Annotated in this window: 58 protein-coding genes and 1 pseudogene (1 of these 59 only partly in view); 28 read left to right on the top strand and 31 right to left on the bottom strand. The window is 40.4% G+C overall.

Going from position 1 to position 57300, the window contains the following annotated elements:
* Positions 1–579, top strand: partial view of a PAS domain-containing protein gene (locus TOL9009_RS0120090; RefSeq protein WP_029634366.1) — the 3' portion only. It extends 102 nt beyond the left edge of the window; only the last 579 of its 681 coding nucleotides appear in the window; its start codon lies beyond the left edge, outside the window; its stop codon occupies positions 577–579.
* Between the two features lie 184 nt (positions 580–763).
* On the opposite strand, the pseudogene TOL9009_RS39835 reads toward TOL9009_RS0120090, so the two are convergent.
* A pseudogene (locus TOL9009_RS39835) lies at positions 764–1066 on the bottom strand (DUF6745 domain-containing protein); the annotation flags it as partial.
* Positions 1067–1462: 396 nt separating this feature from the next.
* Complete coding sequence (locus TOL9009_RS0120080) at positions 1463–2410, bottom strand: NAD-dependent epimerase/dehydratase family protein (RefSeq protein WP_029634365.1); 948 nt, start codon at positions 2408–2410, stop codon at positions 1463–1465.
* 562 nt (positions 2411–2972) lie between these two features.
* Here TOL9009_RS0120080 and TOL9009_RS42245 point away from each other — a divergent pair.
* Positions 2973–4094, top strand: a complete 1122-nt coding sequence (locus tag TOL9009_RS42245; RefSeq protein ID WP_051502962.1) for a glycoside hydrolase family 18 protein — start codon at positions 2973–2975, stop codon at positions 4092–4094.
* Positions 4095–4172: 78 nt separating this feature from the next.
* Here TOL9009_RS42245 and TOL9009_RS0120070 read toward each other — a convergent pair whose 3' ends face one another.
* Entirely contained in the window at positions 4173–4883 is a 711-nt protein-coding gene (locus tag TOL9009_RS0120070; RefSeq protein WP_029634364.1) for a zinc ribbon domain-containing protein, read from the bottom strand.
* 33 nt (positions 4884–4916) lie between these two features.
* Entirely contained in the window at positions 4917–6035 is a 1119-nt protein-coding gene (locus TOL9009_RS0120065; protein ID WP_038296466.1) for a CHAT domain-containing protein, read from the bottom strand.
* A gap of 459 nt (positions 6036–6494) precedes the next feature.
* On the opposite strand from TOL9009_RS0120065, the gene purD reads away from it, so the two are divergent.
* Positions 6495–7778, top strand: a complete 1284-nt coding sequence (purD, locus tag TOL9009_RS0120055) for a phosphoribosylamine--glycine ligase (protein ID WP_029634362.1) — start codon at positions 6495–6497, stop codon at positions 7776–7778.
* A 195-nt stretch (positions 7779–7973) separates the two neighbouring features.
* The gene (gene nblS / locus TOL9009_RS0120050; protein WP_029634361.1) at positions 7974–9878 is read left to right on the top strand and encodes a two-component system sensor histidine kinase NblS; all 1905 of its coding nucleotides are present in this window, start codon (positions 7974–7976) and stop codon (positions 9876–9878) included.
* Between the two features lie 97 nt (positions 9879–9975).
* Here nblS and TOL9009_RS0120045 read toward each other — a convergent pair whose 3' ends face one another.
* Positions 9976–10344: a zinc ribbon domain-containing protein gene (locus TOL9009_RS0120045; RefSeq protein ID WP_029634360.1), complete on the bottom strand. Its 369-nt coding sequence runs from the start codon at positions 10342–10344 to the stop codon at positions 9976–9978.
* Positions 10345–10586: 242 nt separating this feature from the next.
* Between TOL9009_RS0120045 and TOL9009_RS39825 the strand changes: the two genes are divergently transcribed.
* Complete coding sequence (locus tag TOL9009_RS39825; RefSeq protein ID WP_038296465.1) at positions 10587–11018, top strand: aspartyl protease family protein; 432 nt, start codon at positions 10587–10589, stop codon at positions 11016–11018.
* A 731-nt stretch (positions 11019–11749) separates the two neighbouring features.
* The gene (locus TOL9009_RS0120035; protein ID WP_313770067.1) at positions 11750–12448 is read left to right on the top strand and encodes a hypothetical protein; all 699 of its coding nucleotides are present in this window, start codon (positions 11750–11752) and stop codon (positions 12446–12448) included.
* Between the two features lie 47 nt (positions 12449–12495).
* On the opposite strand, the gene TOL9009_RS0120030 is transcribed toward TOL9009_RS0120035, so the two are convergent.
* Positions 12496–13431 (bottom strand): alpha/beta fold hydrolase, encoded by a 936-nt coding sequence (locus tag TOL9009_RS0120030; RefSeq protein ID WP_029634358.1) that lies wholly within the window; start codon positions 13429–13431, stop codon positions 12496–12498.
* Positions 13432–13717: 286 nt separating this feature from the next.
* On the opposite strand from TOL9009_RS0120030, the gene TOL9009_RS39820 reads away from it, so the two are divergent.
* Entirely contained in the window at positions 13718–15523 is a 1806-nt protein-coding gene (locus TOL9009_RS39820) for a diguanylate cyclase (protein WP_084763263.1), read from the top strand.
* Positions 15524–15894: 371 nt separating this feature from the next.
* Entirely contained in the window at positions 15895–16764 is an 870-nt protein-coding gene (locus TOL9009_RS0120020; protein ID WP_029634357.1) for a shikimate dehydrogenase, read from the top strand.
* Positions 16765–17098: 334 nt separating this feature from the next.
* Here the strand turns inward: TOL9009_RS0120020 and TOL9009_RS0120015 are convergent, their stop codons facing one another.
* Together TOL9009_RS0120015 and upp are read right to left on the bottom strand one after the other, a co-directional pair.
* Positions 17099–17503 carry a DUF2294 domain-containing protein gene (locus TOL9009_RS0120015; RefSeq protein ID WP_029634356.1) on the bottom strand — a complete coding sequence of 135 codons (405 nt, stop codon included), beginning with the start codon at positions 17501–17503 and terminating at the stop codon, positions 17099–17101.
* A gap of 204 nt (positions 17504–17707) precedes the next feature.
* The gene (upp, locus tag TOL9009_RS0120010; RefSeq protein WP_029634355.1) at positions 17708–18340 is read right to left on the bottom strand and encodes a uracil phosphoribosyltransferase; all 633 of its coding nucleotides are present in this window, start codon (positions 18338–18340) and stop codon (positions 17708–17710) included.
* Positions 18341–18367: 27 nt separating this feature from the next.
* On the opposite strand from upp, the gene TOL9009_RS47510 reads away from it, so the two are divergent.
* Entirely contained in the window at positions 18368–18574 is a 207-nt protein-coding gene (locus TOL9009_RS47510) for a hypothetical protein (RefSeq protein WP_186227609.1), read from the top strand.
* 45 nt (positions 18575–18619) lie between these two features.
* Here the strand turns inward: TOL9009_RS47510 and TOL9009_RS0120005 are convergent, their stop codons facing one another.
* Positions 18620–19855 (bottom strand): URC4/urg3 family protein, encoded by a 1236-nt coding sequence (locus tag TOL9009_RS0120005; protein ID WP_029634354.1) that lies wholly within the window; start codon positions 19853–19855, stop codon positions 18620–18622.
* Positions 19856–20018: 163 nt separating this feature from the next.
* Complete coding sequence (locus TOL9009_RS0120000) at positions 20019–21275, bottom strand: GTP cyclohydrolase II (protein ID WP_029634353.1); 1257 nt, start codon at positions 21273–21275, stop codon at positions 20019–20021.
* 263 nt (positions 21276–21538) lie between these two features.
* Here TOL9009_RS0120000 and TOL9009_RS0119995 point away from each other — a divergent pair, with 263 nt between their 5' ends.
* The 4 genes from TOL9009_RS0119995 (at position 21539) to rtcA (ending at position 24986) form a co-directional block, all read left to right on the top strand.
* On the top strand, positions 21539–22009 hold the full coding sequence (locus TOL9009_RS0119995) for a tetratricopeptide repeat protein (RefSeq protein WP_029634352.1): 471 nt from the start codon (positions 21539–21541) through the stop codon (positions 22007–22009).
* Between the two features lie 385 nt (positions 22010–22394).
* Positions 22395–22979 carry a Uma2 family endonuclease gene (locus TOL9009_RS0119985; RefSeq protein ID WP_029634350.1) on the top strand — a complete coding sequence of 195 codons (585 nt, stop codon included), beginning with the start codon at positions 22395–22397 and terminating at the stop codon, positions 22977–22979.
* Positions 22980–23036: 57 nt separating this feature from the next.
* Positions 23037–23624: a Uma2 family endonuclease gene (locus tag TOL9009_RS0119980; protein WP_029634349.1), complete on the top strand. Its 588-nt coding sequence runs from the start codon at positions 23037–23039 to the stop codon at positions 23622–23624.
* A gap of 315 nt (positions 23625–23939) precedes the next feature.
* On the top strand, positions 23940–24986 hold the full coding sequence (gene rtcA / locus TOL9009_RS0119975) for an RNA 3'-terminal phosphate cyclase (protein WP_029634348.1): 1047 nt from the start codon (positions 23940–23942) through the stop codon (positions 24984–24986).
* 9 nt (positions 24987–24995) lie between these two features.
* Here rtcA and TOL9009_RS0119970 read toward each other — a convergent pair whose 3' ends face one another.
* The 4 genes from TOL9009_RS0119970 to TOL9009_RS0119955 all read right to left on the bottom strand — a co-directional run bounded on the left by TOL9009_RS0119970 (position 24996) and on the right by TOL9009_RS0119955 (position 29256).
* Positions 24996–25790: a ParB N-terminal domain-containing protein gene (locus tag TOL9009_RS0119970; RefSeq protein WP_029634347.1), complete on the bottom strand. Its 795-nt coding sequence runs from the start codon at positions 25788–25790 to the stop codon at positions 24996–24998.
* Complete coding sequence (locus TOL9009_RS0119965) at positions 25783–27150, bottom strand: AAA family ATPase (RefSeq protein ID WP_029634346.1); 1368 nt, start codon at positions 27148–27150, stop codon at positions 25783–25785. Before TOL9009_RS0119965 ends, TOL9009_RS0119970 begins: the two co-directional genes overlap by 8 nt.
* 229 nt (positions 27151–27379) lie before the next feature.
* Positions 27380–28396: an SDR family oxidoreductase gene (locus TOL9009_RS0119960; protein WP_029634345.1), complete on the bottom strand. Its 1017-nt coding sequence runs from the start codon at positions 28394–28396 to the stop codon at positions 27380–27382.
* A gap of 155 nt (positions 28397–28551) precedes the next feature.
* Positions 28552–29256, bottom strand: a complete 705-nt coding sequence (locus TOL9009_RS0119955) for an ROK family protein (RefSeq protein ID WP_029634344.1) — start codon at positions 29254–29256, stop codon at positions 28552–28554.
* 477 nt (positions 29257–29733) lie between these two features.
* Here TOL9009_RS0119955 and TOL9009_RS0119950 point away from each other — a divergent pair, with 477 nt between their 5' ends.
* From TOL9009_RS0119950 to TOL9009_RS0119940, 3 genes are all read left to right on the top strand, one after another.
* Positions 29734–29922 carry a hypothetical protein gene (locus tag TOL9009_RS0119950; RefSeq protein ID WP_029634343.1) on the top strand — a complete coding sequence of 63 codons (189 nt, stop codon included), beginning with the start codon at positions 29734–29736 and terminating at the stop codon, positions 29920–29922.
* Positions 29923–30098: 176 nt separating this feature from the next.
* Positions 30099–30593 carry a hypothetical protein gene (locus TOL9009_RS0119945; RefSeq protein WP_029634342.1) on the top strand — a complete coding sequence of 165 codons (495 nt, stop codon included), beginning with the start codon at positions 30099–30101 and terminating at the stop codon, positions 30591–30593.
* A 182-nt stretch (positions 30594–30775) separates the two neighbouring features.
* Positions 30776–31273, top strand: a complete 498-nt coding sequence (locus TOL9009_RS0119940) for a 2TM domain-containing protein (RefSeq protein WP_029634341.1) — start codon at positions 30776–30778, stop codon at positions 31271–31273.
* Between the two features lie 90 nt (positions 31274–31363).
* On the opposite strand, the gene TOL9009_RS0119935 is transcribed toward TOL9009_RS0119940, so the two are convergent.
* Together TOL9009_RS0119935 and TOL9009_RS0119930 are read right to left on the bottom strand one after the other, a co-directional pair.
* Positions 31364–31987, bottom strand: a complete 624-nt coding sequence (locus TOL9009_RS0119935; RefSeq protein WP_029634340.1) for an FMN-dependent NADH-azoreductase — start codon at positions 31985–31987, stop codon at positions 31364–31366.
* Positions 31988–32210: 223 nt separating this feature from the next.
* Positions 32211–32708 carry a GNAT family N-acetyltransferase gene (locus tag TOL9009_RS0119930; protein ID WP_029634339.1) on the bottom strand — a complete coding sequence of 166 codons (498 nt, stop codon included), beginning with the start codon at positions 32706–32708 and terminating at the stop codon, positions 32211–32213.
* Positions 32709–32967: 259 nt separating this feature from the next.
* On the opposite strand from TOL9009_RS0119930, the gene TOL9009_RS0119925 reads away from it, so the two are divergent.
* Positions 32968–33333, top strand: coding sequence for a winged helix-turn-helix transcriptional regulator (locus tag TOL9009_RS0119925; protein ID WP_029634338.1), 366 nt, complete (start codon positions 32968–32970; stop codon positions 33331–33333).
* A 66-nt stretch (positions 33334–33399) separates the two neighbouring features.
* On the opposite strand, the gene TOL9009_RS0119920 is transcribed toward TOL9009_RS0119925, so the two are convergent.
* From TOL9009_RS0119920 to TOL9009_RS0119880, 8 genes are all read right to left on the bottom strand, one after another.
* Positions 33400–33789, bottom strand: a complete 390-nt coding sequence (locus tag TOL9009_RS0119920) for a salt stress protein, Slr1339 family (protein ID WP_029634337.1) — start codon at positions 33787–33789, stop codon at positions 33400–33402.
* Between the two features lie 25 nt (positions 33790–33814).
* Positions 33815–34420 (bottom strand): vWA domain-containing protein, encoded by a 606-nt coding sequence (locus TOL9009_RS0119915; protein WP_029634336.1) that lies wholly within the window; start codon positions 34418–34420, stop codon positions 33815–33817.
* A 184-nt stretch (positions 34421–34604) separates the two neighbouring features.
* Entirely contained in the window at positions 34605–35210 is a 606-nt protein-coding gene (locus TOL9009_RS0119905) for a vWA domain-containing protein (protein WP_029634335.1), read from the bottom strand.
* Between the two features lie 237 nt (positions 35211–35447).
* Positions 35448–35741 (bottom strand): type II toxin-antitoxin system TacA family antitoxin, encoded by a 294-nt coding sequence (locus tag TOL9009_RS0119900; protein ID WP_029634334.1) that lies wholly within the window; start codon positions 35739–35741, stop codon positions 35448–35450.
* A 152-nt stretch (positions 35742–35893) separates the two neighbouring features.
* Positions 35894–36496, bottom strand: a complete 603-nt coding sequence (locus tag TOL9009_RS0119895; protein ID WP_029634333.1) for a hypothetical protein — start codon at positions 36494–36496, stop codon at positions 35894–35896.
* A gap of 267 nt (positions 36497–36763) precedes the next feature.
* Entirely contained in the window at positions 36764–37783 is a 1020-nt protein-coding gene (gene hpnH / locus TOL9009_RS0119890) for an adenosyl-hopene transferase HpnH (RefSeq protein ID WP_029634332.1), read from the bottom strand.
* 180 nt (positions 37784–37963) lie between these two features.
* Positions 37964–38965, bottom strand: a complete 1002-nt coding sequence (gene hpnA, locus TOL9009_RS0119885) for a hopanoid-associated sugar epimerase (RefSeq protein ID WP_029634331.1) — start codon at positions 38963–38965, stop codon at positions 37964–37966.
* A 64-nt stretch (positions 38966–39029) separates the two neighbouring features.
* Positions 39030–41696, bottom strand: coding sequence for an efflux RND transporter permease subunit (locus TOL9009_RS0119880; protein ID WP_029634330.1), 2667 nt, complete (start codon positions 41694–41696; stop codon positions 39030–39032).
* A 218-nt stretch (positions 41697–41914) separates the two neighbouring features.
* Between TOL9009_RS0119880 and TOL9009_RS42615 the strand changes: the two genes are divergently transcribed.
* The 5 genes from TOL9009_RS42615 (at position 41915) to TOL9009_RS0119855 (ending at position 44556) form a co-directional block, all read left to right on the top strand.
* Positions 41915–42790 (top strand): serine/threonine-protein kinase, encoded by an 876-nt coding sequence (locus tag TOL9009_RS42615; protein WP_038296462.1) that lies wholly within the window; start codon positions 41915–41917, stop codon positions 42788–42790.
* Positions 42791–42833: 43 nt separating this feature from the next.
* Complete coding sequence (locus TOL9009_RS0119870) at positions 42834–43055, top strand: hypothetical protein (RefSeq protein ID WP_029634329.1); 222 nt, start codon at positions 42834–42836, stop codon at positions 43053–43055.
* 3 nt (positions 43056–43058) lie between these two features.
* Complete coding sequence (locus TOL9009_RS0119865) at positions 43059–43391, top strand: type II toxin-antitoxin system PemK/MazF family toxin (protein ID WP_029634328.1); 333 nt, start codon at positions 43059–43061, stop codon at positions 43389–43391.
* A gap of 51 nt (positions 43392–43442) precedes the next feature.
* On the top strand, positions 43443–43796 hold the full coding sequence (locus TOL9009_RS0119860; RefSeq protein ID WP_029634327.1) for a hypothetical protein: 354 nt from the start codon (positions 43443–43445) through the stop codon (positions 43794–43796).
* Between the two features lie 85 nt (positions 43797–43881).
* Positions 43882–44556 (top strand): 5'-methylthioadenosine/S-adenosylhomocysteine nucleosidase family protein, encoded by a 675-nt coding sequence (locus TOL9009_RS0119855; RefSeq protein WP_038297362.1) that lies wholly within the window; start codon positions 43882–43884, stop codon positions 44554–44556.
* Positions 44557–44694: 138 nt separating this feature from the next.
* On the opposite strand, the gene TOL9009_RS45885 is transcribed toward TOL9009_RS0119855, so the two are convergent.
* From TOL9009_RS45885 to TOL9009_RS0119840, 4 genes are all read right to left on the bottom strand, one after another.
* On the bottom strand, positions 44695–45096 hold the full coding sequence (locus TOL9009_RS45885) for a hypothetical protein (protein ID WP_144238282.1): 402 nt from the start codon (positions 45094–45096) through the stop codon (positions 44695–44697).
* Complete coding sequence (gene hpnI / locus TOL9009_RS0119850; protein ID WP_051502961.1) at positions 45093–46286, bottom strand: bacteriohopanetetrol glucosamine biosynthesis glycosyltransferase HpnI; 1194 nt, start codon at positions 46284–46286, stop codon at positions 45093–45095. Before hpnI ends, TOL9009_RS45885 begins: the two co-directional genes overlap by 4 nt.
* 346 nt (positions 46287–46632) lie before the next feature.
* The gene (gene hpnJ / locus TOL9009_RS0119845) at positions 46633–48102 is read right to left on the bottom strand and encodes a hopanoid biosynthesis associated radical SAM protein HpnJ (protein WP_029634324.1); all 1470 of its coding nucleotides are present in this window, start codon (positions 48100–48102) and stop codon (positions 46633–46635) included.
* Positions 48103–48201: 99 nt separating this feature from the next.
* On the bottom strand, positions 48202–49860 hold the full coding sequence (locus TOL9009_RS0119840; RefSeq protein ID WP_029634323.1) for a B12-binding domain-containing radical SAM protein: 1659 nt from the start codon (positions 49858–49860) through the stop codon (positions 48202–48204).
* A 374-nt stretch (positions 49861–50234) separates the two neighbouring features.
* Between TOL9009_RS0119840 and TOL9009_RS0119835 the strand changes: the two genes are divergently transcribed.
* The gene (locus TOL9009_RS0119835; RefSeq protein ID WP_029634322.1) at positions 50235–51863 is read left to right on the top strand and encodes a cyclic peptide export ABC transporter; all 1629 of its coding nucleotides are present in this window, start codon (positions 50235–50237) and stop codon (positions 51861–51863) included.
* 300 nt (positions 51864–52163) lie between these two features.
* Here the strand turns inward: TOL9009_RS0119835 and TOL9009_RS0119830 are convergent, their stop codons facing one another.
* On the bottom strand, positions 52164–52838 hold the full coding sequence (locus tag TOL9009_RS0119830) for a LuxR C-terminal-related transcriptional regulator (RefSeq protein ID WP_029634321.1): 675 nt from the start codon (positions 52836–52838) through the stop codon (positions 52164–52166).
* Positions 52839–52938: 100 nt separating this feature from the next.
* Between TOL9009_RS0119830 and TOL9009_RS0119825 the strand changes: the two genes are divergently transcribed.
* The 5 genes from TOL9009_RS0119825 to TOL9009_RS0119805 all read left to right on the top strand — a co-directional run bounded on the left by TOL9009_RS0119825 (position 52939) and on the right by TOL9009_RS0119805 (position 55150).
* Positions 52939–53595 carry a DUF3386 domain-containing protein gene (locus TOL9009_RS0119825; protein ID WP_029634320.1) on the top strand — a complete coding sequence of 219 codons (657 nt, stop codon included), beginning with the start codon at positions 52939–52941 and terminating at the stop codon, positions 53593–53595.
* 123 nt (positions 53596–53718) lie between these two features.
* A complete protein-coding gene (locus tag TOL9009_RS0119820; RefSeq protein WP_029634319.1) occupies positions 53719–54033 on the top strand; it encodes a hypothetical protein in 315 nt (104 codons plus the stop codon).
* Positions 54030–54395, top strand: a complete 366-nt coding sequence (locus tag TOL9009_RS0119815) for an aspartyl protease (protein WP_029634318.1) — start codon at positions 54030–54032, stop codon at positions 54393–54395. Before TOL9009_RS0119820 ends, TOL9009_RS0119815 begins: the two co-directional genes overlap by 4 nt.
* Positions 54396–54470: 75 nt before the next feature.
* Positions 54471–54785 (top strand): hypothetical protein, encoded by a 315-nt coding sequence (locus tag TOL9009_RS0119810; RefSeq protein ID WP_029634317.1) that lies wholly within the window; start codon positions 54471–54473, stop codon positions 54783–54785.
* Entirely contained in the window at positions 54782–55150 is a 369-nt protein-coding gene (locus tag TOL9009_RS0119805; protein ID WP_029634316.1) for an aspartyl protease, read from the top strand. Before TOL9009_RS0119810 ends, TOL9009_RS0119805 begins: the two co-directional genes overlap by 4 nt.
* Positions 55151–55244: 94 nt before the next feature.
* On the opposite strand, the gene TOL9009_RS0119800 is transcribed toward TOL9009_RS0119805, so the two are convergent.
* Positions 55245–55619, bottom strand: coding sequence for a GFA family protein (locus TOL9009_RS0119800; protein WP_029634315.1), 375 nt, complete (start codon positions 55617–55619; stop codon positions 55245–55247).
* Positions 55620–55760: 141 nt separating this feature from the next.
* The coding region (locus TOL9009_RS39810; protein ID WP_186227608.1) for a UPF0182 family protein at positions 55761–57300 on the bottom strand (1540 nt) is incomplete at its 5' end.

Below are 57300 nucleotides of genomic sequence, written 5' to 3'. Positions count from 1 at the left end.
GACCTCGCCCAAAGCTACGGAGATGCTCTCAGTGAAACTGCGGCAAAACTCAACGGTAAAGTGCGAATTAAATGGAGGGGCTGTAAAAATCCAATCGAATTTTTCGGGTGGATGTCTTCCTCTGGTGCCCCCACACCCTCAGAAACTGCTGAACGGATTTTGCATTCTGGGGGTGCAGTCTTTTGCAGCCAAGTGCATATCCCAAAAGGGTTATTGTACCGAATGGTTGCAGCCGCTGAAAATGAGCGTCCAATTAGCATTGTCAGACAAGACAATCGCAAGCAAATCATAGTCAACCAACCAATGGCTGACATGTTAGATACTCCCCCGGAGGTTGCTACCCAAAGAGTAATGACTCAATTTTGGCTTCCTGAAGATTTGGCAGAGCTAGAACAAAGACTAAATAACAATAGTGAGTTTACATGGACTTACTCTGCTGGACTCAACGAGCAAGCTTGGGCAATTTTAACAACCCACTTTGAGGCATTTGAGGTTGAGGGCATTTGGTACAGACAGGGAACCTGCTTATCAACTCCTCAGCTTGTGCCAATTCCACCAGGGGCTTTTGCTCCGGTTTAAGTAGGTGGACAATTTAAACCGAAGAATTACGGGTGTGCATAAATTCTTACTTTCAGGGTGCATTTCTTACTTAAAAGTGGATTAATATCGAGTCCGATTTATGAATAAAAATTACCGCACAAAGCACTCTGGCTGTGGTAAATATTAACTTTGGTTAAAAAATATATTACTCATAATATGATAATTAGGTTTGTACGCTAAATTCTTCTGGGTCTATATCCCAATTCACCCAGCGAATTGCTTCTCGCGCTGTTTGCAAATTCGGCGGTACGCGCAAAGTGTGAATACTTCCCGTACTGGGGCAAGTCATTTTTAAAATATGAATTGGCTCAACATCAACCTTGGCTTCAATTTTTAACAGCGTGTATTCTTGCCAAGAATCTAATTCCACAGCTTGCAATTGGTTAGCGATGCGTGTGTAACCAATTCTTTGAATTAGCGATCGCCGTATTTCAGAGTTTGGTTCTGATAATAACCATTGCGGTTGCAACTTATGAAAAGGGATTTTCTCAATTAAGATTTGTCTTAGTCGTAAATCTATGGTTTGTGGATACCATTCAGGTGGCAACTTGTCAATGGGTGTTGTCTTAATCAAGATTTCCTTGAGTTGAAAATCTTTTGTTTCTATATAGATTTGGATTGCACCCTCACCCAATACGGTTCGGATAAAATTTTTTGATGAAAATTATACATCGCAAAGACGCGATGAATCGCCGTCTTTACAATAATAAGTCCTTTGTAGAGACGGCGATTTATCGCGTCTCTTGCCTTAACACCAAGCGTATTGGCACCCTCACCCACCGAAGAGTAGGGTTAGACAAACGTATTGTAAAGACGTTCCACCGGAACGTCTCTACGATTCATCCCACGTTATATGCGATGCTTAATACAACGCCTTCACCCACTCCCACTCCTGTATCAAACCTTCTCTGAGGGAAACTTTAGGCTGATATCCCAAAATTCTCTGTGCTTTCGATACATCCGCTGCCGTGTGACGGGCATCTCCCATCGCTTTTTCAATATGGTTTCTCTTAATCGGTTTGCCGACAATTTCCTCCATCGTGTCCAATACTTCTTTTAACACCACCCTGCTACCACCGCCAATATTAAAAATCTCACCCACAGCTTCCGGTACTGTGGCAGCGGCTAAATTAGCGGCAACAGCATCACTAACAAAAGTAAAGTCCCGCGTTTGCAACCCATCACCGTAAATCGGAATCGCTTCATCTTGCAAAATCGATTTGAAGAACTTGTGAAACGCCATATCCGGGCGCTGCCTGGGACCGTAAACTGTGAAATAGCGCAACGCTACACAAGGCACGCCAAAGTTTTTTTGATACAGTCCACACAACCTTTCAGCTGCTAGCTTAGTAATACCGTAAGGGGAAACCGGTGCCGGACAAATTCCCTCATGGGTGGGTAGAGTTTCGGCATCACCATACACGCTAGAAGTTGAGGCAAATACTAACCTTTTCAAGTCTTTCGCATCTTTTGCCGCTTCCAATAAAATTTGGGTAGCGCTGATGTTTCGTTCAGTGTAAGCACGGAAACCTTGACCCCAACTGGCACGTACTCCCGCCTGTGCTGCCTGATGGTAAACTACTTCAACGTCTTTGAGGAGCGTTTGCCAATCTAAAAACTGAATATTTGCTTCAATTAATTCAAAGCCTGGAGACCAATGTAAGTGTGCAATATTCTTACGCTTTAAAGCAGGGTCGTAGTAATCGTTAAACTCATCAATTCCGATTACTTCATCTCCTTGTTTCAGCAATGTTTCTGTAAGCTGAGAACCAATGAACCCTGCCGCGCCGGTGACAATAACTTTAGCCATGTTTTGTGATTTTTGGATATTTTATCAATTTGAATATACCCAGGTTAATCTTTACACCCAGGTAAATGCCAATACTTTAGGATTATTTTTTTAAACAATTATTTGCAGATGAAAGTCATTACTTGAAAATACTTAAGCAACGTGGTTTGTTAGCAAATATATCAGTATATTTGTTGATTTTTGTGGATAATATTTTCTCTATGAATATACTAGGTAACGAAGTTAAAATACAGCAAAAAAATACATAATAAAACCAGTACTGATAAATGTGTAATACTCAGTGTTGATGTGGTGGAGTACGTAGTAAGCGTTAAAATGTTAATAAAAATTTATTATTTACGTAAATTTTGGGAATATCAATAAACCAAAAAATTTTTCCCTAAAGCTTGCCGACAAGCGATCGCACCCAACTGCACAGGTCAAGGTTAAGCATCTGAGGAAAATCATAATAAAAATTTATTAATATCCGATAATTTCAAAAGCCAAAAGTATAGATATTGTCAGTAATACAGTCTTTTTGGGTAAGATTCACTTGATAAATCACCTCTACACTACTTAAAATATGACTAAAAAATTTTTTCCTCGAAATATTTTCCAATTAGTTGCTTCGTTAAAAAGTAATAAACACTTTTTGTTGATCCAGGTAGTGTGCTTTTTCTCTTTGTTATTAGGTAGTGTTTATTTTTCCCTATTCCCGCATTCACAAGAACTGGTTAGAGCTAAAACTAATACTCATGAAAAAACTATTGTTGGCTACTTCCAAAGTTGGTCAGAAAAGGGGGTAAGTAGTCCAGAACAGCTTCAGTTGGCAAATATAGCACCCTATGTGAATCTAGTAATTGTGTCTTTCATGCAGCCAGATTCTAGTTACAACAGTGGTAACTACAATTTGACCAAAACGGGGCTGCAATTCACTGCAAATGGCAAAGTAGTGAAAGATGGAATTGCCCTTCTCAAGAAACGCAATCCCAAAACTAAACTGCTACTAGCAGTGGGTGGGCTTTCCTACACAAATTTTGTTCAACTCAATCCCAAAGCGATCGCTAATGTTGTCAAAGACTTTGGATTCGATGGGGTTGATATTGATTACGAGCCTATCGATACTAAGTGTTCATTGTCAAATGGTAAAATTTCCTGTACATCTGATACAGTATTTCGTCGCGTTGTCAGACAAATTCGTCACGCTTTGCCCAAACCTTACCTGGTGACTGCGGCAGCATGGAGTATTGGTGCTTATGGTGAAGGGCAATGGATAAATGCTCAACCCCAAGGTGAGAAAACAGGTTTGATGCTGAATTTGCTGCGCTCACCTGAGGGTGCAATGATTGACCAACTGCATGTTATGTCCTATGACGCAGGTCTGACCTACAATCCTCAAGAAGCCTTGGCGGCTTATCAAAACTATTTCAAAGGTAAAGTAGTTATGGGGGTGGAAGTGCCACCAGAAGCTTGGGGTGGAAATGTTTATACTTTGGCAAAAATTCGTAACTTGACACAGGCTGTTGTTAACAAGAATGCCGCTGGACTGATGCTATGGAGCCTACAAAAGCAGCCAGATAAAACCCCATCAGAAGATAATCCAACTGCTGAAATGATTACAAAAACAGCCTGTCAAGCTTTGTCGCTTTCTAATTGCCAGCAACCACTATTTAGCTCGCCGGAAATTAAGTCAAAGCGCAGCTGACTTATGGTGCGTTATGCGAAACGCTAACGCACCCTACAAATACCTAATTTTGTTCAAAAATCAAACCTGATTTCTATATTACCTAAATGGTTTATTCAATTCTTTACCACATTTGGAACAGAATTTGAAGTTACTTGGGTTAATGTGATTACAATGAGGGCATAAAATTTCATTTTTAACTTGAGTTGTAGATTGAACTACACTCTTAGCTCGATTCTGTTTTCTCCTGTTCTTGTTGGTTATCTGGGCTATAGTTTCTATGACACCACCAGCCAAGACACAAATAATAGCATAGCTAATTGAATAGCTAATTGTATCTGATAGCTGTGTATATTTCTTAAAACCGACGGTTTCCAAAATTGAAACAAAAACTAGGCGAACTGATGGTAATGCCCACAAAGTTACAAGAAAGGCAAGTACTGCTAAGAAAACTTTTTTCGATGTCTTATTTATCAGATGAGCACAAAATAAACCGCAGTATATTCCCACAAAAATTGCACTAATCATCTCTGCATACTTGGTTGATTCTGTGTATTCTCCTGGTTGAAAACCGAAAATATCATGAATTTTATGACTGATTACAATCAGACATAAACCTATGACAACACCGACTATAGAACCCTTTAAAGCTTGTTCCGACAGCAATCTGAAAAATCTTATTACTACCCGGAAAGAAACATTCTTAGCTTGAATCAAGTCACGTCCAGCTTGTCCAATTTGAGCATCATTTATTGAGGCATTATCAATTCCGACTTTCTGCTCAGATTTATTTTGTGGTTTATTATTCATCACTTACTCTCCATATATTGCAGAAATGTTTGCTTAGGGAAGTAAAAGTAGATTTTTTGCTGCAATTCCTAACCAAGGGGCTAATTGTTCAGCAATTGGTTGTAACTTTTGCCAAAGTCCTTGCCCTGCACCAAAGGTTTCGTTGGCTTCCTTAAGGACTTTAGTGGCTTTCTGTAAATTTTTGGTTGCAAAGTCTTTGTCTGGTTCCTTCTCTTTAACCTCATCCTTTGCAGATTTTAAAAGGTTAATAGCTTTTTCTTTCAAATCCTCCGGTAAATCTGAAGTACGAAATAGAGTTTCAATTTGTGCTATGCGTTCAACAACCTCATTTAACGTCAATTCTTTTTCAGTCCCATCCTGAGTATTTTGCTGATTTTGAGTGAGATCGCGAGCAGCTTGTCCTAACTGAACACCCGATAAATTGCCGCCACTAATGTTCAATGATTGCGAATTACTAGTCATATCAGGTTCTTGTTTTTTTTGATTAGGGTTTATTTGTTCTGAAGCAAATGAATTTGTAGAGTTTTTTCTGATTTTGATTACGGGAATTAAAGATTGATGAATGCTATTTAAGTCAATGTTGTTACAACCAAATTTAAAAGCTTCTTCATAGTTTCTACCAGCAGTAATAGCGTCGTAAAACCCTTTGGAAAAATTAATTGCGGCTCTATCTTGGATAGAATGGTTCATGCCAATAACGCAATCAATATGTTGGTAAATTGCTTCAGCCTGCGTTTCTGAGTAGCAGGCATTAAGCAGCACACATTCAATTTTGCCTTTAAATAACTCAAATAGATTTTTGATTGATTCCGTACTTACTAGTTGCAATTGTCCTGAGTTATTCTCCAAAGCTATGCCTACTTTTGGCGAACTTAGACGGTAAGCTTCGCGCTGTTGTTGCAATTGCCCAGAGTTCTCCAAAGCTATATTATTAGCTGGGATTCCATGCCCGGAAAAATGCACAATTTGTGGTTCATGATCCAATAAAGCGCGACGCAGGTCATCGATACGAATAGCCCATCTGGAAATGACTTCAAATTGCTCACGTCTTTTAGAACGTTCTAAAGCTAACTGGACTTCTCTGACTTCCTCGTCTAATCGCAATCTATCTGTGTTTATCGGATTTGCTGATAAAATTAGGATTTTTTTCATAATTTTTAATCAATCTAAAATTTGAATATTAGTTCTTTCGAGTTTGTGTATGTATCAAAAATTGTGTATAATTTTATTCTAAGTTTCAAAAGAATGTTGATGACTAAACAGTGATACAGATTGAGTTTAGAATTTTCCAGAATTCGAGGAAAAATATTTTCATACTATCTAATGGGTGTAACTAAAGTCGAATTATGCACTTGTGCGATGGGGCGTAATTTTATTTTATTAATTTGGAGAGAAAATAATAAAACAAACCAAGCTGAAAATTAGAGTAGTCCTTAAAGCGATCGCACCCAAATTTGAATCATTGAAAATGTCTTTATTAGTGTCATTTAAAACAAAGGTTACAGATTTTACAAGGAATTCCCGATGGGGGCTTGCATTCGCATCAGAATTGATGGAAAAATTGATCGGCGAAAAGACTTAAGGCATAATCATCGCAAGCAAGGAAAGCGCGTGAAAGTTTTAGTTGTTGGTAATGGAGGGCGGGAACATGCTCTAGCATGGAAACTGCTGCAATCTAAGCAAGTTGAGCAAGTTGTCTGTGTACCCGGAAATGGTGGTACGGCTTCTTTAGAGCGTTGCCAAAATTTACCTCTGGCGGTAGATGACTTTGAAGGCATCAGCCGCTATGCTTTGGAAAATAATATTTCTTTGGTGGTCGTTGGTCCAGAAGTACCCTTGGCAAAGGGAATTACCGACTATCTCCAAAATAAAGGTTTGATGGTTTTTGGTCCAACGAGAGCGGGAGCGCAAATTGAGGCAAGTAAGGCTTGGGCAAAAGCTTTGATGCAGGAAGCGGGAATTCCCACAGCGAAGGCTGCGGTATTTACGGAGGCAAAAGCAGCTAAATTATATGCGAAATCCCAGGGCGCACCAATTGTGGTCAAAGCTGATGGTTTAGCTGCTGGTAAAGGTGTAACTGTGGCAGCAACGCTAGAACAGGCAGAAGCGGCAATTGAGGCGATTTTCCAGGGGCAGTTTGGCAGCGCTGGGGAATTTGTGGTTATTGAAGAGTGTTTGACAGGGCAGGAGGTATCAGTTTTAGCGTTAACGGATGGATTGACGATTCGCCCTTTATTGCCGGCTCAGGATCATAAGCGAATTGGGGAGGGCGATACAGGAGATAATACTGGGGGGATGGGAGCTTATGCCCCTTCCCCGATCGCTACACCGCAAATTATGGAACGCGTGCAGAAAGAAGTTTTGGAGAAAGCGATCGCCATCCTCAAAACCAAAAACATCGATTATCGAGGCATTCTCTACGCTGGCTTAATGATTGCACCAGATGGCGAATTTAAAGTCTTAGAATTTAACTGTCGCTTTGGCGACCCGGAAACACAAGTAATTCTCCCACTATTGGAAACACCCCTAGAAGAATTAATGATTGCCTGCGTCCAGCAACGTCTAGGAGACATGCCGCCCATAGCTTGGAAGGCAGGAGCATGTGCGACCGTCGTCGCTGCCGCAGGGGGCTATCCTGGGGCGTATGAGAAAGGAAAAGTAATTACAGGCATTGAACAAGCTTTATCCGCAGGAACTAATGTATTTCATGCTGGGACAAAGTTGCAGGAGCAGCAAGTAATGACAGATGGCGGTCGGGTGTTAAATGTCACCGGCATAGGAGAAAATTTTGATCAAGCGATCGCTTCTGCATACGCCGGCATTAAATGCATCCACTTTGAGGGAATGTATTATCGGCGTGATATTGGTTATCGGGTAATAGGGACTGGGGACTAGGGACTGGGGACTGGGGACTGGGGGATGGAAATAGGAATTCTCAGCCCTAATCAAAACTCTTCTAACTCATAACTTCTAGTCCCCAGTCCCTAATCCCTAGTCCCCAGTCCCTAGCCCACTAACATATTTGTCAAATTAACTGTTAATTTTTAGGTGTTGGGGTTTATAAGAGAAACTACTAACAATTTGTTTAAAATGCTGGCTTTTTTTAAAACAATCCGAGAAGCGATCGCCAATTGGTGGTCGGAGTTCACTCTCCAGACCAAGCTTTTGGCTGCTGCCACTTTAGTGGTTTCTTTAATTATGAGTGGTCTAACCTTCTGGGCAGTGAACACGATTCAGCAGGATGCGCGTCTAAATGATACCCGCTTCGGTCGTGACCTCGGACTGCTACTAGCTGGTAACATTGCACCGCTAATAGAAGCCGGAAATCTCACGGAAGTTGCCCAATTTTCCCAACGCTTTTACAGCAGCACCTCTAGCGTGCGTTATATGCTCTACGCTGATAAAACTGGGAAAATCTTTTTTGGCATTCCCTTTTCCGAACCAGAGGTAGAAACGTCCCTAACAATTGAGCGTCGGATACAGCTACCAGATGATTATGCTGCCGATGCAGATAAGCCGATGGTGCGACAACATCAGTCACCGGATGGGGTCGTAACTGATGTATTTGTGCCTTTGATTGTTAATAAAAAATATTTGGGTGTATTAGCGATCGGCATTAACCCCAATCAAACCGCAGTCATTTCCACAAATTTTACCCGCGATGTCACCATTGCTGTGTTTATCACAATTTGGGTAATGGTGATTTTGGCAGGAGTAGTTAACGCTTTGACCATTACCAAGCCAATTAAAGAACTTTTAGCGGGAGTAAAACAAATTGCTGCCGGAAATTTTCAGCAGCGAATTGACTTACCACTAGGGGGTGAACTGGGAGGGTTAATTTTAAGCTTTAATGACATGGCTGAACGTTTGGAGAGTTATGAAGAACAAAATATTGAGGAACTTACGGCAGAGAAAGCCAAGTTAGAAACGTTGGTTTCCACCATTGCCGATGGTGCAGTGTTGATTGACAACAACATGCAGGTGATATTAGTCAACCCCACAGCGCGGCGAATTTTTGGCTGGGAAAATAGTCATGTCGAAGGTAGTAGTATTTTGTCTCATTTGCCCTCAACAGTGCAAATGGAAATTACCCGTCCCTTGTATGAAATGGCAGCAGGTGACTGCGAAAGCGCTGAGTTTCGCATACCCATTAGCCAACCTATTAAGCGCACCATTCGTATTCTTTTAACTACAGTTCTCAACCAACAACGCGAGAGTATTAAAGGTATCGCCATTACTGTGCAAGATATAACTCGCGAAGTCGAACTAAACGAAGCAAAAAGCCAATTTATCAGCAACGTTTCCCACGAACTGCGAACTCCTTTATTTAATATCAAATCGTTTATCGAAACTCTGCACGAATACGGTGAAGATTTGGGTGTAGATCAACGGCGGGAATTTCTAGAAACAGTTAACCATGAAACCGATCGCCTGACTCGTCTGGTTAATGATGTTTTAGATTTGTCTAAGCTAGAATCTGGTCGCAATTATCACTTTAATGGAGTAGATTTGGCGCAAGCGATCGAGCAAACTCTACGTACTTACCAACTTAATGCTAGAGATAAAGGCATCGAACTTATTCAAGAAGTTGCCCCAAATTTACCGCTAGTAGTTGGTAACTATGATTTATTGCTGCAAGTGTTAGCAAATCTGGTTGGTAATTGCCTCAAATTTTCTCTGTCGGGTGGCAAAGTTGTAATTCGCACTTATCAATTAGAATCAAATCCCAATCACAAGCAGCCTGGTCAAGTCCGGGTAGAAATCTCTGATACTGGTATTGGCATCCCTCCAGAAGACCAAAAAGCAATTTTTGACCGTTTCTTTCGGGTTGAAAACAGAGTTCACACTTTAGAAGGCACAGGTTTAGGACTATCGATTGTCAGAAATATCATTGAAGAAAAGCATCACAGTAAAGTTCATCTCGTGAGTGAAGTTGGTGTTGGTACAACTTTTTGGTTTGATTTAACTGTTTTTAATGAAATAGTTGATAGTTGATGGTTGATAGTTGATAGTTGATAGTTGATAGTTGAGAGTTGATAGGTGTTCTACTAACCACTAACCACTAACCACTAACCACTAACTTGCTATTTCATCATCTTAATAAAGCTATCAGCAAACAAACTAATACTAAACTTAGTAACAAAAACAAAGCTTGATTGCGTTTAATCCAATTTTTTACAGTTGTAGAAAAGCTGGTGTTTTCACGCTGTTGTTGCAACTGTAATTTGCTCTCTTCAATGTTTTGATAGAGAGTACATTCTTTAGCATAAGGACGTTGAGGAAAGTTACAACTATCATCAGTATGGTAGGTGCAACTGTCGCACAAATACTCTTTCCCTGTGGCACGATGTAAGGGAATACCGGGATGTCCGAATGCTTTGAGAGTTGTGCGGCAATTGGGACAGCTGACAGCTTGACTGTCAACGAGTTGATGACAACGGGGACAAGATACAGTAGCCAAAACTTGAGGGCAAATAAATAAACATTCTGATTTTAGCTATTTACAGCAAAAGATGGGTCGATTTTAAATTTAAGATTTTGCAAAAAGTCTGATACGTGGATTTTTTATTGGGTATTATTCGTAAATAATAATAAATAGAATCTTGAATTTTACCTCTATTTATCTAAACATGTTTATTAATTGAATTAATTATTTTAAGTCAAACGGAGATATAATCAAACAGGAAAGTATTAGTAAAACAAATGATGGGAGCAGTTTACGCTAAAGTCAAGTTAACCAATGCTATAGATGAGGCACTAATAAATCGAGGTTTGCTAGCACCAAAGTTATTGCGTGAGCATGAAACTCAAGGATTAGTAGATACAGGGGCAGTGTCTTTAGTAATTCCTACTATTATTGTAGAGCAGCTGGGTTTGCGAATTAGAGGTCAGCGGGTTGCTCAATATGCTAACGGGAGTGAAGAATCTGTAGGAGTCACCGAACCTGTAATCGTTGAGTGTCAAGGACGTGAAACTGTTGCAGAGGCTCTAGTGGTGGGTAATGAGGTGTTGATTGGTCAGGTGATTTTGGAACAGTTAGATTTACTGGTAGATTGCAAAAATCAGCGCTTGATACCGAATCCAGCTAACCCTGATTATCCAGTGGCGATGATTAAGTGTTTAGGCGATGTCTAGCGACAAGCCGATGCAACGTCTACGCTTCTCAATATAGTTCAGTTAGCTTACTCATCAGAACGAAAAACTATTATATATTTCAAAATTAAACGAAACGTTAACTTTATTAAACAACCGATTCCAATCTCAGATTTGAGTGATAACTTAAATAGTAGGACACCAAACAAAGCACAACCAAAGTCAAAGGGCAAATGACTTCGTGTCCCCCGTCATCAGCCCAAGCAAATAACAGCATAAAAAATGAGTGGCACTGCCCTTAATTTGAATAGGGAAGCCAAATCCTAAAACGGAAAAACGTAAATATGCTGAGTTTGCCCGTTGTTGTATCCACCCTAGTTGTTGACTGATTGTATTATTTAGCAAGTTTAACAATTTGAGAATCATAAATTTCGGAAAACCTGGTCAACCTTGACCAGGTTTTTGAGCTTTTTAGTACTTTTATAATTTTTGCTCAAGGTACTTCACCCACCTTAAATTTATCAATTAGCCAGCATATGTAATACCAATTTAATATGAAGACGCATAGAAAGAACCCCACCCTAACCCTCCCCGCAAGCGGGGAGGGAACCGGATTTTCCCCTAAGAGCTTGCGCGGAGGGGCTGATCGGGGTGGGGTCAAATTCTATGCAGCTTCACAAATAATTGGTATAAGCTGTTTTTCCCTTGCAACTTTGTCACAGCGAATACAATAGGATAAGACATGTGGCTGAAATTTAATGATAAATCATAAGTTGAAAATTACTACAGCTCTTATCCTCGCTATACTTTCTTCATCGTGTCAGGCAAATGTTTTTAGAAAAGCAGAACAGGCAAAAACAAAAGGAATTACCGAGGAAAAGTCACAACCCAATATTGTCTACGGCGATTTAATATTGAAAGAACAATCAGATTATCTGATGATTCCAGTTATTAACAAACATAATAATCAAACTAGAAAAATTTCTTTATATTCTTCAGATTATTCGGAGAAAGAAATTCAATTTTACAATATTATATTTTTCCCTAAAAAAACTGGTGAAACACATCTATTGCTAAAGAAAAATGGAATTATAACTTCCTTTGATTTTTTGGAGAAAAAAGAAGCGGGAAAGCCATCAACCAGATTTTGGTTATATAGAATAATTGAAAACGATACAAACAAAGACAATAAACTCAACTCCCAAGATGCAATTATTGGATACATCTCAGATTCGTCAGGAAAGAATCTTCAGCAAATTACCCCAAACAATACTCAACTCATTAGTTGGACAATTGTTCAAAGTGTTGGTGCTATTTTTCTAAAAATTATTGAAGACTCTGATAACGATAAAAGATTTACAGAACGAGATAAGATAAATTTTATCAAAGTTAATCTTAATAAACCTGCGATCGGTACTGAAATTATTAGCGACCAAATAGATCAAGAAATTAAGTCATATATTCTCAAATAAATCTGCTTGTAGTCAGCGCTTCAGCGCTGAAGCACTGACTACGAAGACTATACAATAGACAAAACCCAATCTCGTAAAAGTGGGTTTAGTTGATTCGGTACTTCATCATGAGGACAGTGACCGGCTTGCAAAAAGTATTCTGTCAGTTGAGGATAGTATTGGCGAAACTTCTTAGAACGTTCTCTTGCATTCATCCAAGGGTCAGCTTCACCCCATAATATCAACAACGGACAAGTTAATTGCTGCAATAACACATCATTTTTCTCTCCTTGAGGAGTGCTAAACATCGAAGCAAATACATCCACTGCACCAGGATCGTTAGAAGGTCGATGAATTTCTTCTATCAACTGGTCTGTAATCGCGCTTTTGTCAAGATACACTTTCTCTAAAGTTTGGCGAATTACCCAACGCTGTCGCACATATTGAAATAAAAGAAACTGCGCTAATGGTTGTTGAAAAATCCATTTAACAACGTCACCAAATAGTTTTTGCAATGTATCTGTTTGCTTGGGAGGCTGAATTTCTGGTTGTAACGCTTCTGGTTCTGATGAAGTCTGATTTTCACTAAATGGTCCAGCACTGTTAAGCAAAACCAAACCCGCTGCTGCATCAGGATATTGCGCTGCTAAACACAAGCAAGCATACCCACCAAGGGAATTACCTGCTAAAACCGCTTTTTCACCTATCACTTCAGTGATAAAATCATAAAGTTGGTCGCGCCACAAATTACCGCTATATTCCAACTTCGGTTTAGCTGAACGTCCGTACCCCAAAAGGTCGATCGCAAAAACTTCAAAGTCGTTACACAGTCCTGTGATATTCTTACGCCAGTGGTCAGTAGAAGCACCAAACCCATGCACTAACAGCAAGGGTGGACGTTGTTCTGTTTTTTCTCCCGCTCTTACGTAGTAAACGTTATGCCCTCGCCATTGCCAATATTTTCCCGGAATCGGGGTTGTAAATGGGGCTGTAGTTGCCTGCATGATATGACGAAATGTTAAGTAACTTTAATAATTGTAGCTTGGCATTCTCAGGCTATAGGCTGATTATTTAGAGCCTTTTAGCACCAATAACTAAATTACTGTCTTTAGGTGTCCTTGAAAGCGTGGAAGATTAAAAATATTTAGGAAAGAGTTATACTATCACTGACCATATCTAGCTTTCGTTACTCTGTTAGCTCTGGCTTGCGCTTCAACTATCTCCAGGCTAGTGGAGGTTCAGGCTGTTTTTCAAATTTTCAAACATCCTTTAATGAGTATCCGGTAGGCAATGGAGGCTATCTTATCGAATTGGGCGATCGCTCATGGTGTTACCGCATTTTCTTACTTTGGTATCCCCATAATAATAGGGTATTTTTTTAGCAAAACTAAGGCAATTATCCCTAAGAAATTTTGGTTGGCTGTTTTCTTATCAGCTGGATTTATACTAACTTGCGGTATTCATCATTTATTAGCTGTATTTGAGATACATCAAGCAGTAGGGATACTACACTTAGCTGTAATAGACCTTATGGCTTTTGTTTCCTTCTCTGCATTACTCTGCTTGATGCCAACTGCTTATCAAATTATAGAGGCGATCGCTAAATATCAAGAAGATGCTCGCGAACTTGAACGCAGTCAGCAGCTGCAACGACTATTTCTAGATCAAGGTCCCTTTGGGGCTTATATCAAAGATGAGCATTCTAAAATTCTTTATTACAATAAGGAACTACAGACTAGATTTTTAGTGAGTTCCCAAGAATGGCTAGGTAAAACAGATAGTGATTTCTTGCCAGATCCAGAAGAAGGGCTACGGGTAATGGAAAACGATCAAATCGTGTTGAAAACTCTCCGCCCATTGAAGCTGATTGAAGAGGTCAAGAATCCTGGTAATAAGGAACCTTGTTACTGGTTATCATATAAGTTTCCTTTTAGCGATTACGCTACAGGCGATCGCCGTCTTGGTGGCATTAGCATAGATATTACAGATTCTGTCATAGCCCAGCGATCGCTCACTCAGCTAAATCAACAGCTAGAAGAAATAACACAGATATTAGAGGCAAAAAATCAGCAAGTTACACATCTTTCAGATATGGTAGATATGCTTTTTAGCAGCGAGACTGAAGATGAAGTGTATCAGGTAATTATTTTAAGCTGTTCTAAGTTATTTCCGCAAATGAGTGGCTGTATTAATATAATTGCTAACTCCAAAAACTATGTTCAGATAAATGGTTTTTGGGGAAGCCAAAGAACTAGTAAACAAGTTTTTTCATTATCCGAGTGTTGGGCATTGCGGAGAGGAAAATTCAACCTCATGTCGCCTCATAACCCAGGATTGATATGCAGCCACTTAACACAGCCTGTTAACGGTACTCATTTGTGTATCCCACTGTTTGGACAACTTGCTGTGGTTGGATTTTTACACTTCTATAACCTTGAAGAAATTAGTCTAGAACAGCAACAAATTGCTGAGATTATTGCTAGGTACTCAGCCTTTGCGCTGAATAATTTATCGATGAAACAACGCCTGACTAATAGCAGTTTGCGGGATGGGATGACTGGACTATTTAATCAGAGCTATATGCAAACAATAATCGATCAACGGCTTGCGGAGGCTGAAAGGTCGAGTCAAGCTGTTGGCATTGCTTTCCTAGATATTGACAACTTCAAATCTTATAATTCCCGCTATGGGCACTTAACTGCCAACATTGCCCTCAAAAAATTAGCAGAAGTAATGTTAAAATCTATTCGCCCTTCTGATATTCCTTGTAGATGGGGTGGTGAAGAATTTGTGATTGGAATGCCTAATATTACCCTAGAAAAGCTTAGGGAACGAGCAGAACAACTAAGGGCAGAGATTGAAAAAATGCAATTGAGAGAAGGCGATCGCTTCCTCGACGGCATCACCGTGTGTATTGGCATAGCTGTATCAGAACCAGGTATCAAACTTGACGATTTGCTGAGTCGGGCAAATCAGGCGATGCTTGAGGCAAAGCGAACAGGAAAGAATCGGGTTGTTGAGTATGAAAGTATCCTTCGGGGGGAGTCAACGGTCGAAAGTACAGATTTTTTGGATTGTTCAATGCCTGACTCTTGACAAGCTCGATCGTGAAAAAATATCACACTTCCATAAGTCCTATCAGAGTATGAAAAATGTCACGTAAAATGGGAGCATCCCAATTTTGCAAGAACATGTTTGTCATTGCGAACGAAGCGACAGCGTAGTAAAGCAATCCCATATCTTGCGATTACTTCACTCCACTACGTTGCGCTCGCAATGACAATTTATAACCTGGGTTTGATATAACTTACAAATTTGGGATGCTCCCCGTAAAATGGACAAGGTATCTCTATGAACATCTGTTGAATCTGATTTTTTGTACAAAATAATACTTTAAATCAGCATCAGGTGATTTACCATTCCATGAGCATTAATTCAAACTTAGAAGCTGAAAGTATTTATTTTAAATGATAAGTGGAAAAACGAAATTGCTAGGAGTAATTGGGCATCCGGTTGAACATTCGCTGTCACCGTTGATGCATAATGCAGCTCTGGAAACTTTAGGATTAGATTACGTTTATGTGCCTTTTCCCATCAAACCAGATGATTTATCGACAGCTATCCAAGGCTTTTTTGCTATTGGCATTACAGGGTTTAACGTGACAATTCCTCATAAACAGGCGATAATGAGTTATCTATCGGTAATTCATCCAAGTGCTAAATCTGTAGGAGCTGTAAATACTGTTCTTCGTAAAGATAATCATTGGATTGGGATAAACACTGATATAGAAGGATTTATTTCTCCTCTGCAAACAACCTATAGGCGAAATTGGCAGCAGACGGTAGCAGTAATTTTAGGCAATGGTGGAGCAGCCAGAGCAGTTGTAGCCGGTTGTATCCAGCTAGGTTGTACGTCCGTTCATGTAATTGGGCGCAATGAGCAGAAGTTGAAAGAATTCCGCAATAGTTGGGATAATTTACAACCAGAAGTTAATTTACAAATACATAAATGGGAGGAGATGTCAAATATAATTTCCCAAGCACACTTGTTGGTAAACACAACGCCAATAGGAATGTATCCCAATGTTGAACAGTCACCTTTAAGTGCAGAGGAAATGAGGGGTTTGCAATTAGGAGCGATCGCTTACGATTTAATCTACAATCCTAGCCCGACACGATTTCTCCAATTAGCACAACAACAAGGTGCGATCGCCATTAACGGATTAGAAATGCTAGTCCAGCAAGGTGCATCAGCCTTAAGAATCTGGTTAGATTTAGAATCCGTCCCCGTAGACATCATGCGTCAAACACTAATAAATCACCTCAGTTGGCGGTGAGGGGGACAAGGGGATGGGGGGACAAGGGGACAAGGGGACAAGGGGACAAGGGGACAAGGACAGGACTTATACCATTTCTGTATGAAGATGCGCCTAATTTAGCGCACGCAGGTGCGCTAAATTAGGCGCAACGCCCCTCATATCATGTCCGGTAGATTACATATGATGTAAAGTAAAGACGTTCCGCCGGAACGTCTCTACGACGGTTAGGATGTTTTTATTACTGTTAATTAAACGGACATGATATTATATGCAGCCTCAAACCCAAAACCCGCTCACAGACGTTCCACCGGAACGTCTCTACGTGTTTAATCACAACGCAATCTGCTGCATCTCAATCGCTTACACTATTCAAGTTAACTTTAGGAATAGCTTCGGGATTGCGAACTGTAGGGGACTGTTGCAAAATAGCAATGATACCAGTCCGATTAGTTGCTAAACTGGAATTGCTAATTATATCTATCACATTTATGTCAATAATTTCCTCAATCAAAGCTTTAATTTTAGGTTTAATTATTTTATTTAAACTCATTCTAACTTCGTCGGCTAACTTCCTATAATTACCATCTACAAGAGTTTGCTCAACTAAAGTAACAGAATCTTCTAAAGTCACGACAATTTCTTTATCAAAGCAGTGGCAAATAACTTTGGTAGGACGTAGCCCAAGTTGAGCATTATATAAAGAACCAATCCGCTGTGAGATTTCTCGTTCTAATTGTCCAATAGTTGGTCTAGCCATAAATAATTTATTAATTTTTTTTACGCAATCAAACCGGATTCCTATATTAACTATGAATACTATTCATCAAGGTTGATTGCAAATTATGAAGATAACAATATCATGGAAGGCTAAGATAGCCTTTTGCCTCCCCCAATAGACACATCTCAAAGAATCAGGAAAAAGGAAGAAGACAAAATTTCCTTTTTTTATCTGACTATTGACTTACTTTGTGCCAAACAAGCGATCGCCTGCGTCTCCCAAACCCGGTATAATATAACCGTGTTCATCCAAATGGTCATCAATCGCTGCCGTGTACAAAGGCACATCAGGATGTACCGCACAAAAATGCTCAATGCCTTCTGGTGCAGCAAGTAAGCAGACAAACCGAATCGACATCGGATTAGTTGATTTCAGTCTTTCCACCGCTGCTACCGCTGAATTACCAGTAGCTAACATTGGATCTACCACCAGCATATCTCGCTTATCTACGTCATCGGGAACCTTAAAATAATACTCCACCGGAATCAACGTCTTTGGATCGCGATATAAACCAACATGTCCTACCCTAACCGATGGCATTAACTCCAGCATTCCATCTAAAATGCCCTGTCCTGCTCGCATAATCGAAACTAACACCAGCTTTTTTTCCGGTGCCAGCACTGGTGCATTCATTGGCGCTAATGGCGTTTTTATGAATTCATATTTCAGCGGTAAATCCCGCGTCACTTCATAAGCCAACAATAAGCTAATTTCTTTCAGGAGAACGCGAAATTTTGCCGTACTAGTTTCAGCTTTACGCATCAGCGTTAATTTGTGCTGAATCAACGGATGATCAATTAGTGTTACTTGTGCCATATTTTTATATAAAGTGGGGAATGGGCAATGGGCAATGGGCAATGGGCAATGGGCAATGGGCAATGGGGAAGACAGATTTTATTACTTCTAAAACTTACGCAAAAACTCTCCCAAACCTCTTTTCTCTGTGTTCTCTGCGTCCTCTGCGGTTCCTTCTCCATTAATTCTGCGCTCATTCCCGTATATAAAAAAAAACAAACAAAACAATTATCAGCAACCAAATGCGATCGCTGACTCATAACTCGTTCCTTAATTCAAACTAACTATAACTACTTACAATTAGAATACAGTCCCATCGCTTTCTATTTGTATAGGGGGGACACCACCTGTTCTGAGTTCTGCGGCAATTTTTCGTCCTGCCGTCCAAGTTCCACCTTGGAGGATTTTCACCAGTGGCAATTCTGAAGCACTCATACCCAACTTTTCCCGTACTGTAACAGCGATGCGATCCAACAAAATCACAGTCATTGCACGCCATTCAACTATAACTTCTGATGATACTGTATGAGGCGATCGCAAAACCCGTGAATCTTTAACTTTGATAAGTCCCAAATCAAGACACAATCCTCCATTGCGATATTCTGGCAATCCAGTCAGCGCATCTAAATTAGTAATTTCTAAACCGAGTTCCTGTAGTGGTTCCAACAAAGAGTAAGTCAGCCATTGAGACAATTTATGAAATGGCACCAAACCATCATCAGCAACAGCCGAGTGAAACCAAACATCCCCCAAATTAACTCCAGCAACTTCAACTCGTCCAGACCAAATATCACTCAGTCCTTCCAAAACAGCATCGAAAACTGTTGTTGCTGCTATCGCCTGATTCTCAGATTTTCCCATTAAGTAATTTACCAGATTTCCGGGACGCGGATTTACTTCGCCAAATAAATCAGGAGAAGCAACCAAAGCTTGTCCTAATTTCTGCAACAACTTCAACCGCCCAGAAACCCCCACCAAAGGATTTTCGGCATTTACCTGAAACCCATTCGCCAATTCTTCTTCTGTTAATAATTGCAACTTTTGAGCATCAGCTTGTAAAGGACTGCTTTCCTCACTGGAAAAAGCACCTTGACAAAACATCCGGAAACTAGCAACAGCTAAACCTTCACTTCGCCGGAAATCCAAACCACTCTCATGCTCATAATAATGCCAGCTACTCCCCGCTCCCGCATCCAGCAAAACACTAATAATCGCCAAATCAAACTTCGCTGCTGCTTTTTGCAGGGGTGTCATTCCCACCAACATCTCATCGAACTGAGTTAAACGTCGCACAGATCCAGCTTCAAAATGTCGCCAACGGCTGTGAAACGGAATATCCAAATTAGGGTACTCACCCCGCATAACCGAAATCACATAATCTGCTACATTATCCAACTGCATCAAATCACAACCAAAATTTGGCAACTTATCTTCAGTTGCCAATACAAACAATTGCTCACAACGTTCCCGAATAGCGATCGCAGAACGAAGATATGCAATCAACTCCTTTCCCTCTTCACTTGGCGTTCTTGGCATCTTGGCGGTTCGTATCTCCGTAAATAATGGGAATGGGGGAGTGGAGGAGACAAGGAGAGGGGGGGAGACAAGGAAGAAAATTCTCCTTGTCCCCCTTGTCCCCCTTGTCCCCCTTGTCCCCCTTGTCCCCCAGTCCCTAGTCCCCAGTCCCCAGTCCCCAGTCCTACTCCAAAGCTCGACCCTTCACATCAGCTAAACCATTTGCATCTAACACATCTCCTGTGGTAAAATAGCCAGCAGCTTTTTTCGCTTCCATTTCCACCCGCGCATCTTGAGGAATCAAATCATCCGGGATGGCAACTCGTTGGACAATCTCAATTCCCGACTGAGTTATGGCATCGAACTTCATATTACTCATCGATACCATGCGGTCAATGCGAGTAATGCCCAACCAATGCAAGACATCCGGCATTAGTTCTTGGAAGCGCATATCTTGAACACCTGCCACACATTCAGTACGTTCAAAATAGGCATCAGCGCGATCGCCTCCTTCTTGACGCTTGCGAGCATTGTAAACCAAAAATTTAGTCACCTCACCAAGGGCGCGACCCTCTTTGCGACAATAAACAATTACTCCAGCACCACCTTCTTGTGCTGTTTGCACGCACACCTCAATTCCGTGTACCAGATAAGGACGACAAGTGCAGATATCCGAACCGAAGACATCGGAACCGTTGCACTCATCATGTACCCTGACTGCTAAAGGCTTATTCGGATCGGCGATCGCTTCAAAATCCCCGACAATATACACCGTCAAACCTCCAATTGGCGGTAAAAACACCTCCAAATCCGATCTAGTGACCAATTCTGGAAACATTCCCCCAGTTTGTTCAAATAAAGCGCGACGCAATTCGCCTTCAGTGATATTAAACCGCTTGGCAAGTCCTGGTAAATACCAAACCGGCTCAATTGCGGCTTTAGTAACCACCAAATCGCCACCAGCCTTCATAATTTTACCATCAACTTGCAAGCGTCCTTTGGCGATCGCTTCTTGCAGTTCGGGCATATTGATGTGAGCTTTGGTGATGGCGATGGTCGGACGGATATCATATCCCTGTTCGTAGTAGGATGCAAACACCTCAGAAGCGATCGCACCATAAGGGTCAAGAGAAACGATTTTCTCCGGGTCAGACCAGCTTGGATATGGTCCAATACGCTCTGTTGGAGACGTGTTGGTTAAATCCGCTATATGATCTGATTGCAGTGCTCCGCTAGCCACTGCTAAAGCGCGATAAATCGCATAACCACCCGAATGAGTGCCTATGACATTGCGGTGCGCGGACTTTGTTAAAGTAGCAATCACTGGACCTCGTTCCATCGGGTCAGCTGCTCCCCAGTTAATCGCGATCGGTTTGGGACCAGAACGACTGGGATGAGAAGTCAGAACAATATGCCGAGAAACGCTGTTTTGTTTTGGCATAGTCAATTTAATTTTTGTTATCTTTTTATCAAGTATTATTTTCTAGGGTTTTGTCAACTGCCAAGACACCCTTTTCATTTTTATAAAGTTTGTGTTAATGACTTGATATATTGCGTAAATGCACTAATAGTATTACTGAGTACAACAAATAGCATGATAATTGCCTAAATTGCAATTATTGTAATTTAAAGATGGCTTTAAAAGTGACTTAATTAGATAGTTTTGTGCGAAATTACTAATATACAATCTCTAAACTCAAATTCATGGATTCTTTATCAATCAATTCCTTACTTGAAGATTTGAAAAATCCTGACGAAACAGTGCGCGAATATGCGACTAGGAAACTTTGGCGCATCTGGTTCAAGCAAAAGGGAATTTCTGCCCTAGAAACCATTGACCGCAGTCAAAAGTTACTAGACGCTGGGGAACTAGACGAAGCCGAAACAATGCTGAACCAACTCATCGAAGAACAACCAGATTTTGCTGAAGCTTGGAATCGTCGCGCTTTTCTCTACTACAGCAGTCGTAAATATCACAAGTCCCTAGCAGACTGTCAGAAAGTTGTGGAAATAATACCAGTACATTTTGGCGCACTTCACGGTATGGGCTTGTGTTACGCTGCACTTGGCGAGTACGGTGAAGCAATCAAAGCATTTCAACGCGCTTTAGAAATTCAACCATACTCTTTGGTAAACCAAAAGTTAATTTTAGAATGTACACTGCGAATCAGCTAAAAATTTAGGCGCTGGAATTTTTCTTTTTGAGTGCCTTATATAATTTTATATTAAATAAATGGCATGAAAGCGCGGATAAAAAAGAATTCAGAAGTCAGATTTCTTGCCAATCGCCATTCCTATTTTATAGAAGAAGGTTGAGAGCGATCGCTCCAGAACATCTAAAATTTAAGGAAATGGTCGATACCTATAATTTGACGAATCCTGAGAATAGCAAGATGCTGGAATTAAAAATTAGGAACTTACACCAGATTGCGTTGTTATTAAACACACGTAGAGACGTTCCGGTGGAACGTCTTTACAGGAATTTGGGTTTGACGAATGTACCTAATTTCCCTGAAATCTGGTGTATTAAGCTATTCTAACATTTTCTGGAGAATTAATTATGAGTGCCTTAACTTTACAGTTACCCCCAAATCTGAAATTTACAGATGAACAATTTGAACAAGTTGTTATTTTTAATAAAGAATTACGACTAGAATTAACACGATATGGAGAATTAGTTATTATGTCACCCACAGGGGGGGAAACAGGAAACCGCAACTTTGATTTATTAGGTCAAATATGGTTTTGGAGTCGTCAAAATAATCTCGGAAAAGCTTTTGATTCTTCCACAGGTTTTAAACTTCCAAATGGTGCAACACGTTCCCCCGATGCGTCTTGGATCAAGATGGAAAGATGGGATGCACTCACTTCAAGTCAACGAAAGAAATTTTTACCTTTGTGTCCTGATTTTGTAGTGGAATTAGTATCTGAAACTGATGATTTAGAAGATACTCAAGCAAAAATGCAGGAATATATAGAAAATGGTTTGTGTTTAGGTTGGTTAATTAATCCGAAAAAGAAACAAGTAGAAATTTATCGACCTTTGGTAGAAGCGGAAATTTTACAATCTCCTAGTAGTTTATCTGGTGAGGATGTTCTTCCTGGTTTTATGTTAGATTTACAATTTATTTTTGGCGTTGCATAATGTGGAATCAATCCTAGAGACGTTCCACCTAATCTCACATTTTCTGGAGAATTAACTATGAGTGCCTTAACTTTACAGTTACCCCCAAATCTCAAATTTACAGATGAACAATTTGAACAGGTTGTGATTTTTAACAAAGAATTACAACTGGAATTAACACGATATGGAGAATTAGTTATTATGTCACCCACAGGGGGAGAAACGGGAAACCGTAACTTTGAAATTTATATTGATTTAGGAATCTGGAATCGTCAAAATAATCTCGGAAAAGCTTTTGATTCTTCCACAGGTTTTAAACTTCCAAATGGTGCAACTCGTTCTCCCGATGCGTCTTGGGTCAAGATGGAAAGATGGGATGCACTCACTTCAAGTCAACGAAAGAAATTTTTACCTTTGTGTCCTGATTTTGTACTGGAATTAGTATCTGAAAGTGATGATTTAGAAGATACTCAAGCAAAAATGCAGGAATATATAGAAAATGGTTTGCGTTTAGGTTGGTTAATTAATCCGAAAAATAAACAAGTAGAAATTTATCGACCTTTGGTAGAAGTGGAAGTTTTACAATCTCCTACTAGTTTATCTGGTGAAGATGTTCTTCCAGGTTTTGTGTTAGATTTACAATTTATTTTTGGCAATGAATCGTAGAGACGTTCCACCGGAACGTCTTTACAATACGTCATCTACAATCAATGGTAGAGACGTTCCACCGGAACGTCTTTACAATACGTCGAATTTATCGACGTGTATTAAACATAGTAGTGAAAAAATAATGTAGAGACGTAGCACTGCTACGTCTCTAGGGTTCTAGATAACGGATATTTAACTTATACCAGATGTATATTGTCAAATCATCATGCTAATATGCAACGCCAATAATACAAGCGTGCTTAACAGGATGACAAACCATCTTTATACATTGTATTATTGTAGTATTACAAAAATAGAAAAGTATTGCACCGCATGATTGAAATTGACGGTTCCTATGGAGAAGGAGGTGGACAAGTTCTCCGTACCTCCTTAAGTCTCGCTGCCATCACAGGTAAACCCATACGCATTTACAACATTCGTGCGGGACGCAAAAAACCGGGATTAGCAGCACAACACTTGACATCAGTTCGTGCTGCTGCGGCAATTTGTCATGCCAAACTGCGGGGTGATGCTTTCGGTTCAATGATGTTAGAATTCACTCCCGGTAGTTCCGTGCAAGCGGGAAATTACACCTTTGATGTCAGCGAAGCACGAGAAGGTGGTTCTGCGGGTGCTGTTACTTTAGTGTTGCAAACTATACTTTTGCCTTTGGCACTAGTTGATGTAGATTCTCAAGTAACTCTACGGGGTGGAACTCACGTTGCCTTTAGCCCTTCAACGACGTACATTGAGCAAATCTATCTGCCAATGTTACAGCAAATGGGCGTGGAAGCTCAAGTAAAGCTTGGCGCTTGGGGATGGTATCCTCAAGGTGGGGGAGAAGTGCAATTGCGGGTCAGTGGCGGTAATAAACCCACTGGTATCAAGTTGCTCGAACGTGGTGACTTACAGCAAATACGGGGACTGGCAGTGGTGACAGAATTACCTGCCAATATTCCCCAAAGAATGGCAAATCGTGCTGAGAAGTTATTGCAAGAAGCTAAATTAAAAGTTACTGTACAAGCATTGCGAGAAAAGGGTATTGCTCCTGGTGCGGGTTTGTTTCTCACCGCTAAGTATAAAAATAGTGTGGCTGGCTTTGCTGGGTTGGGAGAGAAGCGGTTGTCATCAGAAAAAGTTGCGGAAATCGCTTGTGAGGAATTGCTGAAGTTTCATCAAACAATAGCACCTGTAGATGAACATTTGGCGGATCAGTTATTGCTACCAGCAGCTTTAGCTAGCGAGAAAAGTGAGTATCGGGTAGCTGACGTAAGTCTGCATTTGACGACAAATGCGGCAATAATTGAGCAGTTTGGGTTAGCGCGAGTAATGGTGGATGATGTTGAGAAGCTAGTCGTGGTGGAACCTTTGGGAAGTTAAGGGATGAAATTAAAGACTAAACACTGTTTTAAGAGTCTTGATTTTGGCAGTATCAATGTCACATCCAAGTTTAGAGATAGGATTTAAACTTTTCCACTTGCCTTTACTAGCTGTAAACAAAATATTGGCTATACTTTCTGCATCAAATTTTTCAAATCCATCTATTTTATATGTTGATAAATAACTTAAACGAGTAAAAATTTCATCTCTTGATGCATGTTTAATGCTGACTACTTCTGGTGGTAGTGGTGGTGGTGGTGTTGAGGGTGATAGAAAGAATACTTTGGATAGAGCATCCAATTTTTTGCCTTTAGTAATGCCACACTTCAAAGCAATAATAGAGTTAAAGCTTGACCAACTTTTCCTGTCTGCTGCTGCAATTCGATTAGTTGCTACAATCACATCTACTCCTTTCAATGCACTAGCTGGTTCTGCAATTAAGTATCTCAGTGCCGCGAGAATAGTGTCTCTTGATGCTGTATTAAGATTTACTTTGGGAATTGCTTCTCCCGCTAAAATTTTCGCTTGCTCAATATTCTGAGCGTCTGGTTCAATTACAATGCACCAGACTCTTTCTAAAGCTGCCTGTTGAGCAACTGCATAAACAAAGTGATTGCTAACAACTTGATAGTGGTAGTCACTAGTCTCTTTGACAATTACAGGAATCCAATTACGTCCAGCAGATTGATAGATAGCCTCTGCTGCTGCCGTGATGATAAACTCTGGTTTGGAAATTTGTACTTCAGGTTCAATATTAGCTAAAGGCAAGTGCATCAGTTTCCCAATGTTATCAAAATCACCCATATAAAAAATACTCCTTGGCTAAACCTAAATAATAATCGGCAGCAGTGGAATCTTTGAAAGCTGCTGGAACACGAGAAAATGCAGCATTTGCAACTATTGCATAGCCGGGCAGGTAAAATATAGTTTTGTCAATTGACCCTGCTTTAACTTTTGGAAAGAAATAAGGTAGTAAATTAAATTTAGACTCTTTTATTTCTCTCATAATAATTGCTTCAACCTCAGAATTTGCAGTGCGAAGAGCCGGATCTGTTATTTTCTCTCCATTAAAAAAGATGGGTAGTGCAATTGGTCCACCGTCTTTTCTAGATGCTTTAACTTTTGGGATAAATTCTTTAATCACTTTAGCAGCATTATCTAGTGATGCTAAATTGTTGTGCTTTGTGGGGATGAGAATTACATCTGAGGCATAGACGCTACTTTGACTAAAAAACATCCAAGTTGTAGGAGAGTCAATCAGGATATAGTCATATTTACTATGAAAAATTTTAAGTATGTCTCTTAATCTAGCAGATCCTTTTTCAATTTTTGCTGCCAAATCACTCTCTGTATATGTCCCCATTAGTGGATCGGCAGGAATAACATCAAATTCTATTTTGTGACCAGATTTATATTTAACTGTGAACTGCTGAATTGAATTATGAATATCTATAGCTGAAGTAGTTAGGCAATCATATAAACTTACTTTTCCTAAACTTAGACCAAGAGATTTAGTTAAATCTCCTTGTTGTGGATCGAAGTCAACTACTAAAACTTGCTTGTTTTCCTTGGCAAGAGTAGCTGCTAAGTTAACTGTTGTTGTAGTTTTGCCTACACCCCCCTTATTGTTGTAGACGCAAATAGTTAAAGCTTTGGGAGGATTATGAATTAAGTGTTTAATATAAATAACAATATCATTAATGTTATTTTTAGTAATTAAAATACTAGAAGTTGCTGGAATTACAACTTTCCCATGTCGGCGAAATAGTTGAATATGAATGGAGTTTGTAATAATCCCCCACTGAGCCATTTTGCAGTTAGGAGCAAGCAGATATTTTTTAATTTGCTCTTTAGTACCTAAATATTGAGGAGTAGCTTCTGATAAATCAATTTTTGCTCCTGCTCCTGTTGCTCGTGCTTTGACTTCAACAAGTAAATATGGATTAAGTTTAGAATTAAAAAAAATATCATCACCATTATTCTTGCGACATGCAAAGTCTACCTTGTCGTTACCACTACCTGTTCTAAATTCTGGACGTTGTTCTTGATGATTAAATCCAAGAGCCTGTAGCAGCGGTTCAACAAATCTATTACTAATTACATTCTCCGTACTCTCATTAGGCGAAATATTGTCTAAAATATCACTCCAATTTATATCTGGCATTACCTAATACCTAAGCAAATTAAAAAATCAGTTTGCTTATGTAATCACGCTTTTTACTAAATATGCATCCGAGAAAATACTGATACAATCATTTGTTTAGCCAATATCAAGAAAATATAGTATTAGGTAATATTAAGAATTTTTACTCAAATCACATAACTTTGGTATCAACGATCGCACTCTACAATAATTCAATGCGATCGCTTGTTCACCCAAAAGCTAAAACAGCCTACACATCATTATTATTCCCCCATCCACCGAGAAACGCGGCAACACCCAAAGCTGCAACAGCCAAAGCACCCCACTTAATCGGTGGGTTCATCTCAAACCAATCTGAGATACTTGGAATTTCCAGCTTCCCAAAGTCTCCTTTCACTTTGTCATAACCGGAAATCGCTTCAAAAACATTGTTTGGTGCGTCTTCTGACTTCGGTTCGTCGGTACGCTGTCCCGGAATACCAATGGCTACCAACACTGAATCTACTAACTCAGGGGAAAATCTTTGTAGCACATCTAACACTCTACCCACATCCCCAACGATATAATCACGGGTGGGATGTTGGGCAACATAAAGAATCGCTTCAGCAACAAGGCTAGGATCGTAATATGGTGGTATTCCTGTCGGTTTCACGCCTAATTTGGTAGCAACTTTATTATAAAAAGGTGTGTTAATTACCGAAGGCAGAATTGAGGTAACGCTGATGGGCAACTTTTCATACTGCAACTCTACCCGCAGCGCTTCTAAGAAACCTTCTAAACCATGCTTTGCCGCAGAGTAAGGACTTTGCAAGGGTAAAGCACGTCTACCTTCCATTGAAGAAATATGAATTAATGCTCCGCGTCCTTCTTGTTTAAGGTAGGGCAATGCTACCATCGCACCGTGAACCTGTCCCATCAAGTTGACATCAATAACTCGTTGAAACTCTTGCGGTGTAATTTGCTCAAAAGGTGCGATTATACCTGTACCAGCGGCGTGAATCCAAGTATCAAGCCTTCCGTATTGTGCCACAGTTTGATCGGCGATCGCCTTTACCTGTTCAAAGTCACTTACATCTGCAACAACAGCGATCGCTTCACCACCAAAGCTTTGAATATCCTTCACCAACGAATTTAACCCTGATTCACTCCGCGCAGCTACCGCTACCTTTGCACCACGTCGCGCAAACAACATTGCTGTTTCCCGTCCAATCCCACTCGAAGCTCCAACGATGGCTACCACTTGCTGATTTATCGGCTTCAATTGCATATTTTATTATCCCTACCCTATCCCTCCAATTAATAAGTTTTATTAACCCTCGTGACATCTTTCGTAAGACTGAGTAGGGAAGGGAGTAGGGGAGTGGGGGACAAGGGGGATAAATGCCCGATACCCAACAACAAACCACTAACAAATAACAATTCTCAATCTTGCCACAAAGCAATTCCACCGAGTAAACCAGTAATATTTGGAATGAGTTTCACATTTTCAGGTAGCTGAATTTTTACCCTTGTGGCTTCACCACCGCCGATATAAAGGTAATTATAATTGAACAAACTTTGCAAAGATGCGATCGCCTTTTCTACCCGTCGATTCCATTTACTATCACCAATCTTTTCCAAAGCTGCACGTCCCAATTGTTGCTCATAAGTCTCGCCTTTTCTAAACTCATGATGCCCCATTTCCAAATTCGGCACTAATTTACCATCTACAAACAAAGCCGAACCAAAGCCAGTACCCAAAGTAACTACTAATTCTACACCCTTACCTACAATTGCTCCCAAACCTTGCATATCAGCATCATTAATCACCCGCACAGGCTTGTTTAAACGCTGTGATAATTGCTTTGCCAAATCAAGTTTAATCCAATCTGGATGCAAATTTACCGCCGTTTCTGTCACTCCATCGCGTACCACACCTGGGAAACCTACCGAAACGCGCTCAAATTCACCTTGAGTTGCTGCTAACTCAACAATTGCATTGAGCACTGGTTCGGGTTTAGCTGGTTGCGGCGTTTCTTTTCGTACCCTCTCACTTAAGGGATTTCCCTTACTATCCAAAAGCAGAACCTTGACACCACTGCCACCAATATCAACAGATAAAGTGCGGATCTTATTATCTTCAGTCATTTGGGTTTTCCTCCTTACTGCGTGTTTTCTGAAAAAAATTAAGATTTGGTATTTATTATTACGTTTATATAACAGTTGGATTGATAGAACCGCATAAATTGCGGCTTAGTTGTGTCTGCTTAATCCCAGCAATACATTAGCATTACTTTATAGCGCTTGCAGTCTCCAGGTCATCAGGGTAAGCGCATTTAGTGCCAAAGTTTTTATTACGTCACAAAGAGCAAAAACTCATAACTTGATAAATCTATAGCTTACGCATTAGACAAAAGTGCATAAGTTAATTTTGCTTACGGCTATTAAGTATATAGAACCAAAGATGTTGTCCCAATACGGTTCGGATAAGAAAATTCGATAGACCAAAAACCTTGTAGAGACGCAAGGGTATCGCGTCTCTACATACCCTAAATCACCACGAAAAATTCTTAACCGAACCGTATTGGATGTTGTCCCATAAACATTCAACTAAGGAAGTGTGCCATGTTACTAAACTACAAAAAATCTTTATTCAATTTTAATGATTCAGCCGTAAGAAACATTGAAGCGCAAGAAATATCTCAGCAGGAAACAAATAATAATCTCAACTTGCCTCTAAAAAGTTTTCCCAAAAATCGCTTGAGCGCTAAATGGGAAATTGAAGATGGGAAGTTAGTTTGCAAATGGCTATAAATGCTACGCATCTCCCGCTGATTGTCGATGCTGCGGATACTAGAAAAAGCTTTGAAAATTTCGCTATATTTTCTAGTTAAACTTATCTGGAAAGTTGACAGCATAAATTGTAGAGATTAACTATCATTGCGAAATTAATCGCACTGATTCTAACATTACAAAAGGTGTCTTTTTTTATGATTTATCACATTTCTCTTTCTGCTCAAAACCCCGAACATGTCGCACAAGTTCTAGCTGAAGTTTGGAATGGACAAGCTCTTCCATTTTTTCCTCATCCAGGTAGCTATATGGTTTTTCCTATGGATGAATATGGGACAGGAATTGAAATTTATCCATTAGAAACTAAGCTGATACCTGGTGAAGGTGATGAGCAAGGCAAGTCTGTACAGTTTGTACAGATTGCTAACTCTTCTAACTTTATAGCTACTCATGCAGCTATTTCTGTTACAAAGACTCAAGAAGAAATAGAAGAGATTGGAAAACGTGAAGGTTGGCGAGTGGTGCGTTGTAATCGTGAATCTTTCTTCGATGTGATTGAGTTCTGGTTGGAAAATCAAGTTATGTTAGAACTGCTTACCCCAGAAATGACATCTCAATATTTGGCAGCGACACAGCCAGAAAATCTGAAAAAAATCTTTTCTACTGATGTTGCGGCTTTAAGTTCAGGGTAATTAGCCCTTTATCAAGCGATCGCGCTGGTGGTGCTGTGTGCATGGTATGAAAACCGTACCCACAGCACTATTTATATTTGCTAGCCTAGGGATAATGTAAATAATCCTGATGGTGGTGGGGTAACTGCTCAATATCTATCGGGTAACAAAACTTTATCAAAAGTAATACAAGAGACAGAATTATGGCAGCTTCTGAATCTAAAGCCACCCGTTTCTATAATCAAGAAGATGTGCAGCAAATTCTTCATTTAGCGATCGCTCGTCAAGCGGACGATAAAGAAAAAGAATTTTCTTACGAGCAATTGTTAGAAATCGCTGCTGAGTTAGAAATTCCCCCAGAATCTTTAAAACTAGCTGAACGCGATTGGTTAGACAAACAAGGAGAAATGCAACAGCGCCAAGCTTTTAACATCTATCGCCAAAAAAGATTAAAGAAGCGTTTTGGCAAGTATGCAATTGTTAATAGTGTTTTAATGTTAGTCAATTTAGTTAGTAGTGGCGGTCTTTCCTGGTCGCTTTACATTTTGCTATTTTGGGGACTAGGAGTCGCGCTTGATGCTTGGAATACTTATCAAACTAACAGCGAAGAATACGAAATTGCTTTTCAAAAATGGCATCGCAACCATCAAATAAAACAAACATTTAACACAGTTTTAAATAAGTTTTTTATCAAAGCGTAAATTTACTTAGGGAATGGGGAATGGGTAATGGGAAAAGATTTGACTTTATTCTCAATTACTAATGCCCAATGCCCAATGCCCAATTACCAATTACCAACTAGCGACAGCTTGAGCGATCGCCTTTTGAGCTTGAGCTAGCGACTGTTCGCGCACATCATCACTCCCACTCAGGTTTTCCAGATGGATGAAAGAAACGTCTGTAATCCCTAAGAAGCCAAAAAACGTCCTTAGATAAGGTTCTTGAAAATCGTATGGTGCGGCAGGACTACCTTCTGTAAAACTACCACCACGCGCCGTAACAATCAGCATCTTTTTGTCCGTAACTAAACCCTGAAAAGCACCTTGTTCAGTGACAGCAAAGGTACGACCGACGCGAGCAATTTGGTCAATATAAGCTTTGAAGGTAGATGGTATATTAAAGTTGTACATTGGTACACCGAAAACATACCGATCAGCCGCGATAAACTCATCTACCAATTCATCAGAAATTTTAATCGCTTGATTGAGTTCCGGGGTACGTGCTTGCGGTGGTGAAAAAGCCGCAGCAATCCACGATTCGTCTACATGGGGGACGGGATTGTGACCCAAATCGCGGTAAGTGAGTGTATCATCAGGATGAGCAGTTTTCCAGGATGTGACAAACTCATAGGAAAGTTTGCGAGAAAAAGAGCGCTCGCCACGAGGACTAGAGTCAATATGCAGAATATGTGCCATTAATTAATCTCCTTAAAAATATAAAGCGTTTTTGCGCTTTGCAACGATGCTCGCGATCAATTTAGGCTTTCACCTTCATATAGACTTTAATCCATGTAAAGCTAATATAAACAGTAGGCACTTAAAAGTAAGATACTTACCAAAAAGTAACTATGAAAGCTGAAGTCGTTTGATTTTGCTGGGTTGTGTGGGAGTTAGGTTTTCTGGATTATTCATAGATGATTTAGAGCGCTGAAGCGCTCACTACGAGATTGAGTATCATTTGATTGCCTTCGGAGAAATTAAGACTTGAGTAAACTGGTTTACCTGCTGGTGAAGCATTGAGAACTACTTGCGTGCAGGCGATCGCTTTCAAATATTCAACTGCTATGCTAGTTAATTGTTTGGCAATGCCTTGTCTGCGGTAAGATGGTTCGACGTAAACGCCCCAAATGTATCCGCTTTTCCGGTACTCTGGTTGAAAAATATTTGGGTATAAACCCGCAAATATTTGACAACTCGCAGAGCCAATAATTACATCATCAACTTCTGCGACAAAAGCTTTATAAAACAAATCTCGACGCGCCATGTCGATATACTTAAGGGTGATATGATGCCAGTCTGGGTTGATAGCGTCTTCCAGAATCCCCATATCTTGCCACATTTGGTAAAAGTGGTGTGCAATCACTAAGTCTTCTTGGGTTGTTGCTTCTCTGATAATGATTTGTCTTTGCGTCAGCATTATTTGCCTCCCTTTCAGCACATTTAAAGCGTAATTATTAAAGTTGTCTTCTACAAGAGCCACTTTTGTGATTTTATATCAGTCCACTTTGGATGGAATTGAAACGCAGAGGGACGCAAAGGAAAGCGCAGAGAATCGCACAGTATGGATTTAGCAATGCCGATCTATTTTCGTTTTCACCTTCATATACACTTTAAACCGTCTAAAGCTAATATAAACAGTAGGCACTTAAAAGTAAGATACTTACTAAAAAGTAACTATGAAAGCTGAAGCAGAAAACTATAGCAGACTGACTTGTGAAGTAGAAACTACGCTAAAAGTGATTGGTGGACGCTGGAAGGTATTGATTATTAGAGAATTAATGCCTGGAGTTAAACGCTTTGGTGAATTGCAAAGAGCTTTGTCGGGAATTACTCAAAAAATGCTGACTCAGCAACTTAGAGAAATGGAGGAAGATGGTATTATTCATCGAGAAATTTACCCACAAATCCCTCCAAAAGTAGAATACTCTTTAACACCTTTAGGAAAAAGTCTCCAACCGATTCTTTATGCTATGCATGAATGGGCAGTGCAGCATTATTTGGGTAAAAATGCAAGTCAAATTAAAAGCGATCGCACTCTGTAGAGACGCGATATATCGCGTCTCTACTCCTAACTATCGCGTCTCTACTCCTAACTTTTATTAAATTATTTATTCATTAGTTTGTAAATATTCAATCGCTGCCTCTAACTTTGAAGAATAACTTTCAGCAAATTTTTCAAACCAAAGTCCTTCCGCTGACAATGGATCTAATTTTTTCAGCCAATCTTTGGCTTGATTTTTCAAACCTTCCAATTGTTGTGCTTTGAGTTTTTCTTGTTTAATTCGCTTTTGTTCTAATTCTTGCTGTCTTCTTAACTCTTCAGCCGTCTCTTTCTCAACAAAATCAGCTTTAACTTCCGCTAAAAGGTTGTCTATTGAAGATGTCGATTTTGACGGTGGCTGGATGAATGTTTTTGCTGGTGGTGGTTGCTGTTGGGGTGTTGTTGATTCGGTATATTCAGCTTGAAGTTCAGCCAATAGCTTATCAATTGAATCCATCTTTCAAATCCTGTAAAACGGATATTTAGTCATTAATAGCATTGAGTAGGACTTCTGATAAAGTCATATCTTCCATATCTTCCATTGTGATGGTGTCACAAATATCAAACTTGGCTCCAGCACTTTGGAGTTCATCATCCAAGACTTTGAGAAAGCGGGTAGCTTGAGCATCTGTACCAACTTGAATAAAAGAAATAGCTAATTCTTCATCGCGATCCATTTGCCTTGAAGCTTCGATAATCACCTTCATTACTGCTTTGCGATCATCCGGTTCCCCATCAGTAATAACTAGAATTGTTTCACCATTTAACTTAGTTTGGGCAGAAGATTTTCGCTCAAAGTAGTTATCTAGCGCGTGTTTTAAGACAGCAGCTAAATCAGTAGTTCCGGAGGGATCGTTTTCTTGGAAAAGTTGAGTTACTTTGCTTGCAGTGACATTTTCGTAACGCTTAAATCTGCCAGAAAATACATAAACAGTGATCCCATCTGGATCTAATTGCTCGCATTTACTCGCTAAGGCAAAAGTCGATTCTTGTGCAGTTGCCCATCTGGTTTTACCACCCTTTTGATCGGGGGTAGCCATACTGCCGCTTTTGTCGATAATTAAGGTGTAGTCACGATTATCTAGCATTGGGAAATTCTCCTAAATCAAGGGTTAAGGGTTAAGGGTCAATGGTCAAGGGTCAATGGTCAATGGTCAATGGTCAAAATATCTTTAGACTTTGGACTTTGGACTTTGGACTTTTGACTATTGACTTGGGACTTTTGACTTTTGACTTTGGACTTTAGACTTTAGACTTTGGACTTTGGACTAATTAATCAGTAATTGCGTTCATTAATATATCTGCCAAACTCATATCTTCCATATCATCTAAAGTGATAGTGTCGCAAATATCAAATTTTGCACCAACACTTTGCAACTGGTCATCTAAAGCTTTCAAGAATTTAGTTGCTTGGGCATCTGAACCAACTTGAATCATAGATATTCCTAGTTCTTCATCGCGTTCCATCTGCTGGGTAGCCTTGATGATTACCTCAAATACCGCTTTGCGATCGTCTGGTTCACCATCAGTCACAACTAAAATTGTCTCACCATTCGGCTTAGTTTTGCCGGCGGCTTTGCGCTGAAAGTAATCATCAAGTGCGTTTTGAAGTACACCTGCTAAATTTGTTGTACCTGCGGGATCGTTTTCTAAAAATATCTGCGCGACTTTGGCACTTGTTACATCATCGTAGCGTTTAAATTTCCCAGAAAATACATATACTGTAAGTCCATCGGGGTCAAATTGTTCGCATTTTCTTGCTAAAGCGAGAGTAGATTCTTGGGCTATTTCCCATCTACTTCTGCCACCGGCTTGGTCTGGGGTGGACATGCTACCGCTTTTGTCAAGGATTAATGTGTAATCGCGATCGCTCATCATATATTCCTTTATTTGTTACCTGATGCTTCTAGTCTAACTGTTGCGTAATTGTTACGGCATCTGTTGAAAATGCTTTGTAACAATGATTTAAGTAGCCCTAAGTCAACTGCGTACACTAACAACGCATGAAAAAGTTACTTCTCCTACACGGAAAGCAATCAATTTGTATTTTAAATAACTAGTACATCTCATTTCATGCTCTGGTTTTATGGGTTGAGGAGGTTGCATCTACCACCCTCAATCCCACGGTGCTTTAGTGAAAAGCAATTTCCGCAGATTCTCATTGTCAGATGGTGGTGCATCAAGGAGATCCATAAATTGCTGGAATTTCTCATCGTCGAGCATAAACAGCCGACGATCTAATAAAATCGCTTCTGCTTCTCGGCAAGCTGTTTCTAGCATAAAATCGGAGCGGTTCTTGCCAACAGCTTCTGCTGCACGATCTATTAAATCGCGTTGCGCTTGGTGTACCCGAATGTTGATGGTTACATCACGGTTTCGATTCACCGATTCATCTGATTGCTTTTGCATCAATCAATTTCCTTACATGTCCACACAATGAAGATACAAGTATTGTATACACAAGGTCAATACAAATTTGTTGAGAAAATCTATGTCATGGGTACTAAAGGTTAGAGCGTTAGCGTTAGCGTAGCGTCTCCCTGTTCGCACTTTGAGGCTAATTAATCTTGACTAATCGCACTTGATAATATACCGAGAATTTTCTTAATATCTTTTATATAATATTGACTTAAATCAATAAAAATTGTTTTATCTTTCAATTTAAGAAACTGCCAAATCGTCCCAATAGTTACAGCACCATAAATAACCGGAATTTCATTCTCTTCGTTTTGGTTAAATAATTGTGCTGCGATCATTTCTGCCACACATTGTCCTAACCCAATATTCAGATTTTCATTCTTGCTTTCTACAATGGTAATTACTGGAGCGCGAACTAAAAGCTGTTCTTTGGAAAGACTGATGATAAAATCACAAAAGCCATTTAATCCCCGTTCGTTATCGACATTAAAATCTACTCCAGAAAATAAACCAATTTGATAGTTGAACTTGCGCCTCAATTCTAATAAAATCGGAGCAATTATCATTTCCGAACGAGCTTTTTCGGTATTGATAGAAACAGCTAGATCAACATTTTCCTGGAGGAGGGTTGCTAAAATATCACTGTAATCAACTTCTGGTACATTAGCAAACAATCCAGAGCTTTCACTAATTGTTAAGCCAAAAGTTTTGATAAGTTCACCCAGCTTAAAATCGCTATAAGCCATATAACTTACCTTTTAATTTGATTTTTCATTTGTTTTCAGCGCTTAGGAGTCATACCAATTTAATGTGAAGTTGCACATATCTTGATCCCCCTAAATCCCCCTTAAAAAGGGGGACTTTGATAGATGTTTTTCCGGTTCCCCCCTTATTAAGGGGGGTTAGGGGGGGATCGAATTCTATGCAGCTTTATAAAAAATTGGTATCAGAACAAGCTTACTTATGATTCTGACTCCTGCTTTGAGGAGTGCGATCGCATTCCCCAAAACTTTCTAGCTCATCCCTAATACACTACCAAGCGATCGCGCCATATTTTGTGGTTGCATTGCATCCAATGCTGCGGTAGGTTCATAACCGCAGTGAACCATGCAATCTGCACATTTAGGATTACCGCTTTTATGACCGTATTCACTCCAATCTGTTTTATCTAGCAATTCTTTGAAGGTGCTGTAATAACCTTCATTTAGCAGATAACAGGGTTTTTGCCAACCGAGGACGCTGTAACTAGGACTACCCCAAGGTGTACATTCGTAGTCTTTTTCACCTGTGAGAAAATCGAGAAAAAGCGGGTTGTGATTGAAGTCCCATTTTTTATCACCTGCTTTGAAAGGTGCGAGAATTTCGCGGAAAAGAGCGCGTGTTTGTTCGCGTCCTAAAAAATGCTCTTGATCTGGCGCCCATTCGTAGCTGTAACCTGGGGAAATTGTCATCCCGTCAATATTCAACGTACCCAAAAAGTCAAAGAACTCTTGCGTTTGTTTGGCATCGACACCTTCAAAGATAGTCGTGTTAGTGGCAACCCGAAATCCTTTCGCTTTCGCTGCTTTGATTGCTTTGACAGCAGTATCAAAAACACCTTTGCGATCGACACATTGATCGTGCCATTCTCGCAATCCATCTAGATGTACAGTGAAGGTTAAATAGGGGGATGGTTGAAATTTATCCAGGCTCTTTTCTAGCAATAAGCCATTAGTACACAGATAAATATACTTTTTGCGTTCAACTAATCCCTTGACAATTTCACTAATTTGTGGATGTAATAAAGGTTCACCCCCAGGAATCGAGACAACCGGCGCACCGCATTCTTCTACTGCTTTGAAACATTGTTCGGGGGTGAGGTTTTGCTTGAGTATGTCTGTGGGATGTTGGATTTTACCGCAACCTGTACAAGCTAAGTTGCAACGAAATAGAGGTTCTAGCATTAAAACTAGGGGAAAGCGTTTGCGTCCTAAAATACGCTGAGTCACTAGATACTTCCCGATATCTATTGCTTGTTGTAAGTTGATTGCCATTTCTCGTATCACTCCTCTATGATTGGGGATTGGGGACTGGGGACTAGGGACTGGGGAGAGGGGGGATGGGGAGAGGGGGGATGGGGAGAAAGAAGAATTATTCTCCCTTGTCTCCTAGTCCCCTTGTCTCCTAGTCCCCTTGTCCCTAGTCCCTAGTCCCTAGTCCCCAGTCCCCAGTCCCTAATTCACGTATTTGTGAGAGACAAACCAGTTTACAGCATCTTTGAGTGCGGTATTCAAAGAAGATTGAGGTAAGTTTAATTCTCGTACTGCCTTTGATGCATTGTAGTACATGCGTTGCTTTGCCATGCGGACGCCATCGAGGGGTACGTTCGGTTGTTTACCTAAAGGTGCGAGAATTTTTTCATCAATCCAGGCGACACTTAGGGGTAGCCAAGCTGGTACAGTGCGTTGAGGTGCGCTTAAACCTGTGATTGATTCTAGTTCGTCGAGTAGTTCTTTTAAGGTGAGGTTTTGATGTCCTAAGATGTAGCGATCGCCTGATTTTCCTTTCTCTAATGCGAGTAGGTGTCCCCATGCTACATCGCGCACATCAATAAAATTTAAACCTGTATTTAAATATGCTGGCATTTGACGCCGTAAAAACCGCAGGATAATATCTCCTGTTGGCGTTGGTTTGATATCCAATGGTCCAATGGGACTGCTAGGATTTACTATAACCACTTCCTGACCTCTATTAGCGGCTTTTATCGCTTCTTGTTCAGCTAGAAATTTAGACTTCTTATAGTCTCCAACAAGTTCCTCTACAGGACTTTGATAAGTTTCATCAACAACTTGATCGAATTTACCTGCGCCGATGGCTGCGACGGAACTAGTATAAACTGTACGCTCTATATTTGCTTTTTGCGCTGCGGCTAAAACGTTGCGGGTGCCTAATACATTATTGTGATATAGTGCTTCTTTATCTTTTTGCCAAAGTGAATAATGAGCAGCGACATGAAAAAGATACTGGCAACCTTGCATTTGCTGCCATAAATTCAAGTCGTTTAAATCACCTTTGACAATTTCTACATTCAGTCCTTGAAGATTTCCCAGATTGCTGTGAGGACGCACCAACGCTTTGACTGAGTATCCTTCTTGTAACAGCAACCGCACCAAATTGGCGCCGATAAAACCTGTACCACCTGTAACAAAAACACTTTGGTATTTTAGATTTTGCATTTTTAACCGCAGATGAACGCAGATGAACGCGGATAGTTCAATTACTTATATTCTTATTGTTATCTTAAGATTTTTTGCGGGGAAATAAATCATCCATTAAGGTGTAAAGTACTGGCACAACAATCAAACTTAATATTGTTGAACTAATTAAACCACCAGCGATCGCAACAGCCATTGGCGATCGCAATTCTGAACCTGCTCCTAATCCTAAGGCGATGGGTACCATTCCTAAAATCGTTGCCGCAGTGGTCATCATAATTGGTCTAAGGCGCACAGGTCCCGCTTGGAGGATTGCGGCTGTGCGATCTAAACCGGTTTCGCGCAATTGGTTAATATAATCTACAATCAGAATGGCATTTTTATTGCTAATTCCCAGTAAGAAGACAAAGCCGATTAGGGAAATCATGCCAAAATCGCTTTTAGTTATCAGTAAGGCTAATAAAGCACCGACAATTGCTAAAGGCAAAGAAACCCCAATTACCAACGGATCTACCCAACCTTTAAACAGCCAAATCAATACCGCGATAATGCAGAATGCTGACATTGCTAAAGTTGTGCCGAAACTGCTAATAACTGTGTTAACGCTGGCAGAGTCTCCTCCCAAGTTTAAGGTAACATCTGGAGGAATCACACCTTTAGCTGTGGCTACCAATTTATCGGTAGCATCACCCAAAGTTAAAACTTGACCCAGATTCGCACTAATATAAGTTACTCGCCGATTATTTAAACGCTCAATTTGAAAGATTGTATCCTGGGGATTTGTTTCACCTGTCACCGTCACATCAGCAAATCCTGGTATTTTCACTAACTTCTCTTTAATCGCTTTCGCGGCTGTATTCAAAGCTTGCAAATCATTACCTTGTAATGCGACTTGTAGCGGTTTTTGACCACCGCTATCGACAAATGGAATATCTTCGACGCTGGTAGTGACGCCGGCAAGATTTGGCAAGGAGGTACGAAATTGCTCTTGCAATTCTAAGGTGGTAATTGTACGCTTATCTTTGAGTTTGACATAAAGTGTACCTTTATTCGGCTCACCTCCGCGAGAACCGACGGTAGTAAATACCGTTTCCACTGCTGGGGATTTTCTGACTACCTCTTCCAATTTCTTGGCAACTTCGAGAGAATCATTTAAGGGATTGGAAATAGGCGATTGAGAATCAAAGACTGGAGATTGTTCTTCACCTAACAAGCTTCCTAATAGTGCGTTTCCTTGCTTTTCTAATTCTGATATATTCGGTAAAGGAGCAGTAAAAACAATATTAAACTCGCCGCGATCTAGTTTGGGAATAAATCCTTTGGGAATCAGGGGAATCAACCCGATTCCCGCAATGAAGCTGAATACAGCTAAACCCATAACTATGCGTCGATGATTTAAAGACCAACTGAGTAAATCGCGGTATGATTGGTTAAAGCCTGCACCGATGTTGCTGGTTTGCCGAGGGGGACGTGAAGATGTCGGTTTTAGCCAGTAAAGAGCGAGAACTGGGGATAAAGTCCGCGCTACGAGCATAGAAGTCAGCATTGCTGCGGAAACAGTGATTCCAAAAGGTTTGAAAAATTGACCTATAGTACCACCCATCAAACCTATGGGGAGAAAAACAGCTACAGCTGTAAAGGTGGCAGCAGTGACAGTCAAACCGATTTCATTTGTGGCTAACAGTGCCGCTTGACGAGGACTTTCACCATCTTGAATGTGTCGCATGATGTTTTCGACATCAACGATCGCATCATCAACTATACTACCAATCACCAAAGCTAAAGCTAACAGTGTAATTGTCTCTAAATTGAAGCCGAATATAGCCATGACGATAAACGTACCCAACATAGAGACGGGAATAGCTAATGCAGAAATGAAAGTAGCTTGCCAATTCCATAAAAAGGGAAATATGACAACTACCGAAAGAGCGATCGCTTCAATTAACGCATCTATTGTCGATTGGGTAGCATTGCGGATATACTCTGCTTGGGTGGCTGCTAAGGTAAGTTTGACATCTTTAAGAGTTGATTGCAGTCTTTTAACTTCTTTTTCTACCCGACTGACAACTTCTAAAGTGTTGGCATCACCGCGTTTGATGACTTGAAATGCTAAAGCGTCCTTCCCATTAAACCTAATTAATGTTGCTCCCCCTGTGGGTATTGATGCTTCTGGAGTAACATCAACAGGTGCCCCTAATAAAGAGACTTTTAGAACTCCTGGAATGAGAGCGATCGCATTCACAATCTGCTCTTTAGTCAGTTTAGCTAAATCAGTTAAATTGCGTGAATCACTTTCAACTGCATAACTAATCGCCGCCGACTCATTCAAATTTAAAGGTATGATTTTATAACTTGCTCCCTCAGTCAAACTTACTTGCTTGAGTCTAGTTTCCACTTCGCGAGTCGATTTTTCCAAATTTGTACCAACAGCAAAAGACAGACTGACCACACTTTGACCAGGATACGACGAAGAGCGCACATCATCAAGACCGGGAAGCTCACGCAAGCGCATTTCCAGAGGTTGAGTTAACTTTGCTTCCGTATCCAAAGCCGTTGTTAGCGGTGCCGAAGCATTCACCACAACCACGGGAAAGGTAACATCAGGAAACAAAGCATATTTGAGAGAACTAAAAGCTAATAATCCAGCTACCGTCACTGCAATCCAAAACGAAAGCGTCAGCCACGAAAATTGAATCGCTAACTTAGAGATATTAAAGCGCTCTCGTGCGGATTTTGAGTTATTAGGCTTCATCTGGCAAAATCATCGTGCGGGCGAATTATTAGTGATCGTACATTAATCACTACAGGAATGCGAATCCTTTAAGCCGTACTAAGCACGAAAAATACTTTCTTACCGTAGTAAGCACGAAGAGTGCTTTCTTAAACAGGAAAAATTGCAAGTGTTGAGGGGATAAAAATCATGAGGTTCCTTATGTCAAAATAATTAGCAGAATCTCAAAATTTTTACCTATGGCGTGGAATCCGGGACAGCCGTTGTTTGGCGATCGCTACATAATCGAGAGAAAATTAGGCGAAGGTGGAGTTGGGATTACCTATCTCGCTAAAAATCGACGCGGCGAGTTGCGAGTCATCAAAACCCTCAGAGAACAAATCCTCAATCATCCCCAATGGATACCACATCAAGATCAATTACGGCATGACTTTCGAGATGAAGCTTTGCGACTGGCTTTATGTCGCCATCCTCATGTTGTGCAGGTAGAAAATGTCTTTGATGAAGGTAATTTGCCATGTATGGCGATGGAATACATCGAAGGCGAAGATTTGGGGAAGCGAATCACCAACAAAGGGGCGTTACCGGAAGGGGAAGCACTGCAATATATTAGGCAAATTGGCGAAGCTTTGATATTGGTTCATGAGAAAGGCTTGCTGCATCGGGATTTGAAGCCGAGTAATATTATGATGCGGGCGGGTAATATTCATTTGTTGTCACCAACTACGGGTCAACTTATCCGTACCCTCACCGGTCATTCCGAGTGGGTTAATTCCATCGCCATCAGTAGTGATGGGCAAATTTTAGCTAGTGGTAGTGGCGACAAAACTATTAAACTGTGGTCAATGACAACAGGTAAAGAAATTCGCACTCTCACTGGTCATTTCGGTGGGGTTTGGTGTGTAGCCTTCAGTCCTGATGGGCAAGTACTCGCTAGTGGTAGTGGGGACAGGACTATCAAATTGTGGGAAGTAGCAACAGGTAAAGAAATTCACAGCCTGACTCATTTTTGTGGAGTTACATCCATCACCTTTACCCCCGATGGAAATTGGCTTGCGGCTGGAGATAGTGGCGGAAATATCAAAATTTGGCGATCGCAGCTAGTTGTGGAATAACAGCGTCAAAATAGTATTAGAACTAGTGAACAATAAAAACAACATGAAAGCATACGAATTTCCAGCAAATGTCACTACCGAAGGCAAAATAGAATTACCAGATGTGATTTTGCAACAGTTAGTAAATAAACAGCAGGTAAAAGTAATTATTCTTGTCAATGAACCCACAGAAGAAGAACAAGAAGAAGCAGCTTGGCATAGTCTTGCAGCCGATCAATTATTAAAAGGCTACAGCGAAGATGATGCTATCTACGACAGGATTTAAGCAATGCAAAATTATCAGTCTGGCTCAGTTCTTTTACTCAAATTGCCTTTTTCTGATACAGTAACATTCAAACTGCGTCCGGTATTATTACTTTTAGATACTGGAGATGATGATGTTATTGTGGCGCGGATTACCAGTCAAATAACTCAAATAGCTTTTGATGTTGAAATTATCGAATGGCAGCAAGCAGGTTTGATGCGTCCATCGGTAGTTAGATTGCATAAGATAAACACAGTAGAAAAGCGTCTATTAGAACGTCAATTAGGAACTTTACAACCAAATGATTGGGAAAAAGTGCGTCAGCGCATCCTTCAAATATGGTCATCTCTTGAATAAAATTTCATTTCCACAATTTACTTTTGAATCAAGCCATTCAGGGAGTTGAGTATGGATAATTTATACGATTTACTACAAAAGATCAAAAAAAGACCTGCAATGTATCTGGGCAAACATTCCATCTTCAATCTTCAGGCATTTTTGGATGGATACTATTTTGCTCGGCGCGAACTTGGTATACCTTTAACCGAACAAGAGAGCGAGTTTCAAAAATTTTTACAATGGATAAGAGAAAAATTTCAGGTTGAAACTGGACAATTATGGGCAAGTATCATTCTCTTTAATTCTGCGGATGAACGAAGTGCAGTAGACAGATTTTTTAGCTTATTTGAAGAATTCATTAATCAGCAGCCAAATATTATAGATAATAAACAAGTGGAAAAGCTACGTAAGTTTGGCAGCTAAGTAGTGATAACCGTTTACACTTATTACTTCTAAACAGAGATATTCCTATGAAAATTAGCGTAAACGTATGTTTTATCAATCAACAATGCCGATAATTATTGTTCCTCAGGGAGCGGAGTATAAGGCTGTATGTCGCGGTTTAAGTCGTAGCACTACCGTGAAACAAAATGTAATACCGATTCCTGTGGGTGGTCAAGCTGTAATCAGATATTTGCGAACTTGTCAAGACAAATTGTGGAATCCTCAAGCAAAAGTTCTAATGATGGGTTTATGTGGCAGCTTGCGCGATCGCTTTCAAGTCGGCGATATTGTGTTGTATGACGAATGTATATATGAAACGAAGGTACAACAGTGCGATCACTCCTTCACAGCAGAACTTCACAAGCATCTTCAAGATAAGGTTTCTTTGGTGAAAGGGTTAACAAGCGATCGCGTAGTTTGTTCAGCTAAAGAAAAGCTGCATTTGAGCAAAATATCCGGGGCTGATGTTGTTGACATGGAAGGATTCGCAGCTTTAGAATTTTTTCAGCAAGCAGGTGTAGAAGTGGCAATGCTACGAGTCGTCAGCGATGACTCGCAGCACGATATACCTGATTTAACATCAGCAATAAATTCTGATGGTTCCCTTCAACCTTTGCCTTTAGCTATGAGCATGATTCGTCAACCTATTGCCGCTACTCGTTTAATTAGAGGTTCCCTGCGAGCATTGAAAGTATTGGAAGAAGTTACAGCATTTCTCTTTAAAGAGTCTTTGAGCTAGATTCATCAGTCTTTGAGCTAGAATAATTGTAGGTTGGGTGGAACGAAGTGAAACCCAACAAACCCCCCGAAAATGTTGGGTTTCGTTCCTCAACCCAACCTACGCAGTTTAAAGTTTTTGACGCTAAGTGAACCGTATTCAATTATAGCCTCCTTTAACCTTCCTTGGAAGCAGAGCCTCCAAAAAGGCATTCCTATGGAGAGCATGGAACGAAGAATGAGTCTTTGAGGGAGATGAACGAGTATCTGAGATAGATTCATCAGTATCTGAGGGAGATGAACGAGTATCTGAGATAGATTCATCAGTATCTGAGGGAGATGAACGAGTATCTGAGATAGATTCATCAGTATCTGAGGGAGATGAACGAGTATCTGAGATAGATGAACGAGTCTTTGAGATAGATGAACGAGTATCTGAGCTAGATGAACGAGTCTTTGAGATAGATGAACGAGTCTTTGAGCTAGATGAATCAGTCTTTGAGGGAGATGAATCAGTATCTGAACTGCATTGGGGAAGAGTTTCCCCTTTCCCCTTAGTCAACTTGGCACAACTTCTTCTGTCGTCAAAGGAATTATTACTAACTTTCCACCTTTAGTTAACTTCAATCGTCGTCCTCGCCATTCAATTGTGCTGCCAAAAAAGCCATTACACCAAATCCCAAAGGTGATAAAATCGCGTAAAGGCACCACCCACAAGAATTTGCTGGCAACTGCATCTTTAAGAACTTTGACTCCAACAACCCATGCCAGAATTAATCTGACGCTTAAAGTTAAAAGCGCGATCGCCCAACCGAAAATTGACCCACCTGTAGCAATCAAGAATAATAAACTCATGACTGTGCCGTGGGTAAAGATTAGCCCCAAATAACCCCAAGGTCGAGAAACTCGCGTGCAGCAATTCCAGCGTGTCTGACGATGAATTAAATCAAGCAAATTTTCTGTAGCGATCGCATGATCAATAATATAATCAGAAAGGACTACCTTATAACCAAGTTGTGTAGGTAAATAGCCAAGTTGAAAATCGTCTGCCAAATAATCGGCAATTGCGACAAATCCGCCAATCGCTTCTAAGACACTTTTACGAATAGCGATCGTTGGACCAAGAGCAAAGTTCATTCCTTCCAACGACCTAGCGACTAAAACACTCGCATGGTACTCAGTCGATATCCCCACAGCTTCCAGAATAGCTACCCAACCGCGAACAAAAGGACGATATAAACAGGTTACAACACCTACCCCAGAATCGCACATTGGCTGGATGACTCTTTGCAAATAATCTCGTCCGACGCGAACATCGCTATCTGCAAGCAACAACAGCGAATACTTAGCTTCAACTTCAGCATTAGCTAAATTACTAACTTTTAAATTAGTACCAATTGTGCGATCGCTGATAACCAGACTAATATCAACCTCTGGGAAATCCTCAATAATTTGCTTGACAACTTGCACACTTGGATCATTTCCATCCCGCACACCAAAAACGATTTGGTACTCTGGATAATCTTGTTGACAGAACGATGCAAAATTTTCGTAAGTCTCAATATCAAGACCGCAAATCGGCTTAAGAATAGTAATAGGTGGATGAAAATCGGGATCAATTTGCGTCTTATGGGAAAAAAACTGAATTGCCGCATAGATCCCATAGCAGTAATAGCAAATTCCCGACAGACACAGAATCAGCAATAGGAAGTTGATTCCCCAGGCGATCGCAACAAAATAATCTGATACCATTTTATTTTGAGATTTTAGACTTCTGCACATTACTGCACATTCCGTCTAGATAATTACAGTCAGATTTATCCGATATCTTGCATCAATCGCAACAACCGCATTAGAGGATGTTTTAAAAGTGGTTGGCTGTGATTTTAGGCACTTATTGAACCGAACAAACCCCCCTTAAAAAGGGGGGAACCGGAATCAAAGTCCCCCTTTACAAGGGGGATCTAGAACGTTTTGCTACCGACAAGAAGACTTTTAAAACAACCGCCTTAGAATGAATTCTAAGGCTAATAGCTAAAGTCCACTAAAGTGGACTAAAACCCCTCCCTATTCAGTCGTCTTTAGACGACTTAAGCTATTAGCCAGGGACTTCAGTCCTTGGCACAACTGATTGTATTTTCCCAGTTCCTTGACTGCGACGGTCTTTTAAATAAGAGAAAAACTCACGTCCCTCACGCAAACGACGTATCAACATTTGAGGATCAGTCAGCATTTCACCAACAATCGGGATAATCGCTTGAGGACGAAAATAAAAGCGTCGATACATCCTTTCAACAGCATCTTCAATTTGCGTACTAGCAAGATTAGGATATTGCAGCGTTGACATTTGAATCCCCGAATTCGCAACTAAAGAAGTATCGCTAAACCAATTATTTTCCTGCGCTTGCTGATAAAGTTCTGTCCCAGGATAAGGAGCAGCAATGGAAACTTGAATTGTATGGGGACTAATCTCGCAAGCAAAGCGAATCGTTTCTTCAATTGTTTGCTGATTTTCGTTGGGCAAACCAATAATAAATGTACCATGTACAGTAATGCCGAGTTTATGGCAATTTTCCATAAACTTCCGGGCTACTTCCAGCTTAATACCTTTCTTAATACCATCTAATATTTGCTGATTGCCAGATTCAAATCCGACTAATAGTAGACGCAAGCCGTTGTCACGCAATTGTTTGAGAGTATCATAATCTAAGTTAGCGCGGGCGTTGCAACTCCAAGTCAGTTTGAGTCGCTTCATGTGTTCGCTAATAGCGATCGCTCGTTGTTTGTCAATTGTAAAAGTATCATCATCAAACATATATTCCCGCACTTTGTCGCCAAAAATAGCTTTGGCTTCATCCATTTCCCGTCCCACAGCTTCCGGGCTTTTAGTACGATATAAATGTCCACCAATCGTCTGGGGCCATAGACAAAAGGTGCATTTTGCCGGACAGCCGCGCCCAGTGTAAAATGAGATGTAAGGATGTAACAGATAACCGATAAAATATTTTGTAATATCCAAATCCCGTGCGTAAACAGGCAATACACTGGGCATAGAATCCCAATCGTGAATCAATGGGCGGTCTTCGTTGTGATGGATATTACGGTTATTATCGCGGTAACTTAGACCTTTAATTTGATCCCAAGATTTACCTTCCGCCAATTCCTTACAAGTGTAGTCAAATTCGTGCCGACACACAAAGTCAATAATTGGATTTTCCTGTAAAGTAACATCTGGTAACACTGCTACATGCGCTCCAATCAAGCCAATTTGTGCATCTGGATTTTGCGCTTTAATTGCGATCGCACACTTCACATCATTCAGCAGCGAAGGTGTGCTGGTGTGCATAATAATTAACTCATAATCTGAAGCAATTTTCAGCACATCTTCCACAGTTTGCTCATGTGGAGGTGCATCTACAAGCTTGCTACCCGGTACCAGAGCAGCAGGTTGCGCCAACCATGTAGGATACCAAAAGGAGGTAATTTCTCGCTTTGCTTGGTATCGGGAACCTGCACCACCGTCAAACCCATCGAATGAGGGAGGACTGAGGAATAGAGTTTTTTTCACTAATATCTCTCCTTTTTTCAAACTATTTTTTAAACGCAAAGGGACGCGGAGGTAAACGCAAAGTGACGCTGAGAATTAATGAGGAATCTTATCAGAAAACTATACCAGATTTGCTGGTTGGGGTTTCCGTAATTTCTGAGAATAGAATGAGGCAGATTCTTCACCTCTGGTACACTCTTGGGCAAACTTAATTAGATGATGTCCCACCAGTCCAACGTGAATCAAGTCTTCTATACTACCTGATTTCAATGCTGGTTTTGCCATCTTCCAAAAGGTAGAACGATAATTACCGAACACACCTACCCGCAATAAGATATTGGTGAAATAAGTTAAGCCTTTACGAATGTTTGCCCAAGAAGTACGAGCCGGACTATTAGGAAGTTTGATTCTGTTGGGGTAGGTATGCACCATATTATAGGCAAACCGTTCATATAAAAAATCTGGATCATAAGCTGTGGAAATACAGCGTTGCCACATTTCCATGACTTGTTCGTAAGGCATTAAATACTCGATATTCGATTCTCGATTTTCATCAAAAACGAGTCTTCCTTCTTGTTCTAACCTGCGCCATAATGGTGTTTTTGGTAGTGCATGAAGCAAGTTAATTGTCAATACAGGAATTTGGGAAACCCGAATAAAGTCAATAATTCTGTCTGCGGTTTCTGGTGTATCTGTATCAAAGCCGATAATGATCCCCGATACAACTTCCATCCCATAACTATTTAAAACTTTCACTGCTGACAAAATCGGCATACTCAAATTATGCGTTTTAGAAATAGCTTGCAGAGCGTCAGTTTCTGGTGTTTCAATGCCACAGAAAACTGTGCAGAAATAAGCTTCGCGCATCATTTCTAAAAGCTTGGGACTTTGAGCTAAATTCAATGTGGCTTCACAAGCAAATTGCAGCGGATAGCCATTGCGCTTTTGCCAGTCTATCAAATGTGGTAATAACTTCATAGCGGCACGGCGATCGCCCACAAAGTTATCATCAACAAAATACACCGATCCCGGATTCCCAGATTCCAACATCGTATCCAATTCGGCAACCACTTGCTCTGGTGTTTTCATCCGGGGATCGCTTCCATACAATTCTGGAATATCACAAAACTCGCAACGATAAGGACAACCACTGGAAAATTGAACATTTGCTAAAAAATAATCATTGAGATTCAGCAAATGATAAGCTGGGGTAGGAAACTCGCTCAGAGGCAAACGTTCCTTAGTTTCAAAGCGAATTTGCTCATTCGGGCGATCGCTCTTTTGGTCAAGATATGAAATCATGCGATCGCTTGCATCCCCCAATTCACCCAGATGCAAAATGTCAAATTCTGGATAATATTCTGGACAACCAGAAACCGAAGGTCCCCCCACAACTGTGATTTTCCCTTCTTTATGGGCAAGTTCATTAATCTTATTAATATGTGGTCGCTGAATGTGCATTCCACTGACAATCACCACATCTGCCCACTGATAATCACTCTTGTTAGCTTCAGTGATATTCTCATCAATAAAGCGCACATTCCACTTTTCGGGTAAATAAGCAGCCACAATCAAAATACCTTGGGGTGGCATAAAAGCCTTAACATTACCCATCAGCGGGTAAGCGTGATGAAAAGTACCAAAAGAGCGGCTGTACTTGGGAAATATACAGAGGATATTTCGATGATGCAAGGGAACGTAGGAACTTCTTTTATTAGCAGCGGATGACAATTCCCCCAGAGAAATTGGCTTTTCCAAAGATTTGAGATTAGCAATCATACCGATTATAGATTTGGGATTGGAGACGTTGAGGCTTAGGCAATCTTAATACAACAGCAGCATAAATTCATAACCAAAATCTGAAAGAAAACTCTGCGTACCTTTGCGCTAACCTTAGCGCTACGAGTGCGTTTAAAAAAGCTACTAATGATTAAATTATAGTACTTAGCAACTTCCCACAAAGCAGCTCACTTGCTATATTCAATTTGCCCTTTCAGACAATATAGAACCATAAGCAAAGAAGTATCAAGGTAACTTTTATTAACCTTGGCTAAATAAAGATAAATTAATCTAACTTTAGATAGATGCATTTTTATATAACAAACTAAAATGCCTTGGTAGTTCGTTAGCGAAATAATTGGCAAATAATCCAAATGAATTTGATTTCCTTCCTTCTGCGTTCTTCTTGGGGAATGGTAGCGATCGCTATCAGCACCGGTTTACTAAGTGGAGGTAGCAGTGCTAGCCTGATTGCCTTAATTAGTCATGCTACCAGTAATAATGCCACATCGCGCCTCACATCGATAGCCTGGGGATTTATTGGGCTAGCAACAGTTGCTTTAATTACCAGTATCATTTCTCAAGTGATGTTGATTCGCTTATCTGAAAATGCCGTTTTGCAATTACGGATGAGTTTGAGTCGTCAACTTCTCGCATCCTCCTTGAGTCATTTAGAAAAGTTAGGAAATCCCCGCTTATTAGCAACCCTCACTGAGGACGTTCAAGCAGTTGCCAATGCTGTTCAGAAGCTTCCTTTTTTCTGCGTTGACATTGCCATAGTTGCCGGTTGCTTGCTATACATAACTTGGCTTTCCTGGCAAGTATTGCTGATGGTTGTAGTATTTTCAATTTTAGCGATCGCTAGTTGTCAGTGGCTGTTACAAAGAGGAAGACATTTTCTTAGTCTAGCGCGTGACGATCAAGATTTGCTCTTTAAACATTTGGGAACCATCACCCAAGGAATCAAAGAACTCAAACTGCACTATAATCGACGTCAAGTCTTTCTTACCCAACAACTCGAATCAACAGCTACCACATTTCGTAACCATAATATTCGCGGTTTAACTTTTTTTGCCACAACTTCCAGTTGGGGGAGACTGCTGTTTTTTTTCTCAATTGGTTTTATCTTGTTTGCGCTTCCCAATCTTTTTCCTATCAGTCCGCAAACACTATCTGGCTACATCTTAACTTTCACATATTTGATGTTGCCAATGGAAAACATCATCAACAATCTACCATTATTAAGCAAAGCCACCATTGCTTTACAAAAGATAGAATCTCTTGGTTTATCTTTGACTAATCAAGGGGAAATCTCCACAGTTCCACCTGTAATTAAATCTTCTTGGCACAGCTTACAACTTGTGGATGTAACCCACGCTTTCCGCACAGACACCGAAGACAGCGACTTTATTCTCGGTCCAATTAATCTGAAATTTTATCCGCAAGAATTAGTGTTTATTGTTGGTGGGAATGGTAGCGGTAAATCGACATTAGCCAAACTCATCACCGGACTTTACATCCCCGAAACAGGCGAAATTATTTTAGATAAAGAGTTAATCACCGAACATAATCGAGAATGGTATCGGCAACATTTTTCTGTCGTATTCTCCGACTTCTATTTATTTGACACCCTTTTAGGATTAGAAAATATTAACTTAGATATTCAAGCGCAAGAATATTTAAAGCTTTTGCAACTCGACCACAAAGTGAAAATTAAAAATGGCAAACTTTCCACCACAAATCTTTCTCAAGGACAGCGTAAAAGATTAGCTTTGCTCACAGCGTACTTGGAAGATAGACCAATTTATCTGTTTGATGAATGGGCAGCCGACCAAGACCCAGTTTTCAAAGAGATATTTTACACCCAACTGTTACAAAATTTGCGGGATAGAGGCAAAACAGTATTAGTAATTAGCCATGACGATCGCTATTTTCATCTAGGAGACCGAATCATCAAACTTGATTACGGTAAAGTGGAATATGACAAGGGGTCTGGACGCTAATTGAGAATGGTGCAAGATGTTAAGTAAAACCGATATCTTGCAGCAGTTGCATTACCCCTCTTAGATTTTAATTTAAGGCTCATAGGCATTATTGGAAATTTCTCAAATTGCACAAAAAGAAACTGTTCTTTTACTATGTGCAGAATTACAAAGTGCAAAATGCCATCGGATATCTGTTGCAAATCAATTAAATGAACTGACAGGGATTACAGTCAAACATTTAGAAGACGTTCCCCAGAACGTCTCTACATGTATTTAATAACAACGCAATCTGCTGTATGCTCATACAGACCAGTTTTGCTATGGGTGTGAATTCAGTACATCCTGCAACTTTGCTACCATTTCTGCCCGTGCGGAAACTTCCAGCTTGCGAAACATCCGCTTCAAAGCTTGTTTAACTGAATTTTGGCTAATCCAAAGTTTTCCGCCAATTTCCCCATTAGTTAAACCCTGTGCTACTAATTCAGCTATTTCTAACTCTCGTGGTGTCAGCTTACTTGCTAATTGAGAATTAAATGTTACTGATTTGGTGCGTAAAGTTGCCAGTTTCGCTGACAAATGCAAGCACAACGCGCTCAGATCGGCTAAATCGTTGGCATCGAAGGCAGGATTTCCGCTAAAACGGGCAAGGTTGACGGTTCCAATCAGACGACCATCACAAATAATTGGACCTGTCATGACGTGTTCGTGGTCTTGACGCGGGCAAAGTTGCTTCCAGCTGGTTGGGGATAATATTAATTGTTCGTGTGTCGGTGCATGACGCTCGACTACATAACGTCCGATAGGGTTACTTTCTATACACACATCCGGGATATCTTGAATACCGTCCTTTGACGTGTGGTCATCAAGCAGATGAATACCCCAACGTTGCACACCAAAATGTTCGCCAACTGTTTCCATGATGGCATTATTTAGTTCTTGCTCGTTTTGGGCGTTGGCGATCGCATGAAATATGCTATGAAGAAAATTAGGCATAAGTGTACCCAGTTGGGGACTAGGCAAGGCTCCATAATTACTTCTATGCTAATACCAGCAAAGGTAAAACGTTAAGATAACTAGTAGCGATAGGACACTAATGACAGTAACACAAATTTCTGCCCAAGAATTTTTCCAGGCTGCTTATGAAAACCGCTACACTTGGGATAAGAATTTCCCCGGTTACACCGCAGATATCACCTTTAAGGAGAATGATAAGGTAATTACTGGTAAAATTCGCATTAACGCCGATCTCAAGGCAGAAGTGCTTGATGTCCAGGATGAGCAAGCACAAAAACTTATTCACGGTCAAGCGTGGGAAATAGCAATTCATCGTGTCCGTCGCAGCTTTGAAGATGTTCACAGCACCAATACGTTCAGCTATGGTAAAACTGACGAAACTGGTGCAGTGGAGATTCTCCTCGGTGGTAAGTGTCAGGGCGATGGATACAAAGTCCGCAATAATGAAGTATGCTTTGTTCACCGTCTAATTCATGGTACTTATGTCACGATCAATACTTTCAGCAGTCACAATACTGGTGAAGGCTATTTATCCCACACTTATGACTCTGTATACCACGACCCGAAAACAGGTGAACAAAAGGGTGGTAGAAGCGAATTTACAGACGAGTATGAAAAGGTTGATAACTATTTTATCCTCAATCGTCGCGAAATTCGCACCCAAACAGAAGGACAACTTTCAACTCAAGAATTTATCTTCTCGAATATCAAGTTGTTAGAACCTGTTGCCGGTTAATTTTTGTAGTTAATTAAAGAGCGATCGCTTGGGGAAATGTTCTCAGGCGATTGCTTTTTTTATGCGATCGTTTTAGATAAAATCAACTTATAAAAATAAGCAAATTACTTCTTTGTAAAAAACATGACACTATCTTCTAATCGCACCCCACGTCAAGGACGAGTATTCCCACAAAACCAACTATCAGCGGAAGAGAAAGCACGGCGTCAAGCTGAGTGGGAAGACTTTAATCAGCGTTGTCAAGTAATTTTTGAGCAAGTACAACCAGAATTAATCAAAGAACACTACGATTGGTTTATATTTATTGAACCAGATAGCGGTGAGTATTTCATCGATCCAGATGAAATGATTGTCAGACAAAAGGCACATGAAAAACACCCTAATAAATTATGCTTGATTCTCCGCATCAATGAAACTGGAGCCTGCGGCAGAATATGATTTATGGAGAATTTAACACTCAGGGTGAGTTAATCTTTGAAATTGGTTTAATTGCTGCCGATGGTGATATAATTCCAGTCCAGGCGCTTTTAGATACAGGATTTACCGGTTGGCTGGCAATTGACAACCAAGATGCTCTGAGTTTGGGATGGTTTGTTGACATTAATCCTAGTAGAATGCAAACCGCAAGAGGAGAGGCACGATTTAATCTTTATCAAGGAAGCGTGCTTTTAGATGAAGAAGAGTTCGCAATTCCAGCATTAGGAGGAGATGAACTGCAAGACATCCTCTTGGGTATACGTTGGTTGCAGACAAAGCGACTGGTAGCAGATTTTTCGGCTGGATTGCTGACATTAGGGTAAATGCGCTTTTTTTATGTACTTGTCTTAGATAAAATCAACTTATAAAAACAACCAAATTACTTATTTGTAAAAAACATGACACTATCTTCTAATCGCATCCCACGTCGAGGACGAGTATTTCCAGAAAACCAATTATCAGCGGAAGAGAAAGCACGGCGTCAAACTGAAGATAAATTGTTTTCTCAGCGTTGTCGTATGATTTTTGACAAAGTTAAACCAGAATTGATCGAAGACCACTACAACTGGTTTATTGTAATTGAACCGGAAAGCGGAGATTATTTTATTGATCCAGATGAAAATGTTGCTAGAGCAAAAGCTGGTGAAAAACATCCTGATAAAATGCGCTTAATTATGCGTCTCAATGAAAGCGGGACTTGCGGCACAATATGATTTCAGGTGAATTTAACAGCCAAGGTGAGTTAGTCTTTGAAATTAGTTTGATTACTGCTGATAAAGATGTTATCCCAGTTAATACGTTACTGGATACGGGTTTTACAGGTTGGCTAGCAATTGACAACCAAGATGCTTTGAGTCTGGGATGGACTATTAAGATTAATGAACAACGGGATATGCAAACTGCACAGGGGGAAGCACGGTTTAATCTTTATGAGGGAACTGTGCTTTTAGATGGAGAAGAGTTCATTATTGAAGTTTTAGGAGGAGATGAATTGCAAGACATCCTCTTGGGTATACGTTGGTTGCAGACAAAGCGACTGGTAGCAGATTTTCCCGCAGGAGTGCTGACATTAGGGTAAATGCGATCGCAACTAAATTGATGTTAAAAACTACAAAACTTATAGCCTGTGGAAATTTAATAAAATTGGCGAAGATATTGTTATTGAAACAATGTTAATTAATCAACTTATGAATATTATCTTCCCAATTTGCACCATCAAAAGGCACCACTTCAAAATTTGACATCACATCACCATCAAGACAGCGCACATTCACATCAATACAATCGGGGTGACTGCGGGGAATATAAAAAGAGTGAATTCCACAAACAGAGCAAAATTTATGTTCAGCAACTCCCGTATTAAATCTGTAGTTGCTCAACAAATCTTTCCCTTGCAATAAAGTGAATTTGTCTTGCGGTACAATTAAATGTAAAAAACCCTTCTTCCTACAAATAGAACAGTTACAATCAGTAACTTTGTAATTATCAACTACTACCCGAAAGCGCACTGCACCGCAATGACATCCACCTTCATAATTTGTTGTCATGTTAATTTCCTATCAGCCTGACTCTAATTTAACAATTTACTTCAACTACTAAAGTTGGTAGTTTATCAAACATCTTTCATAATTGGAGATTTGTAGTAAGCGATTTATCGCTTATTTAAGCGCTGAAGCGCTTACTACGAATTAGTTCACAGGACGGACGATCGCAGGTGTATTTTGAGTCTTCGATTGGAAAATGGCATCTATTGCCTGTTGTAAAGTTTCTGCCATAACGATGCGGTTTTGGTAAACTACAATTACCCTCACTAAAGTTGGGAGGCTATTTTGTTCGGCTTCCAAATACAGAGGTTCAACATACAGAAGGGATTGCTCAATGGGAATTACCAACAAATTACCCTGAATCGCTCGCGAACCGGCGCGATTCCATAAAGAAATCTGCTGAGAAATTACCGGATCTTGGTTAATCAAAGCTTCTATTTGTTCTTGTCCATAAATCAGTTGCTGTTTGGGAAACTCATAAAGCAGTAGTTTACCGTATTCTTGTCCATCGGAACGCGCAGCCAACCAAGCGATTAAGTTAGCACGTTGAGTTGGTGTAAAAGGAAGCAGCAAAATAAACTCTTCTGTGGCAGCAGTTGGCAACTTCATAATTAGATAATAAGGCTGCACTGGACGCGGTTCGCTTCCATAAATCTCGGTGGGTATCTGCCATAAATCTTCGCGGTTGTAAAATACCTGGGGATCGGTCATGTGATAAGCTAGCAAACGTTCAGATTGAATGCTGAACAAATCCACCGGATAGCGGATATGACTTTTGAGAGCATCTGGCATCACATCTAGAGGTTTTAACAGGTTGGGAAAAATAGCCGCTAAAGTGTTGATAATTGGGTCTTGTGCATCGGCAATGTAGAAATTAACAGTGCCATTATAGGCATCGATGACGACTTTTACAGAGTTGCGGATGTAATTAAATTTATTATTTCCTGGGTCAGAATAAGGATAGCGATCGCTTGTAGTGTAAGCGTCCAAAATCCAGTAAAGATAAGTCTTTTCGCCTATACTATTAGTTCCACCTGCATCGGCTGCAACTAAATAAGGATCGCTATCGTAACGTAAAAAAGGAGCGATCGCTCGAACTCTTTCTAAAATATTCCGCCGAAATAGCAACTTCGTTTCTGAGTGGAAATTTCGTGTCAGCAGCATTTGCCAATCTTTTAGATACTCAGCAAACAACAACCGTCGCCATTTAGCACCAATCGCTATTCCACCGCGTCCATCATATACGTTATACACATTTTCGCTGCCACTGGGATAGTCCAACTCTCGGTTGCTTGTCCCCGTCATTACATAAGTGTTAGTATTTTCACCATAATAAATTCGCGGTTCACCAATCGGAATACTTGCCCTAATTGCTTCATTTGATATCTGCAAAGAACCTTTACCGTTATCAACTCCAATATCCTTAACGTAATAATCGGGTAAGCCACCCGAAACTACAGTATTCACCGGACTAAGTGTAAACCCGTAACCGTGAGTATACACTAAATGTTTGTTTACCCAAGTCTGCGCTTGCTCCGGAACCGCTGTATAATCTAGTTCCCGCGCCGCAATAATCGTCTGTTGCTTCTCCGTCAAAGCTTGAGTATTCTGCTTTCCCCCCTTGCCCCCTGCTCCCCCTTGTCCCCCTGCTCCCCCTTGTCCCCCTGCTCCCCCTTGTCCCCCC

Source organism: [Scytonema hofmanni] UTEX 2349, from assembly GCF_000582685.1.
Classification (GTDB): domain Bacteria; phylum Cyanobacteriota; class Cyanobacteriia; order Cyanobacteriales; family Nostocaceae; genus Hassallia; species Hassallia hofmanni.
The sequence above is the reverse complement of the archived record's forward strand: the minus strand, read 5'-3'. Positions and strand labels throughout refer to the sequence as shown.

Excerpts from the sequence above, each read along its gene's own strand:
- nblS (WP_029634361.1), top strand. The coding sequence starts at position 7,974 with ATGCTGGCTTTTTTTAAAACAATCCGAGAAGCGATCGCCAATTGGTGG.
- TOL9009_RS0119920 (WP_029634337.1), bottom strand. The coding sequence starts at position 33,789 with ATGGATTCAATTGATAAGCTATTGGCTGAACTTCAAGCTGAATATACC.
- TOL9009_RS0119985 (WP_029634350.1), top strand. The coding sequence starts at position 22,395 with ATGAGTGCCTTAACTTTACAGTTACCCCCAAATCTGAAATTTACAGAT.
- TOL9009_RS0119900 (WP_029634334.1), bottom strand. The coding sequence starts at position 35,741 with ATGCAAAAGCAATCAGATGAATCGGTGAATCGAAACCGTGATGTAACC.
- hpnH (WP_029634332.1), bottom strand. The coding sequence starts at position 37,783 with ATGGCAATCAACTTACAACAAGCAATAGATATCGGGAAGTATCTAGTG.
- TOL9009_RS0120070 (WP_029634364.1), bottom strand. The coding sequence starts at position 4,883 with ATGAATAATAAACCACAAAATAAATCTGAGCAGAAAGTCGGAATTGAT.
- TOL9009_RS0119880 (WP_029634330.1), bottom strand. The coding sequence starts at position 41,696 with ATGAAGCCTAATAACTCAAAATCCGCACGAGAGCGCTTTAATATCTCT.
- upp (WP_029634355.1), bottom strand. The coding sequence starts at position 18,340 with ATGGCACAAGTAACACTAATTGATCATCCGTTGATTCAGCACAAATTA.
- TOL9009_RS0119860 (WP_029634327.1), top strand. The coding sequence starts at position 43,443 with ATGGATAATTTATACGATTTACTACAAAAGATCAAAAAAAGACCTGCA.
- TOL9009_RS0119815 (WP_029634318.1), top strand. The coding sequence starts at position 54,030 with ATGATTTATGGAGAATTTAACACTCAGGGTGAGTTAATCTTTGAAATT.
- TOL9009_RS42615 (WP_038296462.1), top strand. The coding sequence starts at position 41,915 with ATGGCGTGGAATCCGGGACAGCCGTTGTTTGGCGATCGCTACATAATC.
- TOL9009_RS0119935 (WP_029634340.1), bottom strand. The coding sequence starts at position 31,987 with ATGGCACATATTCTGCATATTGACTCTAGTCCTCGTGGCGAGCGCTCT.
- TOL9009_RS0119960 (WP_029634345.1), bottom strand. The coding sequence starts at position 28,396 with ATGCAATTGAAGCCGATAAATCAGCAAGTGGTAGCCATCGTTGGAGCT.
- TOL9009_RS39825 (WP_038296465.1), top strand. The coding sequence starts at position 10,587 with ATGATGGGAGCAGTTTACGCTAAAGTCAAGTTAACCAATGCTATAGAT.
- TOL9009_RS0120000 (WP_029634353.1), bottom strand. The coding sequence starts at position 21,275 with ATGCCAAAACAAAACAGCGTTTCTCGGCATATTGTTCTGACTTCTCAT.
- TOL9009_RS39820 (WP_084763263.1), top strand. The coding sequence starts at position 13,718 with ATGGAGGCTATCTTATCGAATTGGGCGATCGCTCATGGTGTTACCGCA.
- TOL9009_RS0119895 (WP_029634333.1), bottom strand. The coding sequence starts at position 36,496 with ATGGCTTATAGCGATTTTAAGCTGGGTGAACTTATCAAAACTTTTGGC.
- TOL9009_RS0120005 (WP_029634354.1), bottom strand. The coding sequence starts at position 19,855 with ATGCCAAGAACGCCAAGTGAAGAGGGAAAGGAGTTGATTGCATATCTT.
- TOL9009_RS47510 (WP_186227609.1), top strand. The coding sequence starts at position 18,368 with ATGGGCAATGGGCAATGGGCAATGGGCAATGGGCAATGGGGAAGACAG.
- TOL9009_RS0120080 (WP_029634365.1), bottom strand. The coding sequence starts at position 2,410 with ATGGCTAAAGTTATTGTCACCGGCGCGGCAGGGTTCATTGGTTCTCAG.
- TOL9009_RS0119915 (WP_029634336.1), bottom strand. The coding sequence starts at position 34,420 with ATGCTAGATAATCGTGACTACACCTTAATTATCGACAAAAGCGGCAGT.
- TOL9009_RS0119905 (WP_029634335.1), bottom strand. The coding sequence starts at position 35,210 with ATGATGAGCGATCGCGATTACACATTAATCCTTGACAAAAGCGGTAGC.
- TOL9009_RS0119820 (WP_029634319.1), top strand. The coding sequence starts at position 53,719 with ATGACACTATCTTCTAATCGCACCCCACGTCAAGGACGAGTATTCCCA.
- TOL9009_RS0120015 (WP_029634356.1), bottom strand. The coding sequence starts at position 17,503 with ATGGCTAGACCAACTATTGGACAATTAGAACGAGAAATCTCACAGCGG.
- rtcA (WP_029634348.1), top strand. The coding sequence starts at position 23,940 with ATGATTGAAATTGACGGTTCCTATGGAGAAGGAGGTGGACAAGTTCTC.
- hpnA (WP_029634331.1), bottom strand. The coding sequence starts at position 38,965 with ATGCAAAATCTAAAATACCAAAGTGTTTTTGTTACAGGTGGTACAGGT.
- TOL9009_RS0119995 (WP_029634352.1), top strand. The coding sequence starts at position 21,539 with ATGGATTCTTTATCAATCAATTCCTTACTTGAAGATTTGAAAAATCCT.
- TOL9009_RS0119800 (WP_029634315.1), bottom strand. The coding sequence starts at position 55,619 with ATGACAACAAATTATGAAGGTGGATGTCATTGCGGTGCAGTGCGCTTT.
- TOL9009_RS42245 (WP_051502962.1), top strand. The coding sequence starts at position 2,973 with ATGACTAAAAAATTTTTTCCTCGAAATATTTTCCAATTAGTTGCTTCG.
- TOL9009_RS0119805 (WP_029634316.1), top strand. The coding sequence starts at position 54,782 with ATGATTTCAGGTGAATTTAACAGCCAAGGTGAGTTAGTCTTTGAAATT.
- TOL9009_RS0119970 (WP_029634347.1), bottom strand. The coding sequence starts at position 25,790 with ATGGGTGATTTTGATAACATTGGGAAACTGATGCACTTGCCTTTAGCT.
- TOL9009_RS0120030 (WP_029634358.1), bottom strand. The coding sequence starts at position 13,431 with ATGCAGGCAACTACAGCCCCATTTACAACCCCGATTCCGGGAAAATAT.
- TOL9009_RS0119955 (WP_029634344.1), bottom strand. The coding sequence starts at position 29,256 with ATGACTGAAGATAATAAGATCCGCACTTTATCTGTTGATATTGGTGGC.
- TOL9009_RS0119980 (WP_029634349.1), top strand. The coding sequence starts at position 23,037 with ATGAGTGCCTTAACTTTACAGTTACCCCCAAATCTCAAATTTACAGAT.
- TOL9009_RS0120020 (WP_029634357.1), top strand. The coding sequence starts at position 15,895 with ATGATAAGTGGAAAAACGAAATTGCTAGGAGTAATTGGGCATCCGGTT.
- TOL9009_RS0119940 (WP_029634341.1), top strand. The coding sequence starts at position 30,776 with ATGGCAGCTTCTGAATCTAAAGCCACCCGTTTCTATAATCAAGAAGAT.
- TOL9009_RS0119950 (WP_029634343.1), top strand. The coding sequence starts at position 29,734 with ATGTTACTAAACTACAAAAAATCTTTATTCAATTTTAATGATTCAGCC.
- TOL9009_RS0119830 (WP_029634321.1), bottom strand. The coding sequence starts at position 52,838 with ATGCCTAATTTTCTTCATAGCATATTTCATGCGATCGCCAACGCCCAA.
- TOL9009_RS0119925 (WP_029634338.1), top strand. The coding sequence starts at position 32,968 with ATGAAAGCTGAAGCAGAAAACTATAGCAGACTGACTTGTGAAGTAGAA.
- TOL9009_RS0119865 (WP_029634328.1), top strand. The coding sequence starts at position 43,059 with ATGCAAAATTATCAGTCTGGCTCAGTTCTTTTACTCAAATTGCCTTTT.
- TOL9009_RS0119930 (WP_029634339.1), bottom strand. The coding sequence starts at position 32,708 with ATGCTGACGCAAAGACAAATCATTATCAGAGAAGCAACAACCCAAGAA.
- TOL9009_RS0119840 (WP_029634323.1), bottom strand. The coding sequence starts at position 49,860 with ATGATTGCTAATCTCAAATCTTTGGAAAAGCCAATTTCTCTGGGGGAA.
- TOL9009_RS0119870 (WP_029634329.1), top strand. The coding sequence starts at position 42,834 with ATGAAAGCATACGAATTTCCAGCAAATGTCACTACCGAAGGCAAAATA.
- TOL9009_RS0119810 (WP_029634317.1), top strand. The coding sequence starts at position 54,471 with ATGACACTATCTTCTAATCGCATCCCACGTCGAGGACGAGTATTTCCA.
- TOL9009_RS0119965 (WP_029634346.1), bottom strand. The coding sequence starts at position 27,150 with ATGCCAGATATAAATTGGAGTGATATTTTAGACAATATTTCGCCTAAT.
- TOL9009_RS0119855 (WP_038297362.1), top strand. The coding sequence starts at position 43,882 with ATGCCGATAATTATTGTTCCTCAGGGAGCGGAGTATAAGGCTGTATGT.
- TOL9009_RS0120065 (WP_038296466.1), bottom strand. The coding sequence starts at position 6,035 with ATGAAAAAAATCCTAATTTTATCAGCAAATCCGATAAACACAGATAGA.
- TOL9009_RS0119825 (WP_029634320.1), top strand. The coding sequence starts at position 52,939 with ATGACAGTAACACAAATTTCTGCCCAAGAATTTTTCCAGGCTGCTTAT.
- TOL9009_RS0119835 (WP_029634322.1), top strand. The coding sequence starts at position 50,235 with ATGAATTTGATTTCCTTCCTTCTGCGTTCTTCTTGGGGAATGGTAGCG.
- TOL9009_RS0119945 (WP_029634342.1), top strand. The coding sequence starts at position 30,099 with ATGATTTATCACATTTCTCTTTCTGCTCAAAACCCCGAACATGTCGCA.
- hpnI (WP_051502961.1), bottom strand. The coding sequence starts at position 46,286 with ATGGTATCAGATTATTTTGTTGCGATCGCCTGGGGAATCAACTTCCTA.